At 65.5% G+C, this 45,446-nt stretch carries 53 protein-coding genes; 25 read left to right on the top strand and 28 right to left on the bottom strand.

Features of this window, described 5'->3' with window-relative positions; translation table 11 throughout:
• On the bottom strand, positions 1–916 hold a 916-nt coding region (locus tag V5A53_RS00640), incomplete at its 3' end, for a hydantoinase/oxoprolinase family protein (protein WP_332311622.1).
• 313 nt (positions 917–1,229) lie between these two features.
• Here V5A53_RS00640 and V5A53_RS00635 point away from each other — a divergent pair.
• Positions 1,230–2,138: a DMT family transporter gene (locus tag V5A53_RS00635; RefSeq protein WP_442928620.1), complete on the top strand. Its 909-nt coding sequence runs from the start codon at positions 1,230–1,232 to the stop codon at positions 2,136–2,138.
• Here the strand turns inward: V5A53_RS00635 and V5A53_RS00630 are convergent.
• Positions 2,131–3,300 carry a CaiB/BaiF CoA transferase family protein gene (locus tag V5A53_RS00630; RefSeq protein WP_332311620.1) on the bottom strand — a complete coding sequence of 390 codons (1,170 nt, stop codon included), beginning with the start codon at positions 3,298–3,300 and terminating at the stop codon, positions 2,131–2,133. The genes V5A53_RS00635 and V5A53_RS00630 overlap by 8 nt on opposite strands.
• A gap of 126 nt (positions 3,301–3,426) precedes the next feature.
• Between V5A53_RS00630 and V5A53_RS00625 the strand changes: the two genes are divergently transcribed.
• The 3 genes from V5A53_RS00625 to V5A53_RS00615 are packed head-to-tail and all read left to right on the top strand — an operon-like array spanning position 3,427 to position 5,751.
• Positions 3,427–4,641, top strand: a complete 1,215-nt coding sequence (locus tag V5A53_RS00625; RefSeq protein ID WP_332311619.1) for an acyl-CoA dehydrogenase family protein — start codon at positions 3,427–3,429, stop codon at positions 4,639–4,641.
• A 6-nt stretch (positions 4,642–4,647) separates the two neighbouring features.
• The gene (locus V5A53_RS00620) at positions 4,648–4,908 is read left to right on the top strand and encodes a hypothetical protein (protein ID WP_332311618.1); all 261 of its coding nucleotides are present in this window, start codon (positions 4,648–4,650) and stop codon (positions 4,906–4,908) included.
• 51 nt (positions 4,909–4,959) lie between these two features.
• Positions 4,960–5,751: an HpcH/HpaI aldolase family protein gene (locus tag V5A53_RS00615; protein WP_332311617.1), complete on the top strand. Its 792-nt coding sequence runs from the start codon at positions 4,960–4,962 to the stop codon at positions 5,749–5,751.
• Here the strand turns inward: V5A53_RS00615 and V5A53_RS00610 are convergent.
• Positions 5,748–6,224, bottom strand: a complete 477-nt coding sequence (locus V5A53_RS00610) for a redoxin domain-containing protein (RefSeq protein WP_332311616.1) — start codon at positions 6,222–6,224, stop codon at positions 5,748–5,750. The genes V5A53_RS00615 and V5A53_RS00610 overlap by 4 nt on opposite strands.
• A 123-nt stretch (positions 6,225–6,347) precedes the next feature.
• Between V5A53_RS00610 and V5A53_RS00605 the strand changes: the two genes are divergently transcribed.
• Together V5A53_RS00605 and V5A53_RS00600 are read left to right on the top strand one after the other, a co-directional pair.
• Positions 6,348–6,623, top strand: coding sequence for a glutaredoxin family protein (locus V5A53_RS00605; RefSeq protein WP_332311615.1), 276 nt, complete (start codon positions 6,348–6,350; stop codon positions 6,621–6,623).
• Complete coding sequence (locus V5A53_RS00600; RefSeq protein WP_332311614.1) at positions 6,624–6,983, top strand: hypothetical protein; 360 nt, start codon at positions 6,624–6,626, stop codon at positions 6,981–6,983.
• Here the strand turns inward: V5A53_RS00600 and V5A53_RS00595 are convergent, their stop codons facing one another.
• From V5A53_RS00595 to V5A53_RS00575, 5 genes are all read right to left on the bottom strand, one after another.
• A complete protein-coding gene (locus V5A53_RS00595) occupies positions 6,984–7,385 on the bottom strand; it encodes a cupin domain-containing protein (protein WP_332311613.1) in 402 nt (133 codons plus the stop codon).
• A 34-nt stretch (positions 7,386–7,419) separates the two neighbouring features.
• Positions 7,420–8,181: an SIR2 family NAD-dependent protein deacylase gene (locus V5A53_RS00590; RefSeq protein WP_332311612.1), complete on the bottom strand. Its 762-nt coding sequence runs from the start codon at positions 8,179–8,181 to the stop codon at positions 7,420–7,422.
• Between the two features lie 64 nt (positions 8,182–8,245).
• Positions 8,246–9,433, bottom strand: coding sequence for an acyl-CoA dehydrogenase family protein (locus V5A53_RS00585; RefSeq protein WP_332311611.1), 1,188 nt, complete (start codon positions 9,431–9,433; stop codon positions 8,246–8,248).
• 141 nt (positions 9,434–9,574) lie between these two features.
• On the bottom strand, positions 9,575–10,120 hold the full coding sequence (locus V5A53_RS00580) for a hypothetical protein (RefSeq protein ID WP_332311610.1): 546 nt from the start codon (positions 10,118–10,120) through the stop codon (positions 9,575–9,577).
• A 120-nt stretch (positions 10,121–10,240) separates the two neighbouring features.
• A complete protein-coding gene (locus V5A53_RS00575; RefSeq protein ID WP_332311609.1) occupies positions 10,241–11,665 on the bottom strand; it encodes an FAD-binding oxidoreductase in 1,425 nt (474 codons plus the stop codon).
• A gap of 154 nt (positions 11,666–11,819) precedes the next feature.
• Between V5A53_RS00575 and V5A53_RS00570 the strand changes: the two genes are divergently transcribed.
• The gene (locus V5A53_RS00570) at positions 11,820–12,791 is read left to right on the top strand and encodes a quinone oxidoreductase family protein (protein WP_332311608.1); all 972 of its coding nucleotides are present in this window, start codon (positions 11,820–11,822) and stop codon (positions 12,789–12,791) included.
• Positions 12,792–12,815: 24 nt separating this feature from the next.
• On the opposite strand, the gene V5A53_RS00565 is transcribed toward V5A53_RS00570, so the two are convergent.
• Together V5A53_RS00565 and V5A53_RS00560 are read right to left on the bottom strand one after the other, a co-directional pair.
• Positions 12,816–12,974: a hypothetical protein gene (locus V5A53_RS00565; RefSeq protein WP_332311607.1), complete on the bottom strand. Its 159-nt coding sequence runs from the start codon at positions 12,972–12,974 to the stop codon at positions 12,816–12,818.
• Positions 12,974–13,192: a zinc ribbon domain-containing protein gene (locus V5A53_RS00560; protein ID WP_332311606.1), complete on the bottom strand. Its 219-nt coding sequence runs from the start codon at positions 13,190–13,192 to the stop codon at positions 12,974–12,976. Before V5A53_RS00560 ends, V5A53_RS00565 begins: the two co-directional genes overlap by 1 nt.
• 142 nt (positions 13,193–13,334) lie before the next feature.
• On the opposite strand from V5A53_RS00560, the gene V5A53_RS00555 reads away from it, so the two are divergent.
• Positions 13,335–14,318: a LamG-like jellyroll fold domain-containing protein gene (locus V5A53_RS00555; protein WP_332311605.1), complete on the top strand. Its 984-nt coding sequence runs from the start codon at positions 13,335–13,337 to the stop codon at positions 14,316–14,318.
• A gap of 113 nt (positions 14,319–14,431) precedes the next feature.
• Here V5A53_RS00555 and V5A53_RS00550 read toward each other — a convergent pair whose 3' ends face one another.
• Positions 14,432–14,668, bottom strand: coding sequence for a DUF7542 family protein (locus V5A53_RS00550; RefSeq protein WP_332311604.1), 237 nt, complete (start codon positions 14,666–14,668; stop codon positions 14,432–14,434).
• 126 nt (positions 14,669–14,794) lie between these two features.
• Here V5A53_RS00550 and V5A53_RS00545 point away from each other — a divergent pair, with 126 nt between their 5' ends.
• Positions 14,795–15,250, top strand: a complete 456-nt coding sequence (locus V5A53_RS00545; protein ID WP_332311603.1) for a ferritin-like domain-containing protein — start codon at positions 14,795–14,797, stop codon at positions 15,248–15,250.
• A 79-nt stretch (positions 15,251–15,329) separates the two neighbouring features.
• On the opposite strand, the gene V5A53_RS00540 is transcribed toward V5A53_RS00545, so the two are convergent.
• Together V5A53_RS00540 and V5A53_RS00535 are read right to left on the bottom strand one after the other, a co-directional pair.
• Positions 15,330–15,680 carry a DUF7475 family protein gene (locus V5A53_RS00540; RefSeq protein WP_332311602.1) on the bottom strand — a complete coding sequence of 117 codons (351 nt, stop codon included), beginning with the start codon at positions 15,678–15,680 and terminating at the stop codon, positions 15,330–15,332.
• A 93-nt stretch (positions 15,681–15,773) separates the two neighbouring features.
• Positions 15,774–16,604, bottom strand: a complete 831-nt coding sequence (locus tag V5A53_RS00535; protein WP_332311601.1) for a nitrous oxide reductase accessory protein NosL — start codon at positions 16,602–16,604, stop codon at positions 15,774–15,776.
• 108 nt (positions 16,605–16,712) lie between these two features.
• Here V5A53_RS00535 and V5A53_RS00530 point away from each other — a divergent pair, with 108 nt between their 5' ends.
• From V5A53_RS00530 to V5A53_RS00515, 4 genes are read left to right on the top strand one after another with little or no spacing between them, the layout of a single operon-like run.
• The gene (locus tag V5A53_RS00530; protein WP_332311600.1) at positions 16,713–17,396 is read left to right on the top strand and encodes an SCO family protein; all 684 of its coding nucleotides are present in this window, start codon (positions 16,713–16,715) and stop codon (positions 17,394–17,396) included.
• Position 17,397: 1 nt separating this feature from the next.
• Positions 17,398–18,183, top strand: a complete 786-nt coding sequence (locus V5A53_RS00525) for a sulfite exporter TauE/SafE family protein (RefSeq protein ID WP_332311599.1) — start codon at positions 17,398–17,400, stop codon at positions 18,181–18,183.
• Between the two features lie 31 nt (positions 18,184–18,214).
• Positions 18,215–18,733, top strand: coding sequence for a TlpA family protein disulfide reductase (locus V5A53_RS00520; RefSeq protein ID WP_332311598.1), 519 nt, complete (start codon positions 18,215–18,217; stop codon positions 18,731–18,733).
• The gene (locus tag V5A53_RS00515; RefSeq protein WP_332311597.1) at positions 18,730–19,401 is read left to right on the top strand and encodes a cytochrome c biogenesis protein CcdA; all 672 of its coding nucleotides are present in this window, start codon (positions 18,730–18,732) and stop codon (positions 19,399–19,401) included. Before V5A53_RS00520 ends, V5A53_RS00515 begins: the two co-directional genes overlap by 4 nt.
• A 33-nt stretch (positions 19,402–19,434) precedes the next feature.
• Here the strand turns inward: V5A53_RS00515 and V5A53_RS00510 are convergent, their stop codons facing one another.
• The 4 genes from V5A53_RS00510 to V5A53_RS00495 form a co-directional block, all read right to left on the bottom strand.
• Positions 19,435–20,157, bottom strand: coding sequence for a class I SAM-dependent methyltransferase (locus V5A53_RS00510; RefSeq protein WP_332311596.1), 723 nt, complete (start codon positions 20,155–20,157; stop codon positions 19,435–19,437).
• Positions 20,154–21,110, bottom strand: a complete 957-nt coding sequence (locus V5A53_RS00505; RefSeq protein ID WP_332311595.1) for an MBL fold metallo-hydrolase — start codon at positions 21,108–21,110, stop codon at positions 20,154–20,156. Before V5A53_RS00505 ends, V5A53_RS00510 begins: the two co-directional genes overlap by 4 nt.
• Positions 21,111–21,188: 78 nt before the next feature.
• Positions 21,189–21,884, bottom strand: coding sequence for a 6-hydroxymethylpterin diphosphokinase MptE-like protein (locus V5A53_RS00500; protein ID WP_332311594.1), 696 nt, complete (start codon positions 21,882–21,884; stop codon positions 21,189–21,191).
• Between the two features lie 220 nt (positions 21,885–22,104).
• The gene (locus V5A53_RS00495) at positions 22,105–23,544 is read right to left on the bottom strand and encodes an alpha,alpha-trehalose-phosphate synthase (UDP-forming) (protein ID WP_332311593.1); all 1,440 of its coding nucleotides are present in this window, start codon (positions 23,542–23,544) and stop codon (positions 22,105–22,107) included.
• Positions 23,545–23,695: 151 nt separating this feature from the next.
• Here V5A53_RS00495 and V5A53_RS00490 point away from each other — a divergent pair, with 151 nt between their 5' ends.
• The 4 genes from V5A53_RS00490 to V5A53_RS00475 all read left to right on the top strand — a co-directional run bounded on the left by V5A53_RS00490 (position 23,696) and on the right by V5A53_RS00475 (position 26,654).
• Positions 23,696–24,850 (top strand): dihydropteroate synthase, encoded by a 1,155-nt coding sequence (locus V5A53_RS00490; protein ID WP_332311592.1) that lies wholly within the window; start codon positions 23,696–23,698, stop codon positions 24,848–24,850.
• A gap of 89 nt (positions 24,851–24,939) precedes the next feature.
• The gene (locus tag V5A53_RS00485) at positions 24,940–25,323 is read left to right on the top strand and encodes a hypothetical protein (RefSeq protein ID WP_332311591.1); all 384 of its coding nucleotides are present in this window, start codon (positions 24,940–24,942) and stop codon (positions 25,321–25,323) included.
• Between the two features lie 66 nt (positions 25,324–25,389).
• Entirely contained in the window at positions 25,390–25,905 is a 516-nt protein-coding gene (locus V5A53_RS00480; RefSeq protein WP_332311590.1) for a hypothetical protein, read from the top strand.
• On the top strand, positions 25,902–26,654 hold the full coding sequence (locus V5A53_RS00475) for an RNA methyltransferase (protein ID WP_332311589.1): 753 nt from the start codon (positions 25,902–25,904) through the stop codon (positions 26,652–26,654). The genes V5A53_RS00480 and V5A53_RS00475 overlap by 4 nt, the downstream gene beginning before the upstream one ends.
• Here the strand turns inward: V5A53_RS00475 and V5A53_RS00470 are convergent.
• The 3 genes from V5A53_RS00470 to V5A53_RS00460 form a co-directional block, all read right to left on the bottom strand.
• Positions 26,648–28,033 (bottom strand): DUF7504 family protein, encoded by a 1,386-nt coding sequence (locus V5A53_RS00470; protein WP_332311588.1) that lies wholly within the window; start codon positions 28,031–28,033, stop codon positions 26,648–26,650. The genes V5A53_RS00475 and V5A53_RS00470 overlap by 7 nt on opposite strands.
• A 109-nt stretch (positions 28,034–28,142) precedes the next feature.
• Entirely contained in the window at positions 28,143–30,041 is a 1,899-nt protein-coding gene (gene gatE, locus V5A53_RS00465; RefSeq protein WP_332311587.1) for a Glu-tRNA(Gln) amidotransferase subunit GatE, read from the bottom strand.
• Between the two features lie 76 nt (positions 30,042–30,117).
• Entirely contained in the window at positions 30,118–30,612 is a 495-nt protein-coding gene (locus tag V5A53_RS00460) for a PadR family transcriptional regulator (RefSeq protein ID WP_332311586.1), read from the bottom strand.
• A gap of 227 nt (positions 30,613–30,839) precedes the next feature.
• On the opposite strand from V5A53_RS00460, the gene V5A53_RS00455 reads away from it, so the two are divergent.
• Complete coding sequence (locus tag V5A53_RS00455) at positions 30,840–31,325, top strand: DUF6789 family protein (protein WP_332311585.1); 486 nt, start codon at positions 30,840–30,842, stop codon at positions 31,323–31,325.
• A gap of 15 nt (positions 31,326–31,340) precedes the next feature.
• Here the strand turns inward: V5A53_RS00455 and V5A53_RS00450 are convergent, their stop codons facing one another.
• From V5A53_RS00450 to V5A53_RS00430, 5 genes are read right to left on the bottom strand one after another with little or no spacing between them, the layout of a single operon-like run.
• Positions 31,341–31,664: a transcription factor S gene (locus tag V5A53_RS00450; protein WP_332311584.1), complete on the bottom strand. Its 324-nt coding sequence runs from the start codon at positions 31,662–31,664 to the stop codon at positions 31,341–31,343.
• Between the two features lie 41 nt (positions 31,665–31,705).
• On the bottom strand, positions 31,706–32,212 hold the full coding sequence (locus tag V5A53_RS00445) for a hypothetical protein (RefSeq protein WP_332311583.1): 507 nt from the start codon (positions 32,210–32,212) through the stop codon (positions 31,706–31,708).
• A complete protein-coding gene (locus V5A53_RS00440; RefSeq protein WP_332311582.1) occupies positions 32,205–33,029 on the bottom strand; it encodes a zinc ribbon domain-containing protein in 825 nt (274 codons plus the stop codon). Before V5A53_RS00440 ends, V5A53_RS00445 begins: the two co-directional genes overlap by 8 nt.
• Positions 33,030–33,085: 56 nt before the next feature.
• Positions 33,086–33,922, bottom strand: a complete 837-nt coding sequence (locus V5A53_RS00435; RefSeq protein ID WP_332311581.1) for an RAD55 family ATPase — start codon at positions 33,920–33,922, stop codon at positions 33,086–33,088.
• Positions 33,923–33,955: 33 nt separating this feature from the next.
• Complete coding sequence (locus V5A53_RS00430) at positions 33,956–34,933, bottom strand: beta-ribofuranosylaminobenzene 5'-phosphate synthase family protein (RefSeq protein ID WP_332311580.1); 978 nt, start codon at positions 34,931–34,933, stop codon at positions 33,956–33,958.
• 151 nt (positions 34,934–35,084) lie between these two features.
• Between V5A53_RS00430 and ilvD the strand changes: the two genes are divergently transcribed.
• From ilvD to V5A53_RS00415, 3 genes are all read left to right on the top strand, one after another.
• A complete protein-coding gene (gene ilvD, locus V5A53_RS00425) occupies positions 35,085–36,842 on the top strand; it encodes a dihydroxy-acid dehydratase (protein ID WP_332311579.1) in 1,758 nt (585 codons plus the stop codon).
• A 51-nt stretch (positions 36,843–36,893) separates the two neighbouring features.
• On the top strand, positions 36,894–37,796 hold the full coding sequence (locus V5A53_RS00420) for a DUF7351 domain-containing protein (protein ID WP_332311578.1): 903 nt from the start codon (positions 36,894–36,896) through the stop codon (positions 37,794–37,796).
• A gap of 105 nt (positions 37,797–37,901) precedes the next feature.
• Positions 37,902–39,137, top strand: a complete 1,236-nt coding sequence (locus V5A53_RS00415; protein WP_332311577.1) for an MFS transporter — start codon at positions 37,902–37,904, stop codon at positions 39,135–39,137.
• 201 nt (positions 39,138–39,338) lie between these two features.
• On the opposite strand, the gene V5A53_RS00410 is transcribed toward V5A53_RS00415, so the two are convergent.
• Positions 39,339–40,553, bottom strand: coding sequence for an acyl-CoA dehydrogenase family protein (locus V5A53_RS00410; protein ID WP_332311576.1), 1,215 nt, complete (start codon positions 40,551–40,553; stop codon positions 39,339–39,341).
• Positions 40,554–40,690: 137 nt separating this feature from the next.
• Here V5A53_RS00410 and V5A53_RS00405 point away from each other — a divergent pair, with 137 nt between their 5' ends.
• The 4 genes from V5A53_RS00405 to V5A53_RS00390 all read left to right on the top strand — a co-directional run bounded on the left by V5A53_RS00405 (position 40,691) and on the right by V5A53_RS00390 (position 43,876).
• Entirely contained in the window at positions 40,691–41,773 is a 1,083-nt protein-coding gene (locus tag V5A53_RS00405) for a phosphotransferase family protein (RefSeq protein ID WP_332311575.1), read from the top strand.
• A gap of 127 nt (positions 41,774–41,900) precedes the next feature.
• On the top strand, positions 41,901–42,572 hold the full coding sequence (locus tag V5A53_RS00400) for a DUF4166 domain-containing protein (protein ID WP_332311574.1): 672 nt from the start codon (positions 41,901–41,903) through the stop codon (positions 42,570–42,572).
• Positions 42,569–42,841: a hypothetical protein gene (locus V5A53_RS00395; RefSeq protein WP_332311573.1), complete on the top strand. Its 273-nt coding sequence runs from the start codon at positions 42,569–42,571 to the stop codon at positions 42,839–42,841. Before V5A53_RS00400 ends, V5A53_RS00395 begins: the two co-directional genes overlap by 4 nt.
• 24 nt (positions 42,842–42,865) lie before the next feature.
• Complete coding sequence (locus tag V5A53_RS00390; RefSeq protein ID WP_332311572.1) at positions 42,866–43,876, top strand: quinone oxidoreductase family protein; 1,011 nt, start codon at positions 42,866–42,868, stop codon at positions 43,874–43,876.
• Positions 43,877–43,903: 27 nt separating this feature from the next.
• On the opposite strand, the gene V5A53_RS00385 is transcribed toward V5A53_RS00390, so the two are convergent.
• Entirely contained in the window at positions 43,904–44,323 is a 420-nt protein-coding gene (locus V5A53_RS00385; protein WP_332311571.1) for a hypothetical protein, read from the bottom strand.
• Between the two features lie 98 nt (positions 44,324–44,421).
• Positions 44,422–45,446: hypothetical protein (locus V5A53_RS00380; protein WP_332311570.1), on the bottom strand; the 1,025-nt coding region annotated here is incomplete at its 5' end.

Genomic DNA, 45,446 nt, shown 5'->3' with positions numbered 1-45,446 from the left:
CGGTCGTCCGGGCGATATCGCCGTCGCGGACGAGGCTCACGTCGCTGGAGGTCCCACCCATGTCGAAGGTGACGAACCCCTCGAAGGCCTCGGCGTCGACGGCGCGCTCGGCGCTGGCCTGTGCGCCGACGACACCCGCCGCAGGGCCGGACATGACCGTCGTCACCGCGTGTTTGCGGACCGTCTCCGGGTCGGCGATGCCGCCATTGGACTGCATGACGCGCGGGGCCGGAACACCGGCCTTGGCGGTGCGTTCGGTCAACCGGCCGAGATACGAGTCGATGGCCGGTCGGACGTAGGCATCCGCAACGGTCGTCGAGGTGCGTTCGTACTCGCGGAAGGCCGGCAGGACCTCGTGGGAGACGGACACCGGCACGTCGAGTCGTTCCCGGAGGCGCTCAGCGACGACGACTTCGTTTTCGGGAGCGCTGTAGGCGTGAAGTAGTGAAACGGCGACGCTCTCGGCATCGGTTAGTTTCTCGACGAGCGCGTCGACGTCTGTCGAATCGACCGGCGTCTCGACGCCTTCGGTCGTCGTCCGCTCGTCGAGTTCGTACCGTCGGCGCCGCGGCACGAGCGGCGGCGTTCGTTCGGCATCGAGGTCGTACAGGGAGGGCCGCGTTTGGCGACCGATTTCCAGTACGTCACGGAACCCTTCGGTCGTCACGAGCGCGGTTTCCGCGCCATCGCGCTCCAGTAGCGCATTGACGGAGACGGTCATACCGTGAGTGAACGTCGCTACGTCGGCCGGGTCGATGCCCGCTCGGTCGCAGGCCTTCCGAATCCCGTCGAGGACGCCCTCGCTTTGGTCTGCCGTCGTGGGGACCTTCGTGGTCACGAGGTCCGAGCCGGTTACCAACACCACGTCGGTGAAGGTCCCGCCGACGTCGACGCCCACATGCGGGATCGCTACCACGGTACCAACTCCGTCGACCCGTCTCGAAGCGGTGCGAAACCCGTCATATTCGTTCGAACGCCACTACGGCTGTTGGCGGTTAAGGATTGCCGACGGCGCCTGGACGGCGACGTACCGCGACCACTTCCGTTCTCCGGCAAGGGTTTATATAACAGAACGCGGCCAGACGGCGCGTGCGCTGACGAGTCGCCGACGGGCCGCCGAGGCGGGAGCAGGTGTCGCCGGCACCGCTGTGACCCACGGTCCGTCGTCTCCGAGCGGGTCGCCTGTTCGCCAACGAAACGGCAGGGATTAGGCCGAGGGTTGGCTACCGATGGGTGTGTCACGGCTCTACGCTACCACGCTGTTCGTCACGCTCGCGGGGCTGTGGGGCCTCTCCTTCCCGGCGATCACCGTCGGACTCGAGTACCTCCCGCCGCTTCTGTTCGCGGCGTTCCGATACGATGTCGCCGCCGTCCTCCTCTTGGCCTACGCCGTCATCGCTCGCGACGGCTGGTGGCCGACCGGCCGGAACAACCGGCTGGCCATCCTCGGCGGTGGAGTCTTCCTGATCGCTGGCAACGGCCTGCTGTTCATCGGCCAGCAGACCGTTCCCAGCGGTATCGCCGCTATCCTGCAAGCGCTCGTCCCCATCGCGACCGCGCTATGGGCACTCGCTCTGCTCGGCGAGCGACTCTCGCCGGTCGGCGCTGTCGGCGTCGGCCTCGGCTTCCTCGGTATCGGCCTCATCGTCCAACCCGACCCGAACAACCTGCTGGCCGGCGATACCCTCGGCCGACTCATCATCGTCGCTCAGGCCATCAGCGTCGCGCTTGGGGGCGTCATCGTCCAGCGTGCCGGTCCGTCGATGGACCGCGTCGCGCTCACCGGCTGGTCGATGCTGGTCGGTGGCCTCGTCCTCCACACCGTTAGCTTCGGCACCAGCGAGCGCCTCGCGGCCGCGACGCTCGCACCGACCGCACTCGGCGCCATCGTCTATCTCGGCGTCTTCTCGACGGCGCTGGCCTTCGTCATCTACTACACCATCCTCGAAGAGCAGGGAGCCTTCGAGACCAGCCTCGTGGCCTATCTCGTGCCCATCGTCGCCACCGTCGCCGGCGTCTTCCTGCTCGGAGAAACCATCGGCCTGCTGTCGGTCGTCGGCTTCGTCGTCGTCTTCGTCGGTTTCGCGCTTCTGAAGCGACACGCGCTGGCCGACCTTCTCGCCGTCGGCGTCAGTTGATCACGCCGTCCTCACGGAGGCGTTCGAGTTCCTCGTCGTTCAATCCTGCCTCCCGAAGTAACGCCTCCGTGTCGCTCCCGTGTCCGGGCGGTGCCCCGGCGCCGCCGTGGTCGATCTCCGAACCGCGAAGCGGGAAGCCGACTCGCGGTTGCCCATCCTCGGGCCGTTCGACGTAACCACGGGCCTCGATCTGCGGGTGTTCGAACGTCTCTGCGGGCGTGTACACCGCATCGACGGCCGCATCGACATCGGCCATCGCTTCGGCCCACTCGTCACGAGTCCGCTCGGCGAAGATCGATTCGAGTTCCTCCCGGAGGGCCTGTCGCTCCGCCGGGTCGTCGGTCATGTGCTTGCCGATGAGTTCGGGTCGGTCGACGGCTTCGCAGAAGGCGCTCCAGAACTGTGGTTCTAGCGCGCCGATCGTGACGTACCCTCCGTCGGCTGCCTCGTAGACGTCGTACCACGGGTACTTGCCGGTCAACGCGGTCTCGCCGGGCCGGGGGTCGTCGCCGGCCAGCGCCTCCGGCGCGAGCGCCTGCGAGAAGGAGACCACGGCATCGGTCAGGGCCACGTCCAGATACTCGCCGCCGGTGTTCCCGAGTTCGCGTGATAGCAGCGCCGAACAGATCGAGAACGCCGCGAGCAGGCCGCCGGCCATATCGGCGATCTGATAGCCTGGGACGCGCGGGGCCTCGTCGGTGTCCTCGCGGGTCATATCCAGTAGGCCGGCGAGGCCGATGTAGTTGAGGTCGTGGGCGGCTTTGTCGGAGTGCGGACCTTCCTGCCCGTAGCCGGTCAGCGAGCAGTAGACGAGGTCCTCTCGATAGTCGGTCAGCGTCTCGTAGTCGACGCCGAGACGTTCGGTAACGCCGGGGCGGAACCCTTCGATGACCACGTCGGCCTCGGCGACGAGTTCGTAGAAGGCCTCTCGGCCCCCCTCGCTTTTGAGGTCGAGGGCGACGCTTCTTTTGCCGCGGTTGACCGCATCGAAGACGGCGCCGATGCCCTCCTCGGTGGTCGGCGGCATGTGCCGGGCGTAATCGCCCGCGCCGGTATCCTCGATCTTCACTACGTCGGCGCCCGCATCCGCGAGTAGTTGAGTCGCGTACGGGCCGGGCAACAGGCGCGTGAGGTCGAGCACGCGCACGCCATCGAGTCGCATGGGCCGTGGGTAGCCGCCGCGGCACATAAGCCTGCCGTCGGCGGGAAACCCTGCGAGGATTGGCCGTTTAAATCAGCCGTCACTTCGGCGCGTAGGCTTCAAGAGGCCACCGTCGTATGTGACCTTATGGCAACCGAATCCGCCGGCATCAATTTCGATACCGACGAGGAGACCAGCCTCATCCTCTCTAGTCTCGAGGAGTTCCTCGAAAGCGAGATCCAGCCCATCGAGGACGAACTGGGCGAGACGTGGTCGAACCCCCGGAAGCGCCACGAGGACGACGGCCGGCTCGTCCCCGAGGTACAGGAGGCAATCCAGGAGGTCCGCAAGAAGAGCGCCGAGGCGGGCTTCTACGCGATGAACCTCCCCGAGGAAGCCGGCGGGGACGACGTCTCCAACGTCACGTGGTATCGCGCGATCAAGAAGGTCGCCTCGACGGGCCCGGGAATCGCCGAGTACGCCCTCGCCGGCCCCGAAGGGCCCAAACCGCTCCTCGCGCAGGCGGAGGGCGACCAGGTCGAGGAGTACCTGCTGCCCTGCGTCCGCGGCGAGAAATCCACCGCCTTCGCCCAGACGGAACCCGGCGTCGGCTCCGACTCCCCGAACATGGACACGACCGCCGAGAAAGACGGTGACGAGTGGGTACTGAACGGGAGCAAACAGTGGATCACGAACGCCCCCTATGCGGACTTCGTGCAGGTGTTCGCCCGCACGTCGCCGATCGAGGAGATGGGCCGGTACGGCGGCATCTCCTGCTTCATCGTCGAGGACGACGAGTTCGAAGTCGCCTCGATGAACAACGCCGTCGGGATGACAGGTATGCAGGGCGAGATCATCCTCGATGACGTGCGCATCCCCGAGGACCGCATCCTCGGTACCGAGGACGGCGCCTTCTACGACGCGATGGAGTTCCTCTCGCTGGGCCGCCTCGAAATCGGTGCGCGAGCGCTCGGCCACGCCGAGTTCCTAATCGAGCGCGGCGTCGAATACGCCAACGAACGTGAGGCCTTCGGCCGACCCATCGGCAAGTTCCAGGGCGTCTCCCACAAACTCGCGGAGGCACGGGCCAACGCCTTCGCCGCGAACGCCGCCGGCCTCCGACTCGCGTGGCTGATGGACAACGGCGAACAGGCCATCCAAGAGTCCTCCATCGTCAAGTACCTCGCCTCGAACGTCCTCTTCGACGTCGCCGACGACGTCGTGCAGGTCCACGGCGCCAACGGCCTCTCGGAGGACAACCCGTTCATGGACGAACTCGAAACCGCGCGCATCCTCCGCATCGTCGAGGGTACCGACGAGATTCAACTGAACACCATCGCCAAGGAACTCGGTCTGCCGTAGTCTGCCATGCGCGTTCGCCCCGCGTCGCCGCCGTGGCCGCGGCCGGTCCGTGCCGAACTCGAAACGACCGACTGGGACCGTTACCCGATCGTCGACATCGTCACGTACGCGCCGGCAACGTCCCGTGGGTTGGAGGGCGACCGCCAGCGAATCGAAGTGTATCAGCATCGCGAGGCACCGCCGGCTTCCCGGTATCAAACCGAGGAACGAATCGCTCAGGTCGAACGCCTGACCCGACCGCTCTACGAACGGTTTGTCAACGAGTGACCGTCGGCGTCGGCATCGCCCTTCTTGTTGCTGGCGACCGAACGAGTATCCATGTCCGATCTACGAACCAACGACCTCCGACAGACCGTCGAAGACGGCGATGTAGCCTTCGGGGTTATCGAGGGCGTGTATAGCCCGATGATGGTCGAACTCGTCGGCGAAATGGGGTTCGACTTCGTCTGGATGGACCTCGAACACGCCGGGCCGAGCCCCTGGGACGGTCAGCGCCTCGAGGACCTGCTTCGGGCCGCCGATGCCGTCGGCACCGAACTGCTCGTTCGCCTGCCGACCCACGAACCCGCCCTCGTTCGGAAGGCTCTCGATGCGGGCGTTCGGAACGTCTTCATCCCCCGCGTCGAGACGGCCGAAGAGGCCCGGAAGGCCATCGAGGCCGCCCGTTTCGAGTACGATGGCGCTCCCGGCAAACGTGGCCTCGCCTCCCCGCGCGCCAGCCGGTGGGGCGGCGCCGGCGAGGCCTACACCGAAACCGAAGACGAGGAGGTGATGCTCGGCGTCACCATCGAGACCGCAGCGGGCGTCGACAACATCGACGACATCGTCTCCGTACCCGAACTCGGCTTCGTCTTCATCGGCCCCAACGACCTCTCGGTGTCCTACGGCCATCCGGGCGAAGCCGACCACCCCGACGTACAGGAGGCCGTCGAATCGGTCCGGACGGCCGCCCTCGCCAACGACGTCGTCGTCGGTGGGCTCACCAGCGGTATGGACGACGTCCACGAGAAGGTCGACGCCGGCTACCAGTTGCTCAACGTCGGAAGCACGGTCGGCGCCGTCAGAAAGAACCTCGGTGACTGGTTCGAGCAGTACGAGAACGGAACTTAGAGGTCTGCAACCGCGTCCTCGACCTCTTCCCGCGGCACCGGGTAGATCCAGTCGTCGGTGTCCCACGCGTGCTGGACGACGCCTGCATCGTCGAGGACGAAGATTCCGCGACGTGACGTTTTCGTTCCCGCCATCCCCTCGCGTTCGACCAGCAGGTCGTAGGCGTCGGCGATGTCGCCACCGGTATCCGAGAACATCGAGAAGGGGCTGTCCAGTTGCCGGAGGAACTCGTTGATGGAGTAGGGGCCGTCGCTGACGATGCCGTAGACGGGAACGTCGTCGAACTCGTCCCAGTCGGCGTCGTCGTATCGGCGCCACCAGTTCCGGGCGATAGCCGAGAAGACGAACCCGTCGAAGACGAGGACGGCGCCGCGGTCGCCGAGCGCGTCCTCGAGCGCCGTCGGCCGAAACGTCTCGCCGTCACAGAGCAGTGCTTCGAAATCGGGCGCGTCCTCGCCGGGAGTTGGTGGCATACCACGCCCAACCGGCCGCTCCGTCTTAAAAACGCGGTCGCCAGCAACCCACAGACGGATCCGGGGACCTCTCCGACTTCCGGCGTCGTCGGCTTTTTGCTCTCGGGGCGCGGGAGTACGTGTATGTCAGTCACGCTCTACCGGCTCGAGGCCTGCCCCTTCTGTGAGTTCGTCGTCGACAAACTCGACGAACTGGGCGTCGAATACGACAGCGTCTGGGTGGAGGGGGCACACTCCAAGCGCAACGAAGTAAAGGAGGTATCAGGCCAGCGGCAGGTACCCGTCATCGTCGACGACGAATACGGCGTCACGATGAGCCAGTCCGCCCGCATCTACGAGTTCCTCGAGACCACCTACGGTGACGCCGACTCGCCGGCCGAGGTCGACACGGACTTCTGAATGTCCCAGGGGGTCACTCACTTCGCTGTCGGTGCCACCTTCACGACGCTGCTCGTCACCTTCCTTGTCCCGAACGTCAGATACCCGCGGGTCTGGGTGCTCGCCGGCGGTGGCTGGGCGATGCTTCCCGACGCCGCGAAACTCCATGCAGACCCAAGCCTTCTCGCCCTCCACAGCAGTCGGTGGGCCGATATCTTCTGGTTGCACTTCACGATGGACCGACTCGATTCGACGGATTCCGTGGTGTTCGGCGCGGTAGCGCTCGCGGCACTGCTCGGTATGACGGCTCTCACCGAGTACCGAGGGTACCGGGCACTCTCGGTGGTTCGAGAACGGAAACGGACGGGCGGCTTCGAGTAGCTACTCTTCTAGGGAGTGGGGGTCGAGGCCGGGGTCCTCGACCGGCGGGGCGCCGAAGGAGAGAACGACACCTCGGTCGTCGCCGACGTAGCGGTGGCCGTGGCCGACCTCCGGTTTGGCGACCCAGAACGTCCCCTCGTCGGCTTCGATGTACTCTTCCTCCCCAGAGCGGCCGAGTTTCAGCGAGAACTCGCCTTCGAGGACGAAATACATCTCCTCTTGCTCGCTGTGGGCGTGATACTGGATCTCCTCGCCGGGCTCGAAGTACCAGACGGTCGCGCGCATCTCCGAGAGGCCGAGCTGGTCGCCGACCGGACGGATATCGAGGTCCGGTGGCACCTCCTCGATTTCCGAGAGGTCGGTTACCGGCACGTCTTCGAGGTCGATGACCTTGTAGTCCATGGCATATCACCCCACGAATCGGGGGAGCAAAAAGCTACGTCCCGTTTACGACGGCGTCGGCGATGGCCGGCAGCACCTCGGTCACGTCCGCGCGGAAGTCGAACTCCGCGAGGTCCGAGAGGCCGGTCGAATCGAGGTTGACGATGATAAGCGTCGCACCGTTCTTTGCGGCGATTCGCGGCAGTGAGGCGGCCGGTTCGACGGTCAGTGACGACCCGACCGCGAGATAGGCGTCGGTGTCCTTCGAGAGCGATCGAGCGCTGAGAAGTTCGTGTTGCGGGAGCTGTTCGCCGAAGAGCACGACGTCGGGTTTCAGCACCTCGCCACACTGCTCGCAGGTCGGCGGCACCTCGCCCTCGCGGACGCGCTCGAAGACGGGGTCGGCCTCGAATCGTCGGTTACAGCCGGTACAGGCGACGCGCTGGCCGTTGCCGTGGATCTCGATGGGTTCCTCGGTGCCAGCCTGCTGGTGGAGCCCGTCGACGTTCTGGGTGACGAGACCGTCGAGGTGGCCCGCTGCCTCCAGTTCGGCAAGCGCCTCGTGAGCGGCGTTCGGCTCGAAATTCCCACCGAAGAGGTCTTCGACCAGTTCGATGCGGTCGTCCCAGAACCCCTCGGGGTCGGCCCGGAACCGACGGATATGGAAGTCGTTGGGGTCGTACTCGGTCCAGATGCCGTCCTCCGAGCGGAAATCGGGGATGCCCGAAGCCGTCGAGACACCGGCACCGGTCAGTGCGGCGACGGTGTCGGCCTCACGGATTGCCTCGGCCGCAGCAGCGATTTCCTGCTCGTTCATACCACCGAGTATCGTACCAACGGGGAAAAACTACTCGCCGGTCGCCACTCGGCGTGTTACCCGTCTATTCGTAGGCGCGAATGCCGGTCAGTTCCTTGCCGACGACGAGTTGCTGGATGTCGGTCGTCCCGTCGGGGATCGTCATCGTGCGGGCGTCGCGGTAGTAGCGTTCGAGCGGGTACTCCTTCGAGAGGCCGTTGCCGCCGTGGACCTGCAGGGCCTCGTCGGCCACCTCGACGGACTTCTCACAGACCCATCCCTTCGCCAGCGAGGAGTACATCCGGGCTTCGGGGTCGGCCTCCGCCACCTTCCGTGCGGCCTCGTAGGTCAGCAGGCGGCCGGTTTCGAGGCCGGCACGGATGTTGTAGAGCTTCTCCTGGACGAGTTGGTGGCCGCCGATGGGGCCGCCGAAGACCTCGCGGTCCGTGGCGTAATCGAGGGCGGCCTCGTAGGCGGCCTGCATGATGCCGACCGACATCGCGGCCATGCCGGTTCGCATGTAGGCGAACATGGCGTTGAGCGGGTCGCCGGTCTGGAACATCTCGTTTTCCGCGAGGTCAGAGTCGCCAGAGGCGAGCATGTTCATAACGGCGTTCATCAGTTTGTTGTCCTCGGGGACGCGCACGTCGTCGAAGAATATCTGGCCGGTCGGTGAGCCCTTCCAGCCGAGTTTGTCGAGCTCGCTCGTCTCGATGTCGTTGGTGACCGTATCGACGATGAAGAAGTCCCGTTGGCCGGCCGCCTCGTCCTGTGCGACGACCAGCGCCATATCGGCGATGGGCGCGTTCGAGACCCACGTCTTCTCGCCGTTGATGACGTATTCGTCACCCTCCTTGACCGCGGTGGTGCCGGGATTGGCGGTGTCACTCCCGCCGTCGGGTTCGGTGACGGCCATACAGCCGATACAGGACCCGTCGTCGAGTTTCTCTTCGAGGGCCGCGGCCGTCTCCTCGCCCGCGTACGGCGCGAAGATGGTCGGGAACGACATGTTGAGCGTGACGTTGAGTGACGGCCAGACGCGGGAGATCTCCTCGGAGGTGACGGTATACGTGAGCGGGTCGGCGAACCCGTCGCTTTCGGTGTCACCGGGGCCGATGCCGAGGTCGCCCAGCAGTTGCTGGTACTCGATGGCCTCGGCCTTGCTCATCGGTTTCCGGTCGGCTTCCGGCAGGTCAGGTTCGATTTCGTCTTCGAGGAACTCCCGAACGGAGTTCCGAATCATCTCGTGTTCGTCGTCGAGGTGGGCGCTCATGCCTACACCACCTCACTCCGGTATCAGCAAAGCGGTTCGCCGTCCCATACGAGGCGGTTTATGACGGGAGGCGTGACACACCATTCATCCACCGTACAGAGGGCTCGCGAGAACGGGAGCGCTCGTCTCTGGACGGGCGGTTTACGATTCTTCTTCCTCTGATCGTTGGGTTTCGAGGTCGCTCATCGTCTCGTCCAGTGCGGCGACGATTTCGTCGTTATTCGGTTGGTTCTCCCACGTCTTCCGATACGTCGTGACCCGGACCCCGACCGTCGCCCCGACCAATAACTGCGGGGCCGGCTCGGCTTCGCCCACTCCCTGTGTGTCGAACGTGTCTTCGAATTCCTCGCTTCGGGCCCAGTCGAGCCACGTATCCTGTGCCCGGTCGCCGAGCAAGGCAACCGCGCGGTCATCAGCGAGCCACGAGACGGCCGTCTCTACCGAGACTTCGGGATTGCCGTGTACCACGAGGAGATCGGCGTTGGTCGGTGCCGACACTCTCGGAACGGACTCCGGGAGTCGCAAGCCGACGTCGTCGCCGACGTAGACCGCGGTGTTCCGGAGCTGTTCGTAGTCAGGTGACTCAGTCGTCTGGGAGGTTCTCTCGGGGAGGAACGAACAGCCGGCGAGCGCAACGAACGGGGTCGTACTCGCGGCTCGCAGGAGCCGCCGTCGAGGGAGGGTCATCGTAGCCGATACCAGTCCGGATATCGGATTAAAAACTCGGAAAGGTAAAACGGCTATCGGAGTCATCGACCGGACGAACCGGTCCACCGCCCGTCTTTAAGCCGAATACAACCGTCCGTCTCAGTCGTCGGTCGGCATCTCCATCCGAACGCCTTCTTCCTCGGTTTCGGGGAACATCTTCCCCGGATTGAGGATGTCCTTGGGGTCGAGTGCGGCCTTGATGGCGCGCATCGTCTGGACGCCGTCCGCGCCGTGTTCCAGTTCGAGGAACTTGCGCTTGCCCATGCCGATGCCGTGTTCGCCCGTCGCGGTGCCACCCCATTCGATGGCCTGCTGGACGATGTCGTCGTAGAGTTCGTCGGCGGCGGCGACCATCGCCTCGTCGTCGGGGTCGACGAGCGCCGCGTAGTGGACGTTGCCGTCGCCGGCGTGGCCGAAGCACGGCAGGAGGATGTCGTGTTCCTCGGCGCGGTCCTTCGCATACCGGATGATGTCGGGGTACTTGCTTATCGGGACGGTCACGTCGCCGGGATGGCGGGGTTCGAGGTCGGGGTCGTACTGCTGGACGGCGAAGGCGAGTTCGTCGCGCGCCGCCCAGAGTTCGTCCATCCGTTCCTCCTCGGCGATCTCGAACTGCTGGACGTCGTGGGATTCGAGGATGGCTTCGAAGAAGTCTATCTCCTCCTCGATATTGTGGTTGGCGTGGAACTCGACGAAGATCATCGACGCGTCGGGGAGGCCGGTATCGAAGTAGTCGTTGGCCATCTCGCCCGCGAGCGGGTCGATGAGTTCGAGTTTCGCCACGTCGACGCCCGACCGGACGGCGTCGAAGACGGCCTCGGCGGCGTCGTCCATCGATTCGAAGACGGCGCGGCCGCCCTTGATCTGCTCGGGGCGACCCTCCAACTCCAGCGTCGCGCGCGTGACGATTCCGAGCGTGCCCTCGCTGCCGATGATGAGGTCCTTGAGGTTGTAGCCGGAGGAGGTCTTGACGGCCTTGCTTCCGGTTTCGATGACGGTGCCGTCCGCGAGGACGACTTCGAGTTCGAGCACCCAGTCGGCCACCTCGCCGTACTTGACGGTCTTCTGGCCGGCGGCGTCGTTGACGATCATGCCGCCGATGGTGGAGATGTTGGCGGAGGAGGGCATCGGCGGGAAGAACATACCGTGTTCGCCGACCGTCTCGTCGATGACGTTGCCCATGATGCCGGGTTGGACGTCGATCTGGAAGTCGTCCGGGCGGACCTCCAGGACGTCGTTCAGTTTCGTCATGTCCATGCTGATGCCCTTGAAGAGGGGAACGGCGTTGCCCTCCATCGATGTGCCCGCCGCATAGGGCGTGACGGGCACCTCGTGTTCGTGGGCCGCTTCCATGATCGCCGATACGTCGGCGGTCGATTTCGGCCAGACGACGGCGTCGGGCGTGACGCCGAGGCCGGCCTCCTGTGCGACCCAGTCGGCCGCGTGGTTCGCGCGGGCCGAATCCCCGTAGGACACGTCGCCGTCGAGGTCGAGTGAATCGAGGAACGAGCAGTCGTAGGACATACAGTAGGGAGACGACCGGATCCGCTTAAAGGTATTCGCGCAGGTGGTCGGTCGTTTATCAGCCCACACTGCCCATCACGCTCTTAACATGATATCGTCATGATTCAATTATAGTTAACATTGATAAGGTATCCGCCCACATGTGTGGACGACAATGAAAGCAGCCCAGATAACCGAATTCGGCGATACCGACGTGATGGAGGTAACGGAGACGGACGAACCCGAACCCGGCGAGGGACAGGTTCGCATCGAGGTCAAGGCCGCAGGCATCAACTTCGCGGACATCATGCAGCGGCGTGGCCACTATCAGGGTGGCCCCGAACCGCCGTACGTCCCCGGCATGGAAGTCGCGGGCATCATCGACGACGTCGGCGAGGGCGTCAACCGTGAGGTCGGCGAGGAAGTCGTTTCGCTGGTCAACGGCGGCGGCTATGCCGAGTACGCCATCGCCGACGCTCGTGGCCTGCTCGAAGTCCCCGGCGAACTCTCCTTCGAGGAGGCCGCCGGCTTCCCGGTCCAGTGGCTGACCGCCCACAACTGCCTCCACGAGTGGGGCGGCCTCGAAGAAGGCGAGACGGTCCTCATTCACGCCGCGGCTGGCGGCGTCGGCAGCGCGGCCGTCCAGTTGGCCGACGAGGCCGGCGCCGAGGTCATCGGCACCGCATCGACCGAGGAGAAACTCTCGATGGCGGAGGAGTTGGGCCTGGACCACCCCGTCCAGTACACCGAGGAGGACTTCGTCGACCGGGTCGACGAGATCACCGACGGCGAGGGCGTCGATCTCGTTCTCGACGGCATCGGCGGCGAGACGACCGACCGGAGCTTAGACGCCCTCACGTCGTTCGGCCGGATGGTCTCGTTCGGCGCTGCCGCCGGCGAACCCGGCCGCCCGAACACCGCCGACCTGCTCTTCGGCAACAAGAAGGTCATCGGCTACCACCTCGGTCGTGCGCTCAACGAGAAGCCGATGAAGGTGATGGGCGCGGTGCCGGAACTGACCCAACTGCTCGGTGACGGGACGCTCGAAGTCCAGGTCGGCCACACCTTCGACCTCGAAGACGCCGCCGAGGCCCACCAGTTCATCGAGGACCGCAAATCCAGCGGAAAGGTCGTTCTGAAGCCGTAAGCCCGGAGCGGTCCGCCCGACGGTTCAGCGTTCGTCGTCGGTATCCCGGCGGGCGACGCGTTCGGCTTCGTCCCGACTCATCTCCTCACGCTGGTCGTGTTCCGCCCGTACCAGCCAGTACAGCACCAGCGGCGAGGCTATCGCCAGAAGCAGGAAGACGACCAGGAGGGCGCCGTCGGCCATCAGCCCAGGAAGACGTCGACGATATCACTCGACCCGGGGGTGTCGTCCCGGTAGAGTTCCGAGTAGCCGCAGTTCGTACAGGAGACGACCTTGAAGCTGTTCGTCTGGATGTCGAACATCTTGCTGAGGCCGCCGCCGGTCGTCGATATCGTGCCGACTTCGGTTTCGGTGTGGCCGCACTTCTCGCAGCCGCGGGAGGATTCGGTCTCGGGGACCATACGCGAGGTTTTAGAGAGGAGTCGTATATGCTTTTAGCCGGTGTGTGGTGTCGTGTTCGCCGTTGTTTGGTGGCATGGGTCGCGAGTTTCGACAGGTGAATCCTTATCCACCTTTTATATCTTGTGGCCGAAACGAACGGTAATGGACCTCGACCGACGCGACCGCGCGGTCTCGCCCGTCATCGGGACCGTGCTCATGGTCGCGATCACCGTCCTGCTGGCGGCTACTATCGGCGCGCTGGTTCTGAATCTCGGAGAGACCCCGCCGGATCAGCAGGTCGAAAGCGCCGTCGACCTCGATGCGACCGACGCTGGCGCCGAACTGACGCCGGAGGTCGTCGGCCAGACGGTCGAAGTCCGCCTCAACGACCGGACGCTGACGACTATCGACCCGTCCTCTACCGGGTCGTCGATATTTCTGCCGACGGCTCCCGGCGACGAGGTTCTCCTCGTCGCTGAAGACGACGAGACGAGTATCCTCATCCGGGAGGAATTCGAGGCCGGGGAGGCCGGCGATTTCGTCGCCTACTACACCTTCGACGGGAGCGGAAACACTCTCGAAGACGGGTCCCTGCACGGCAACCACGGCGACCTCGAAGGCGACCCGCAGTGGGTCGAAGACAGCAACGGCACGGCGCTGGAGTTCGACGGTTCGGACGATTACGTGCAGGTCGACGACCTCAAGACGGGCGATGCGGACGTCGACGCCTTCACCGTCGCGACGACGTTCCGTGTCGATTCGACCGGCGAAACCCAGCAACTCGTCGAACACAACAGCGGCGGCGAGGAGTGGCACATCGAGACGACTGGCGATGGGGGGTTGCAGTTCTCGGTCAACTGGACCGGCGGCCACACCATAGCGACCGCCGCCGACGAACTGCAGGCCGGCGAGACCTACGTCGCCATCGCCACCTACGACGGCGAGACCTACCGGCTCTATCTCGACGGCTCGAAGGCCGACGAGTCCGCCTACGAGTCGAACGTCGACATGGGGGAGATGCGACTCGGTCAGGATGACTCGGGGGCCGATCAGCCTCTCGACGGCCGACTCTACGAGTTCCGTCTCTACTACACCGCCTTCGACGAGGACGAAATCGAGATGCTGACGCGCGTACTGAAGCGGTAGCCGCAATCGTCCCCACGAGTGTTCACCGGGCCAGTCGATGGGCGTCCGTCTCCGGTCGCTCGGCCCGGCAAGCGAACCCCCGAATGCCATCGCCGTCGAACAGCTCTGTCACGCTATTCGTCGCCCTGATAGAGCGGCGAGTCGGTCGTCGTACACTCGGGGCGGCCACAGACGCCGGCCTCGTCGCCGGCACGTTCGACGCCCGCCGAGAGCGACGGGAGTTCCCACGTCGCTTCGTGGCCCGTCTCCGCCCGGTGTGTTTCGATGAACTCCCGGGCCGCCCCGAGTTTCTCGAACGTCTCCGTTCGGTCACACGCCGGACAGGAGACGGTGACCTGCTCGTCTGTCATTGGTATTACTACCGTCGTCGCCTATTTACCGCTAGCGCTTTTCTCGGATGCCACACCGGCACGACGTTTCAGAATACTGGGAAACGGCGACGGATATATCGCCCCGTGTGACAAACATCGTCACGTATGACCTCAGACCGCGTAATCGAACTCCTCCGGAAGGCCTACGGCGACGAGATGGAGACCGTGATGAACTACCAGACGAACGCCATCGTACTGGACGGCGTTCGTGCCGAAGAGATCAAGGAGAGCCTCCAGCAGGACATCCAGGAGGAACTGACCCACGCCCAGGAACTCGGAAACCGCCTCAAACAGATGGACGCCCGCCCGCCCAGTTCGGCGGAGTTCGTCGCCCGGCAGGACTCCCTGCAACCGCCCGAGGATTCGACCGACGTGCTGTCGGTCATCAAAGGTGTTCTCGAAGCCGAGGAGGACGCCATCGACACCTATCGGGCGCTCATCGACGCCGCCGAGGAGGCCGACGACCCCGTCACCGAGGACCTCGCGGTGACGATTCTCGCAGACGAGGAAGCCCACCGGACCGAGTTCCGCGGGTTCGAAAAGGAGTATCAGAACGAGTAGGCCGACTCAGAGCAAGCGTTCGGTACCGGCGTGGCGCTCGCGGGCCGATATCTCGGCCGCCCGCCACCCGTTCAGCGACTCATCGTTCGGTCCAGTAGAGAAACGCGAGAACGACGATGAGTACGGTCTGAACGGCTTTGTCAACATATCCGAGCGTGGTGTATTCGCCGGCTTTCGCCACGTACCACAGCGGGAACTGCACCGCCGTGTACACGATACCTACCGGGTAGAGGAGACGCCGACGGTAATCGATCAGGAACAGGACGATAGCGACGAGGAACCCGACTCCAGCGAGCGAGACCGGGATTCGCCCCTCGATGATGCCGGCGTACACGTGGATGACACCGGTAATGAAGACGAGCAGTACGGCGAACCAGTGGCCGGGCGTGAGCGATTCCGTTTTTACGTATCCGCTGGAGGTCCGTGCCATGATACCTATCGCATCCCCTGTTATTTAAATATCTCCTCGCATATGCTTGTGGAATCTCCCGCGCGGGGCCCTTCTCGCGGCCCGGACGACGGCCTACTCGAGGTGTCGGCCACGGTACTGCTCTACGAGTTCCCGGTCGAAGTCCGACAGCTCCACGATGTCTTCCTCGCTCAGGTAATCCACCTCGTCGACGAACGCGACGGCGTCGGCACGGTCCGCGAACGGGACCGGGTTCGTTCCCATCGGGTCCTCGAGTCGGTCGGAGTCGGTCTCCAGCGCGTAGACGGCCTCGGTCCCGTCGATGAGCTCTCGACTCTCGAATCCGGTCACCCAGAAGCCGGCGATATCGGCGTCCGTCTCGGCGAACTCCTCGGGCACAGTATGATAGGTGACCGCACAGCCCGTCGAACAGAAGTACTCGCGGGTGTCGTCCTCGTGGACCGTCTGTGCGTTCCAGTCGGGAAAGTCGGCGGCGTTCATACCACAGACGGCACAACTGGCGTCGTCCGGCACCTCGACCGCCTCTGCAGCGCCGTCCTCCTCGTATGGGACGTAGCTCACACACCAGGCATCCGGCTCGATGTTCCCCTCGACGATCGCACACGCACCGGTGCCGTCGCCGTTCTTGTCCTCGATGTAGTAACTACAGCCCGAACACTGCTGGCCGTCGTTCGGTTGCTCCTGATACTCGACGCCGCTTTTCGACGAGAGGCTATCGGGGTTCCGTTCCGTCCCGCCCAGCGACGTCGCGGTTGCGTATTCCTCCGGAACCGTATCCTCGGGCGTCGGCGTGTCCTCACCGTTGCCGTTCCCGTTGCCGTTCCCCGAGTCCCCGGAACAGCCCGCGAGGGCGAGCGCCGAACCGGTCCCCAGCAGTGCGAGCATCCTCCGCCGGTCGACCGTCGGTCCGTTTCCTGAGTCCATACCCGAAACGACCGGCTCCATGGTGAAAGCCCGTCTGGTGCGGCCCTAGAAGGCTTACGGGAATCCCACCAGACCGCCTTACTTCCGTCGGTTCACACCATTCACGTGATGGACAGACGGTCGTACCTCCGGACGGTCGCGCTCGGCAGTATCGGCACGACGGCAGGATGCCTCCAGTCGGCCCTCGGGAACGAGGGGAACCCGACGGTCCTCGACCCGCCCGAGGACCGACAGTACGACAGCGAGGAACTCCCGTATCCGGCCCACGGTCAGGAACTCCCGGAGTTCACCCTCCCGGACCCGCTGGCCGGCGAGATGGTCGACAGCACCGAGATAGAAGGGACCATGCTGGTGACCGGGTTCTTCGCCTTCTGTCCGGTCGAATGTGTCCGGCTTATCGGCCAGTTGGCCGGGGTTCAGGAGGGAACGATCCAGAAGGGCATCGACGACGAGGTGACGTTTCTCGCCATCACGTTCGATCCGCAGCGAGACGACGCCGAGGCCCTCCAGGAGTACGGTGAACGGATGGTGAACCTCGATGCAGGGAACTGGCGCTTCCTGCGTCCGGAATCGTCCGAACGGGCAAAAGAGGTCGTCGGCGAGAAACTCGGGATCACCTTCGAACGCGTCGGTGCCGACGAATCCAGTCGGGTCAAGGGGTACGACTTCCGGCACCTCTCGTTGACGTACCTCTGTAACCCAAGCGGCATCGTCGAACGGGCATACAGGACCGACCAACCCGACCACGAACGCGTCCTCGACGACGTCGAAACCGTCGTCGAAGCAACCTGAGATGACATGTACGCCGGCGAACCCACTGCTCGGCACGGAGACGGTCGGTCTCGGGGTGTTGGTGCTGGTCGGCCTCTTCGGCGGCGCCCACTGTATCGGGATGTGTGGTCCGCTCGTCGTAACCTACGCCGACCGGATGCAGTCGGATTCACGCAGGCAGATGCTCTCGCTTCGGGACGTCCGCCAGCACACGCTGTTCAACCTCGGACGAACCGCGAGTTACACGCTTCTGGGTGGGCTGTTCGGCCTCGCCGGCCAACTGGTCTTCGTCAGCATGCGAGACGTGACGATGCTGGCGACGGACGTCCACGCCATCTCCGGGATCGTCGTCGGACTCGTCGTCGCTCGGGTGGGGGCGAGTTACGCGACCGGGGGTGCCGGACACGCACTGTCGCTGCCCGGCATCGACAGGCTTGGAGCGGCCGTCCACTCGCGGCTGTTGCCCCGCGTCGAGGCGTGGGTCGACGACACCCGAATCGTGGGCCTGGGTGCCGTCCACGGCTTTCTGCCCTGTCCGCTCCTCTATCCGGCGTACCTGTACGCGTTCGTACAGGGGTCGGCACTCGGCGGGGCGGCCGCACTCGCCGCACTCGGGGTGGGAACCGTCCCCGCCGTCTTTCTGACGGGGACGGCGTTCGCCTCGGTGGACATCGGGGGGCGTCAGTGGCTGCACCGCGTGCTGGGCGTGGCCTTCCTCGTCCTCGGGTACATCCCGCTGCAGCACGGCCTCGCGGCGCTGGGAATCGGGCTGCCAGCCATCCCGTTGCCGCACTTCCAGCCATGGTAGGGGGTGAGACGACGTGCGACGGCGTGACCTGTTGAGGACGCTGCCCGCCGCGGTAGCGACGGCCATGGCCGGCTGTAACTCCCTCGATGCGATGACGAGCGACGGGGACGCCGAGCGGGAGGCGGTGACCGTCGAAACGCTGGACGCGCCCGGAAGCCAGGCGGGTACGGCGACTGTGCCCGCCGACGAGGTGTCGTTCGTCGAGTTCTTCGCGACGACGTGTTCGGTCTGCGCCGCCCAGATGTCGACGCTCGCGGAGGCCTACCGACGCGCCGGCGACGAGGTGCAGTTCCTCTCGGTGACGAGCGAACCGGTAGGCTACACCGTAACCAAGGGGGAGGTCGCCTCGTGGTGGGACGACCACGGCGGCGCGTGGCCGGTGGCCGTCGACGACGGCACCGCCCTCTCCCAGCGATACGACGCGACGAGCGTTCCGAAAGCCGTCGTCGTTCGACCCGACGGGACGGTGGCGTGGTCCCACACCGGTCCCGTCGAGGCGGCCGACATCGTCGACGCGATACGAGAAGCCACCGAGGGTGACCGGTCGTGAGTACCGGCAGCGTCGTCTTCGCGGCCGGCGCCGGCATCGCGACCTTCCTTTCGCCGTGTGCGCTTCCACTGGTGCCCGGCTACGTCGGCTACTACCTGAACGCGAGCGAACGGACGGGCCGACAGACAGTGGGCATCCTCCTCCGAGGGGTGGCCGCCGCCGCCGGCGCGCTCGTGACGCTGGGCGTCCTCGCGGGACTCGCCGTCGCCGCCGGACAGCCGCTCACCTCACGACTAACGGTCCTGGAACCGCTCGTTGGGGTCGGGTTGCTCGGCCTCGGCGTGGCCGCTCTGGTCGGCTGGTCGCCCTCACGCAGCATCTCACTGCCCGAACGGCGCGCCGATACGGCCGGCTTCGCCCTCTTCGGGGCCGGATACGCCGGTGCGTCGGCGGGTTGTGTCCTGCCGGTCTTTCTGGGCATCGTCCTGCAGGCTGTCACCCTCCCGCCGACCGTTGCGGCCGCCGTTGTCGGGGCCTACGCCGCGGGAGTCGCCGTCCCGCTCCTGCTGGTGACGCTGGCGGTCGGCGTCGGCTTCGACCTGACGACGGGCCGTCTCGTCGGGCAGGGGGTTCGACTCGAACGCCTCGCGGGCGTCGTCCTCGTCCTCGCTGGCGTCGGCCAACTCGTCGTCGCCGCCTTCCCCCCGGTCGTGCCCGTCGGGTTCTGACGGACCGACGCGTGTGGGACTCGACTTCGGTCCCTACTCGGAGACGCCGACGATCCACCGCCACCGCTGTTCGAACGTCCCGTCGACGGCATCGAGGAGTTCCGCGGCCTTCTCGACCCGCTCGTCCGGCGAGCGTTTGGGATAGAGCCGTGCGGCCATCGCTGGAATCTCGTGGAACAGCCGCAGGTCGTCGGCCGTCGTGGCGAACCGCCACGTTCCGGTCGAGACCTCGAACTCGTCGGCGAGTGCGGCCTCGACGTCGTCCGTCCGGGTCGGCGAGCGGGACTCTCGGTCGAGCGCCTCGAAGACGTCCGTCCCGTCGTCGGTGAGCCAGCCGAGCGGGGCGACGGCGCCGACGACACCGCCCGATCGGAGCACGCGTTCCGCCTCCGCGACCGCCACCGTCGGGTCCGGCGCCAGAAAGAGCGAGGCGGTGAACGCGACGCCATCGAAGGTGTCGTCCGCGAAGGGAAGGTGGTCGAAATCGCCTTGAACGCGAGGGGCCGCATCGACCCCGCGGAGCATCTCGCGACTGATGTCGAGTGCGACCGTTCGAGCGGTCTCATCGGCGAAGACGCGCGTACTCACGCCCGACCCGGCACCCGCATCGAGGAGGGTATCGAGCGTCCCATCGCCCAGTGCGGCCATCTCGGCGTACAGGAGTCGCGCGAGGGCAGAGAACCGCCCCGTTCGCCGTTCGTAGGCGTCGTAAGCCGACACGCTGACATCGAAGTTCGCTCGGATCGCGTCCTTCATCTGTCGAGGTGGTATCGTCGCACGCCGTCGTCGGTCGTCGATTCGATGCCACCCTGCCGTTCCAGTCGTGCGAGCGCGCCGACAGACTCGAATATCGTATAGGGGCGTTTCTCGAGGTTCTCGACCCGCGTTTCGGTCACCTCGTAGGCCGTCGCCTCGCCGAGATCGCTCAGGGCCGTCCGGCAGTCCTCGGCGAGGCGTTCCAGCGACGCGCGGTCCCGGTCGACGACGGCCTGGAGGTCATCGAAGACGGGGCCGTGGCCGGGATAGACCCGTTCGATATCGGGCGCGACGGCTTCGAGGGCGTCCAACCCTCGATGGAAGGCGTCTATCGCCTCGTAACAGCCGTCGTCGAGGCCGACGTGTAGTGCGGCGGGGCGGAACGGTTCGACCGCGGTATCGCCCGCGAAAAGCACGCCTTCGTGTCGGAACGCCGCCTGATTCTCCTGGTGGCCCGGAACGTGAATCGCCTCGAAGGCGAGGCGGCCCGCCTTCACCGTCTCGCCCGGCGAAAGTTCGACGTCGATATGTTCGGGTGGCAGGCAGTCACGATTGCGCCGGAGCGAATCGACCGCCCGGTCGACCTCGTCCTCGGGTTCGGGGACGCCGACCTCGGTCGCGTTCGTCCGGACAGCGGCCGCGAGGTCGTCGGTATCGCGTTCGAGTCGCTCCCGGACACCGTCGAGGGCGTACACGGTGGGTTCGGCCGCCTCCACTACTGTCGCGGCCTGCCCGCCGTGGTCGGTGTGCGGGTGCGTTATGAACAGGTGTTCGATATCGGCGAGTTCGTACCCCGCCTCGGCGAGTCCGTCCCGGAGGGTCTGGGTACCGGCCTCACCCGGGGCTCCGGCGTCGATCAGTACTGGTTCGTCGGCAGCGACCAGATACGCGTAGGCGGTATCGGGCGGCCACGGGATATCGAACTCGATGCGGTGGACCGACACGGAATCCATCGACGGCGCTTCGCCGTGGGGTCTTATAAACGGTGTGCTGGCGTCAAAAGGAACCGACTCAGCGGCCGGGGGCCGTCGCTACTCGCCCGCAAGCCACTGCAACTCGATGCGGTCCCGCCGCCCGTCGAGAACGCCGAACTCCTCCTCGCGCCGGAGTTCGAGCCACCGGAGCAGGCGTTCGGCCCACAGCAGTTTTCGAGCCTTCGACCGACCGACCGTCGGGTCGTCGAGGTCCCATCCCGGGAAGACCAATCGCTCGGCACCGCAGGCGTCAGCGAGAAACGCCGCCCGGTCGCCGTCGGTGAAGCCGCCGGGGTTGACAACCGGGCCGACGGGGGCGGCCTGTGTCGTCGGAAGGACGGCCGCGGCGTCGAACTCGGGTATCCACTCCCGTACGGCGTCGAGATTGTCCCCGTGTGCGTGGGCCGCGACAGGGGTTCCCGCCTCGGTCAGTGCCCTTGCGGTTCCGGGGTTCTTGTCGAGGTCGGTCACCATGCAGTCGACGGCGACCCCAGCGTCCCTGAGAATGTCGGCGGCGATGGAGGCCGCCACAACGCTATCGGCTCGCCGAGCGACGTCGAGGTCGCCGACCAGCGAGGCCGCGCCGCCGCAGATGGCGACGGTTCCCGAAAGGTCGATGTCGTCGACCGAAAGCGGGCGTTCGCTCTCCAACAGTTCCGCGAGGACGTCCCTCGCGCGTTCGTCGGCAGCCGGCTCGAAGCCGAAATCCGAGAGGATCGCCTCGTAGGCCGGTTGCCACTCCTCGTAGCGCATAGCGACACTCCGTCGTCGCCACTAAATAGTGTTAAGACTGGGCCCAGAGCGCACCAAGGTACCCCTACCCAGATGTGCCCTCCGGGCTTCCATCAGCCTATTCCGGTCGCTCTGGTATAAGCTTTCTCGTACTGCACGTCACTTGTCCGACATGCGTCAGACGCGCCGAGAATGCCCTATCGGACCGCTAAGCTACGCTTACGAAGTGAGTAAGCAGTGCTTAAAGGTGCGTGAGGTTTGTCACGAACCACGATTCGATGTCCTCGTCGGCGACGGCTCGCTGGAGGCGGTCGAGTCGGTCGGCCCGTTCGGCGACCCCCATGTCGACGGCCCGTTCGATGGCGTCGGCGAGGGCGGGGATGTCGACCGGGTTGACGGGAATCGCCGCCGGACACAGCGATTCGGCGGCGCCGGCGAACTCCGAACAGACCAAAACGCCGTCGGCGCCGCGGGACGCCGCCACGAACTCCTTGGCGACGAGGTTCATCCCGTCGCGTTTCGACGTGACCAGACATATGTCGGCGTTGCGATAGAGCCCGAGCAACGAATCCCGTTCGACCGGGTCGTCGACGTAGACGACCGGCGTCCAGCCGTCGGTTCCGAACCGGTCGTTGATCTCGTCGATGCGGTCGATGACCTCGCGGCGGTACCACCGATAGGCGTCGATACGCGTCCGGCTCTCGGTGGCCTTCTGGACGTAGACGAGACTCTCGCGGTACTCCGGTCTGGTCGCCCACAGGTGCGCCAGCGCGTCGAGACGCTCCAGAATCCCTTTTGTGTAATCGAGACGGTCGACACCGACGGCGACCGTCGTCTCCCCGTTCAACTGATGTCGGCGCGTCAGCGCGTCCCAGTACCGGTTCGCCTCGGGTTCCTCGGCCCGCTTTGCCAGCGCGTCCGGCGCGACGCCGATGGGCGCCACGAACGTTTCGGTCGTCCGGTCGCGATAGGTCACCTCGCCCGTCTCGTAATCGACGGCTTCGGGGTCTAAAAGCGCCTCCACACACCGCAGGAAATGCCGCCGGTACTGTTCGATGTGGAAGCCGACGGCGTCGTTGGCAAGCAGGCCGTCCAGCAACGCCTCCGTATTCGGCGTCACCGAAAAGGCGTCCACGTGCGGCCACGGCACGTGCCAGAACTGCACCAGCGACGCCTCGGGCCGCTCTGCGCGCACGTACCGCGGCGCCCGAGCGAGGTGATAATCCTGGAACCACACCGTCTCGTGGCCGCTCTCGATGACTGCATCCGCGAACAACCGATTTACCGACTCGTAGGCGTCCCAGAAGCCCGGTTCGACGCGCAGGTGCTCGGTCGCCAGGTGACAGGCCGGCCACAGCACCTGATTACTGTAGCCGTAGTAGTAGTCGATGACCTGTTGGCGCTTCAGCGGGACTCGACGGAGCGTGTAGTCGCCCGATTCCGGTGGCATCCGAACGACGCCGTCGTCCGCGATCTCGGGGTCGAAATCGGCGTCGCCGCTTCCCCACGCGATCCACGTGCCGCCGGATTCCCGGAGTACGCCGTCCAACGCGGTCACGAGGCCCCCCTTTGGACGGGAAATCTCGACACCGTCCGGACCGTATCCGTGCACGTACGGCTCCCGGTTGGAGACGACAGCCAGCGAATCCACGTCGACGGAAGAGCCGTCGAAATCCTGCATCTACCCCTTTAAACGGCCGAAGCGCGCTTGAATCCTGTCCTTCCGGCCGAACCGACCGCGAGGTTGTGAACGGTCCCCAAAACCCACCGGTCGGACCCTCCCTTCGCCGATATGCCAAGGTATTACTCCGTGACGCCGCTGTATTGCGGTAATGCGAACAGTCGATGTTGGCGGGATACCAGTCGGTGACGGCCACCCCCCGCGAATCATGGGCGTGCTCAACATGAGCGTCGAGTCGAACTACGACCCGAGCGTCCATGGGACACCCGAACAGGCGGTCGAGTTCGCCGAGGAGGAACTCATAGCCGAGGGGGCGGACATCATCGACGTGGGGCTGCAGTCGTCGAATCCCAAAAACAACTGGCTTCCGCCCGAGACGGAACTCGAACGACTGGACAAGGCGCTGGCGGTCATGGACGCCGTCGAAACCGACGAAGACGTGGCGTGGTCCATCGAGACCCGCTACTCGGAGGTCGCCGACCGCGCGCTCGAAGGCGGCTTCGACATCGTCAACGACGTCTGTGGCTGGGCCGATCCGAAGATGCCCGACGTCTGCGAGGACCACGACGCACCAGTCATCAAGATGGCCAGTCCGCCGGACATCAAGAGTCCGGGCCACCTGAAGACCATCGACGACATCTTCGAGGCGCTCCAGCGCGGCGGCTTCACGGACAAGACCATCATCGACCCGGCCTTCGGCGGCTGGTACGACGAGAAGACCTACGAGGACAACTGGGAGATGTTCCGCCGACTCCGGGAGTTCCGCGCCTTCGGCCGCCCCATCGTCACCGCGACGAACCGCGAGGACTTCCTCGGCGACATCGCCGACCGGCCGGATACGGAAGACCAACTGCCGGTCAGCCTCGCCGCGGCGACGATGGAAGTCGAACGCGGCGCCCACATCATCCGCACCCACGACGTGGCAGAAACCCGTGACGTCGCCCTCGTCGCCCACCATCTCGGCGACGACCGCGGCGTCGCCGACGAGGCGGCCCGCGTCGTCGAGTTGGCGGGCACGACGCGCCGCGAAGTCGAGCGGAACATGGCGATCCGAAACGGGTCCGGCGACCCCGAAGACGGCGCGACGCTGTCCTTCCTCGTCGGCGAGTTACCCGAGGCCGACCGCGAGGCGCTCGTGGCTGCAACCGAAGACGCCGGCGGCGTCGTCGGGTTGGGCGACGGCGACTGTTATCTGACCGGCACCGTCGCCACGCTTCGCGAGGTCGCCTCCGCCGTAAGCGGCCGCTCTGAAGAACTCTCGACGGTCGCAGGCGAGATCCGGGCCGCCGCGGGCCGGCACGCGTAGACGAACCATCGCTGACAACCCCGATAGGTTCCCTTTCAATTTCCGAGGCGTGTTGAATGTTTATAAGGGTTACTCGGACACGTGGTCGTATGGCACCCGCGGACCTTCTCGATGTTCCCGAACTCCGTGCGGAGTTGGGGGGTGCCCTCAGGACCGTCGCAGTCGGGGACATCGAGGAGCGAGACTACGAGGTTCTCTACATGCGGCCGGACGTGTCCGACCAGTATTCAGGGGAGACACAGGACCGCATCTTCGAGGACCTCGTTTTCGAATACGTCGGCAGTCCCGCCCGAGAGGAAGATTTCGAACCGCTCGGCGACCTCGAATTCACCATCCGGTCCTTCGAGAACGGCCAGGTCGTGATGTGCTGGGGTGATGACCTCCTCCTCTATGTCACGCTCGACCCCTCCTCGCATTTCGTCCCGCCGACGATGCGACTGCTGGAGAAACAGCTCCAATATCACGGCTCTTGATTTGGGTGGTCTCGTGTCCGCCCCGGGACGGACGCGCTTATACGCTCCAATCACGAAACCCCGGATATGGCAAAGGTCTCTATCGCGCTGCGGGGATGGCGCTTCGACGAGGAAGAGGTCTTCGACGAGGACGGAGAACTCCGACCGCTGGAGGAGGTCTCCGAGGAGACGCGCCAGCGCCTCATTCGCCTGCGCGTCGTCGCCGGCGAACCCTGTGACTGCTGTTGGCTTCTCAACGACAAGAAAGCTGACTGCAACGTCGCCCGCATCGTCTACGGCGAACCGCTCGGGGAGGTACTCCTCTGTCCGGACCACGAGGCGGACTTCCTCTACTGGTTCCGCGAGGATGGAGGTAGCGACGAGAAGGGTAACGAACACTTCGCGGACGCCTTCCACGAATGGTTCGCGGCCGGCAACCGCGCCCCCGAGGGCTACGGCGGCCTCGACCACGTCGACACCGAACCCGACGAGATCCCCGCCCCCGACATGGGCGAGGACGTGCCCGAACTCGAAGAGGCGATCAAGGAGATGGACGACGAGGCGCTCGATGACCTCGGAATGGATTACTCCGATCTGACGTGACGCCGAACATCTCCGTCGCCGTCGTCGACCCCGAGACGCCGGGCAATATCGGCACCATCGCTCGCGGGATGAAGAACTTCGGCCTCTCGGAGCTGTATCTCGTGGACCCGCCGGAGTTGGACCCCGAAGGCGAGGCCTACGGCTTCGCCGGCCACGCCCGCGAGGACGTCCTCCCGAACGCCACGGAGGTCGATTTCGACTATCTCGTGGACAACTTCTATACGGTCGCCACAACGGCGATTACCAACGAGGATGCCACCAAGCACGTCCGGTATCCCTTCCTCGAACCCGAGGAACTCACCGAGGAACTGGCGGGGCTCGATACGGACGTCTGTATCGTCTTCGGCCGCGAACGGGTCGGCCTCTCGAACGACGAACTCGCCCGCCTCGACCGGGTCTGCTCGATTCCGGCCGACGAGGAGTATCCGGTCCTCAACCTTGCACAGGCCGCGACCATCGTTCTCTACGAACTCCGGGAGTTGACCGTCGAGAAGACCCAGCATCCCGACGAGGTCCACGAACGCGCCAACGAACACGAGATCGAGGGACTCTACGAGACCTTCGACGACTACCTCCACGACGTGGGCCACCCCGAAGAGAAGATCGACAAGACGAACCGACTGTTCCGCCGGCTCGTGGGCCGCGCGCAGCCGACCGGCCGCGAGGCACGGACGATGCGCGGCGTACTGCGCCGCGGCGCGAAGATCGGAAACGGCGAGATCCCGCGTCCGGCCGACGAGAATCAGTAGGTCGCTTCGAGATAGCTGGCCGTCTCTTCGACCAGTTCCGGCCGACGCGTCCAGAACCCGTGGTACGACTTCGGCTCCCGCTCCTCACAGAGCAGGGCCCCGCTCCGCCCGCCGCCCTCGAAGACGACGAACCACGAGTCGGTGATCTCCTCGCTTTCGTCCTCGATGACCTCGATGCCATCGACCGATATCGTCGCGTCGGGTGCGCCGTAGAGACGAGCGTCGACGCCCGACCCGACGATGTTCTCGTAGAGGCGGGTCACGTATTCGTCGTCGGCGAACCGCGATAGTTTCTGAAAGCCCGCGTGGAGCGTGCCTTGCCCGGTTCGGTACGCGAGCAGTTCGAACATCCGGCTGGCGCGTATCAAAAGCGGCTTTTTGACCCCCGAAAGGCCCGTTACCGTGCTATCGACGTGGTCGACGATGGGCGATAGCTCGGATTCCTGTTCCTGTAATTCGTCGAGCGACAGCGACGACAGCAGCGTCCCGAGCGGTTCCGCGACGAGGAACTCCCCGTCTCTGTGAAGCATCGCGACGCCATCGGGTACTTTCGGCGTCTCGATCGATTCGAGCGTGATATTGAGTCGGTCCATCCGGGTTCGCAGTGGCCCGAGGTCGGTTCCGTCGGGGTTGTACACGGATAGCGTCAGTCGCGTCGCCTCGATCCGGCGGACGAGCGCCCCGAGGCTGTCGACGGTCGACGCCCTACTCGACTCACGAGACGCCGACGACACCGCTTCGATTCGGCCGATATCGCTCTCGAAGGGCTCCCACTCCGTCGGGTCCTCGCTGGGGGGTTGGACACGGACCTCGCTTCCGTTCGCCTTCTCGCGGAGTTCGATGCGGCCGTCGAACAGCGGTTCGACCGTCGATTGAACCTGTTCGGCTACCGACTGGGTATACAGGGCGGCCACGAACAGCCCGTCGTGGCCCGTTACCCGCGGTTCGAGGGTGTTCAGGAACGTGAAGAGCTGTTTCCGCTCGACGTAGACCGACAGGGTGGTCAGCGAGTCGAGGCCGACCCGTACCGACAACCCCCGTTCGACGAACGGGCCGAGAAACTCCGAGACGGCGATACCGATGCTCGTCAAATCAGCGGGCGAGGAGACGCGGCGAACGAAGTGGTCGTCGATTCCGTCGATCTCGCGCTCCTCGCCGGTACAGTCGACGACGGCTACCGGACCCTCCGGCTCGTCCACGCGCTCGAGAAACGATTCCGGGTCGGTATCGGTGAGAACCGCGATCGCCGCTTCGTCCTCGCGGGGAGCCAGCACCGTGGCGAGCAACCCGTCCATCCCCGCCATCGGGGGCCCGAGACAGAGGTAGGAGCTACCGCCGGGGAGCCGAGGGACCGGTGCCACACCGCGCATCGAATGCATTATAAATAACTTCGCCCGAGCCCGCTAAAAGTTGCCGCCGCCCACGGGCGCCGATACGGAGGTCCGACCTGCCCGTGCGTGAATTCCAGGTTCTGCCCGTTCGTGAGCGTCAGGTTCGCTTGCCGATCTCCTCGCGCAGGAGTTCCGAGACGACTTCGCCGTCGGCTTTCCCGCGGAGTTGGCCCATGCACTCGCCCATCAGCCCCGAGAAGGCGCCCATCCCCTCGGCTTCGACCTGGTCTTCGTTCCGGGAGACGACCTCGACGACGACCTCGCGGACGTCCTCGCGGGAGACGCCGCCGAGGCCGGCCTCCTCGATGGCCTCCTCGGCAGTCAGACCCGGCTCCTCGGAGAGGGCCGTCAGCACTGGGTTGATGCCCTCGTTCGGGAGGTCGCCGTCCTCGACGAGCTGGAGGACCTCGAGCAGGTGGTCCTCGGTCAGGTTCCCGACTGGCACGTCGTCGCGACGGAGTTCCGTGAGCGTCGATTCGAGCATGCCGGCGGCCGTCGTCGGGTCGATGCCGCGGTCGACGGCCTCCTCGAAGGTCGTCATGAAGCGGCCGTAGGCGACCTGCTCGGCGAGGCTTTCGCCGAGGCCGAGGTCCTCCTGATACCGCTGGACCTTCTCGGTCAGCAGTTCCGGCGGTTCCACGTCGGTGAGGTCCGGTTCGACGGGCGGCACGTCGGTCTCGGGGTACATCCGCGCGGCGCCCGGCAGCGGGCGGAGGTAGCGGGAGGTGCCGTCCTCGTTGGCGCCGCGGGTCTCCTCGGGTACCTCCTCGATGGCGACCTCGGCGCGGTCGGCGACGGCCTCGATGGCTTGCTCGGCCACTTCGGCGTCCGCCGCAACGAGCGCGACGGCGTCCCCCGCTCGCGGCTTGTCGCCGCTCGCGCTGTCCGAGGCGCTGGGCGCCTCGCGGGCGTCGACCGTCTCACGAAGTGCCTCGACCTCGTCTTCGGTGACGCCGTAGGCCGGCAGTTCGTCGGTATGGAAGATGCCGCCGGCGCCGTGGCGCTTGGCATGGTCGGAGAACTCGGTGCCGAGGCGGCGGTCCGGCTGGATCTCGCGGCCGACGAGGCCGTCGAAGCCCTCCAGTCGGACGGCAGTGACCTTCTCGGCGCCCGCGATGACGCCGCTGTCAGTCTCGGCGAAGACCTCCGTGACGTCCCGCGGTTCCGCGACGGCGGCGCCTCGGTCCTGCAGTTCGTCGGCGATATCGAGGAGTTCGACCTGCCGACCGACCTCGTTCTCGACGAGGTCGTCGATGTCTTCGAGGCTCTGGACGCCCTTCATCTCGACGCGGGCGCCTTCCTCGATGGAGACGTTGACGTCCTGCCGGATGGTCCCGAGGCCGCGTTTGACCTTTCCGGTCGACCGCAGCAGCATCCCGATGCGCTCGGCGGCCTCCAGTGCTTGCTCGGGGCTTCGGATGTCGGGCTTGGTGCCGATCTCGACCAGCGGGATGCCGAGGCGGTCCAGCCCATAGGTGACGCCCTGTTCTTGTTCCTCGATGCGGGCGGCGGATTCCTCTTCGAGTAGCATGTCGGCGATGCCGACCGGGCCGTCGTCGGTCTCGATCTCGCCGTCGGTGGCGATCAGCGACGAGCGCTGGAAGCCCGAGGTGTTCGACCCGTCGACGACGATCTTCCGCATGACGTGGGCCTGGTCGACGACCTCGCAGTCCAGCAGTGAGGCGATCTCCATCGCCGTATCCAGCGCCTCGCTGTCGAGGCGATGCGGCGGTTCGTCGTCCTCCTCGACGAGGCAGGTCGTATCGAAGGCGAGGTACTCGAACTCGCGGTCGACGCGGCTCTCCTCGAGCGCGGCCTCGTCGAGTTCACCGAGTTCCGATTTGGTCGGGTGCAGATAGCGGGTGAACGAGCGCACCGATTCCTCGGGTTCCCGGCGCTCCGTCGGGCAGTTACAGAAGAGCTTCGTCGCCGTGTCGAGTTGCTGGTGGATCTCCAGTCCGGCGACGAGGCCCAACTCGTCGTAATCGTAGCTCATTACGAGTCGGTCCGGCGGGCAACGCCAAAAAAGGCACCATATGCCGGACGGTCCGGTGGGGTCCGATGAGACTGCCCTATTCGAAATCCCCGTGTTCGAGCGCCGCGCGGAAGATCATCCCCAGCGTCAGGTGCTGGCGGGCGGCAGCCGCGATGTCCTCGCTGACTTCGGTCTCGTCCTCGAGGGTGTACTCCTTCGTTTTCACCAGTTCGCGCCGTTCGAGGGGGCCGCCCTCACAGAGGTCGTGTAGCCGGGGATAGACGGTCCCAGGACTGAGGGCCGTACCGAACTCCCCGGCGAGGTCATCCAATAGTTGCTTGCCGTGCGTGTCGGTCGACCGGAGCGCGACCAGGGCCACGAGGAGGTCGTCCAGTGAAGCCTTGACATGGTCCTCGTCGAACCCGAACTCGTCGCTCCCGTTCAGGGCGCTCGTGGCATCCTCGACGGCTCTGGCGACCGGTGTATCGGTTTCGCACGACGCGTCGACGTCGAGTTCCGAAACCAATCGTTCGACGGCCGAATCGTGATCGTTCCCCGACAACTCGTCATCGGGTCTCCCTTCCCGCGACATACGAATAGCAACTGAAGACGACCATATAATCCGGGCCGAGCGTTATCAGGCAGCGAAAACGCCTCGGGCAGACGTGGGACGAACGCGAGCAGCTCCCCTGCTTCGATATCAGTTATCCAGTCATACGCAATATCTCGTATAATCGTCAATATATTATGATTTATAGATGGTGTTTATGCCGTTTCGGCCAGCTGAAGTTTATTTCTTTGTAGACCCAACTGCTAACTATGGACCCCGTCAGAAGCAGCATCGGTGGAGGTCTCGTCGCTACGATCGCCGTCGTCGTCTTTCTGGTCGGTGCGGACTTCCTCCTTCAGGGCTCGCAGATCTTCGTGTTCGCGACGTTTACCGGGCCATGTGCAGTCGGTGGACCGCCGTATTGTGAACTGGGAAGCACGGCGGCAATACTGCTGACGGGCATCGTGTTCCTGGCGTTGTACGTGGTGGCGTGGCCACTGTTCTTCGCCGGATTCACGTGGGGATTGCCGGGCGAGTCAGGAATGGTCCACGGCCTGGTGTTCGGTTTGATTCTGTGGTCCGGATTCGTCGTCGTCGCGTCCGTTACAGTCTTGCGAGGCTGGCAGTCGTTCTCGGCCGAGTTCCCACTCGTTGTCGCGATGTTGCTGGCGTATCTCGTCTACGGTGGCATACTCGGACGCGTGTACGATTCACTCGCTGAACACCGGACTCTCATGAGTCAGGAAACCGACTGAGAGACGCCGCGCGATCTAACTGTACCCTCGCCACCGGTTTCCGCACTTCTTGCATTTGAAAAAGCGCGTCGGCGGTTCGTCGGCGGCGCCGGTCTGTTTGATGGTGTACCACGCTTCGCCGTGGCCGCACTCGTCGCAAGTGACGTCGTCGGCGGTCGGTTTGCCTTCGAAGTCGGCGTCCTCGGAGGACTCGATGACGTCGTCTTCCGACTGGGCCTCCGTCGAGACGAACTCCTCGGCTCTCGCCGTGTCCTTCGGCTCGCGGGCGCCACAGGACGAACAGACCATCTCGCCGTCCTCGGCGTGCATCATCGAGCCGCATTCGTCGCAAAACTGCATGAACGAAGCTACGAACGGAGTCGGCAAAAGCCTGCGGACTGCTAATCTTCGAGGACCTCTTCGGCGGTCCCTCGTCGCTGGGCCACCACGGGGCAGTTCCGAACGCGGAACCGTTCGGTATCGAGCAGTTCGACGATCTCCGTCCCCTCGTTCGTACACGCGACCTCCGGCGGTTCGGCGAAGAACGTACACCGCTGGCAGAAACTCCGTTTCTCGACGATCGCCTCGTCGGCGTCGGCCGCTTCGTCGGCGCCGACGACCGTCTCCTGGAGGGACGTCTCGCCGTCACCGAGGGTATCCGATTCGGCCCCGGTGTCGCCGTTCGTCTCGTCGGTGAGCTCCGCCCAGACGTCGTCCTCGTCGATGTCCTCGACCTCCATCTCGGTAAAGGGGTCGTCGACCGGTTCGCCATCGGCGATATCGTCGATGTCGTCGAACGGGTCCGTCTCGATGTCCGGGTCGGCGTCGGTCGACCCTTCACCGTCGCCGTCCGGGGCCGGCTCTTCGCGGTCGTCGCCGCTTTCCTCGATGCGGTCGTCGTCACTCATCGCCGGCCTCCAGAGCTGGCGGGTCGGGACCGGTCAGTTTCGCCCTGCCGATATCGAGGGCGCGGCCGAGCACGGAGTTCGGCGGCTCGATGTCACGGACCTCGGCACCACAATGCGGGCACGCGGGTTCGGTCAAGAGGCTGATACGGACCGATTCCCCACAGGCCGCACACCGGGCCTTGACGACGTCGTGCTCGTTGGCCTGCCGTCGGATGTGGTCGAGTTGTTCCTCGCGTTCGGTCTCCTCGGCGGTGTCCCGGTTGCGCAACGCCACGACGACGCGAGCCAACCGGTCGAGTTTGGACTCGACGTCCGAGAGCCTCGCTTCGAGTTCTTCTACCGCTTCGGCGGTCGACGTGACCTCGGTGCCGACGTCTTCGAGGGTCTCCGCGAGGCCGTCGACGCGTTCGGCGAGTTGCCGCGTCTCGGCGTGGGTATGGTCCTGCGGAGCGCGTTCCTTGACGGAATCGCGGACCTGGAGCACCCGGTCGCGAACGTCCTCGATATCCGCCTCTATCTCGGCTTCCAGCGAGTCGATACGGTTCGACAACGCCTCGATGTCCTCGTTTTCGGGAGTTGCTGACTCCTGAATGTGGCTTTCGACGGCCGTGGAGATGCGTTCGTCCAGTTCCGGTTCGTCCGGTACCGAAACCGTCTCGTCGTCCAGATCGGCTGCCGCTCGATAGGTGCTGACCAGTTGCACGAGCAGCTCTTCGCGGTCGGTGTCGAGCGTGGCCGCCCGTTCGTCGAGCCACTCCTCAAGTGGCGGCGGTAGCGTCACAGCCAACTCTGACCCGTCGGCCGACTCGGTAGCCATCGACTAATCGTAGTTGAGACAATAAGTTAAGAGTTCGGCCCCGTTCGGCGGTAAGCCTACCGTATTTTGCGGACGTCGCTGATATCGAAGCCGGCATCGCCGATCTCCGTCTCGAACCGGACGATGTTCTCGTCTTCGATGCGCGAGAGGACACCCCGGAACTGCTTGACGACCATCGTCCGGGCGCGGGCCGACCCGCCGCTTTCCCACTCGAAGGAAAGCGTCCCGTCGGCGGCGTCGATGAGTTGCCCGTGGTGGACCTCGTCGAGGGTCTCCCGCGTGACGTGGACGAGAATGAGTCCGCCCCATTCGTAGGCGGCCCGCGAGAGCCCCTTCAGAAGGACCGGGATGTCGCTCCACGGCAGGCTCTCGGTCGCCGAACTGATGAGGTCCGAAAGCGAGTCGATGACGACGAGGTTGCCCGGCGCGTGTTCTGTGAGCTGTTCGCCGAGGGCCTCCGGAACGCCCTTGCGGTCCTGGGTGTCGCCCAACTCCGAGATGTTCGTCGTCCGGGCGGAGTACCACTCCCGCGGGACCGGACTCAGTCGGAAGAACTCCGGCGAGAGGTCGTGGAACCGAACGTTATCGATAGCCGAATCGATGATCTCCTCGTCCATCGCCCGCACCATCTCCCGGCGAACCTGCCGCTCCTCGGATGTAAAGGAGACGTAGTGTACTTCGTCCGGCGCCGCCGCGTCGGGACTGATACCGCCGTAATAGAGGTCGAAGAGGTCCGGGTCGGTCTCCGCGAGCCCGTTCATGACCGCACACGTGTACATGAACTCCCGGGCGCCGGCACCGGCTTCCCCAGAAAGCAGGACGACGCTACCGGGCGGTGCGCCCCCGCCGATGGTCGTATCCAGCCGCTGGATCCCGAACGGGATTCGATTCATGTCCCAACCTTCGCCGCCGGGGCCTTAAATTATTCAGCCGTTTTGACGGGTTACTCGGGCGCCTTCGTTCCGCGGTGCGACGACGCGGACGTCGCCGTCGACGCCCGCATCGCTCAGCGCCGCTTCGGCGGCCGACCGGGCGGCATCGGCCAGCGAGGCGTCGGTCACGCCGTAGACGGCCGGCCCCCACGACGATTGCCCGACACCGCGAACCGACGGCTGGTCGGCCAGCGCGTCGATAAGTCGGCCCGCGGGCGGCCGGTAGACGCCACCCTGCTCGTCGGCGTACCACGCGCCGTTGAGCCGGCCCAGGGCGCCAACCGCGTCGCCGAAGGCCTCCAGTCGTCCCTCGGCGACCGCGGGCAGGAGCCGGCGCACCAGCAGGGTCGCTATGTCGTCGGCCACGGATGGGTCGGCGTTCTCGACGACGGCGCGCATGCTCTCGTCTTCCGTCTCGCCGCTCCGGCCCGGTTCGGCCTCGGGCAACACGAGGACGAACCGCCACGAGTCGGGCAGGCCGTGGCGGGCGACGACGGCCGGCACCGCCCACTCGCCGCGGTCGGGCGGCGCCGTCGTGAACCGCTCGGTCGGATGGCCCGAATCGACGATGAAGCCGCCCGCTTCGAAGGCCGCGACGCCGACGCCGCTTCGGCCCCCGCGGCCCAGTTCAGGCGCTCGCTCGCGAACGTTCGGCTCCATGTCGTGGGCCGCCGCGACGACCGCAAGCGTCGCCAACGCCAGTTGTGTCCCGCTTCCCAACCCGACGTGTCGCGGTAGCGTCTCCTCGACGCGGACGTTCGCGCCGTCGACGTCCAGCAACTCACAGGCCCGTTCGGCGTATTCCGCGACGAGGTCGTCCTCGCTGGCCACGGCGCCGGCGGGGTCGGCCTCCAGCACCACGCGTGGCTCGTCGAGCGTCGCCCCGACGCCGCCGTAGAGGCGCTCGTGGGCGAGCGAGAGGTTCTGGAAGCCGAAGTGGAGGCGAGCCCCGGCCTCGACGCGGGCGCACATGTTCGGGCCTTACACGCTCTCTTAAAAGCCGGTTTCGACAGCGGCAGGGGTCGGCGCTGCCGAAAACTTCGGGGGCGGACATGTTCGGTCGCCCCCAGCAAATACTGACCAGTATGCGGGCCGTTAAGTCCGTCGACAGCAAGGGTTCGCTATGAGCCAGCAGGACACGCCCGAACGCGAACCGGGCGACTACGACAAACCCGAGAACCTCCGGAGCCGCGAGGTGACGGAGGGTGCCGACCGCGCACCTCACCGCGCCATGTTCCGTGCGATGGGGTTCGACGACGAGGACCTCTCCTCGCCGCTGGTCGGCATCGCCAACCCAGCCGCCGACATCACGCCCTGTAACGTCCACCTCGACGACGTGGCCCAGTCGGCGCTCGACGGCGTCGACAACGCGGGCGGCATGCCCATCGAGTTCGGCACCATCACCATCTCCGACGCCATCTCGATGGGCACCGAGGGGATGAAGGCTTCCCTCATCAGTCGGGAGGTCATCGCCGATTCCGTCGAACTCGTCTCCTTCGGCGAGCGCATGGACGCGCTGGTCACCGTTGCCGGCTGTGACAAGAACCTCCCCGGCATGATGATGGCCGCCATCCGGACGGACCTGCCCTCCGTCTTCCTCTACGGCGGTTCCATCCTCCCCGGCCAACACGAGGGCCGGGACGTGACCATCGTCAGCGTCTTCGAGGGCGTCGGCGCCTACGCCGAAGGCGAGATGTCCGCCGAGGAACTCGACGACCTCGAACGGCAGGCCTGTCCCGGCGCCGGTTCCTGCGGCGGAATGTACACCGCCAACACGATGGCCTCCATCTCCGAGGCGCTCGGCCTCGCGCCGCTCGGGTCCGCCTCCGCGCCCGCCGAGTTCGACGAACGCTACGAGATCGCCGAACGCGCCGGCGAACTCGTCCTCGAATGCATCCAGAAGGACCGCCGACCCTCCGACATCCTTACCCGGGAATCCTTCGAGAACGCCATCGCGCTCCAGACGGCCATCGGTGGCTCCACGAACGCCGTGCTCCACCTGCTGGCGCTGGCCGCTGAGGCCGACATCGACCTCGACATCGAGGACTTCGACGAGATCTCCCGCCGGACGCCCAAGATCGCCGACCTCGCGCCCGGCGGCTCCCACGTTATGAGCGACCTCCACGAGATCGGCGGCGTTCCCGTCGTCATCCGGCGCTTGCTGGAGGCCGACCTCTTCCACGGCGACCAGATGACCGTCACCGGCCGCACCATCGAGGAGGAACTCGAACTGCTGGAGGAGACCGGCGCCCTCCCCGACGAAGGGGAGATCGACGCCGAGTTCCTCTACACCATCGACGAACCGAAGTTCCCCGAAGGCGCCATCAAAATCCTCAAAGGCAACCTCGCACCCGACGGCGCCGTCCTCAAAGCCACGGGCCAAGACGAGTTCTACCACGAGGGGCCCGCCCGCATCTTCGAGAACGAGGAGAAGGCGATGAAGTACGTCCAGGAGGGCCACATCGAGTCGGGCGACGTCATCATCATCCGCAACGAGGGCCCGCAGGGCGGCCCCGGCATGCGCGAGATGCTCGGCGTCACCGCCGCCGTCGTCGGCGCCGGCCACGAAGACGACGTCGCACTCCTGACGGATGGCCGCTTCTCCGGCGGCACCCGCGGCCCGATGATCGGTCACATCGCCCCCGAGGCCTACATCGGCGGCCCCATCGCCGCGCTCGAAGACGGCGACCACATCACCGTCGACATCCCCGAACGAACCATCTCGGTCGACCTGACCGACGAGGAACTCGACGCACGCCTCGACGACTGGGAACCGCCGGAACCCAACTACACGAACGGCGTCCTCGCGAAATACGGCCAGACGTTCGGTACGGCCGCCAACGGCGCGGTCACGAACCCCGGTGTCAAGCGCGACGACTGACGGCTGCCCCGGGGGAATTTTATAAGAGCGTAGTTCACACGGTCAGGCAGTATGTCCGACCGTAGCCATGGGGCTCCGAGCGACGACGCATCCAGTGGGTCGGACGCCTTCAGACTCGTCGGCAACGAGATTCGCACCGATATCCTGCGCGCACTCGGCGACGCCCGCGTCGAGCAGGGGCACAAGCCGGTGTTTTCCTTCTCCGAGTTGCGCGACCGGACCGAAACCGACGCCGGGTCGAGCAAGTTCAACTACCACTTGCAGGAACTCGTCGGCCAGTACGTCGAGCGCGTCGAGGACGGTTATCAGATGCGTGCGGAAGGTCGCGCACTCTATCAGACGCTCCGGGCAGGTACCTTCGACAGCCGTGAGTCGACCCTGACCGTCGACGCCGACTTCGATTGCTACTACTGTGGAACGGGTGTCGAAGCGACGGTCGACGAGGGGACGGTCACCGTCGAGTGTCCCGGCTGTGACTACCTCTATGGCATCGCCGGCGCGCCGCCGGGTGCCATCGAGGACGATACCGTGGCGCTCGAACAGGTGGGCGCGTTCTACCACCACCGCCATCTCGGTTTCGCACGCGGTGTCTGCGTGACCTGTGGGACCGAACCCACTATCGAACGCGTCTCGCCTGCTGACGTCCCGTTCGCTGACGGCGACCGGCAGGAACTGTACGTCTATCGGTCCTGCGAGAACTGCGGCGACCAGCGGCACCTCTCGCTGGGCACCTACCTCCTCTCTGACCCACACCTCCGGGCGTTCTGTGCCGACCACGGCGTCGACGTTCTCTCGACGCCGCTGTGGGAACTGGAATTCGCGGCGATCGATCGCAACGTCACCGTCGACGCCTCGGAGCCGTGGGAGGCGACGCTTACGGTCACCTACGACGACGAGACGCTCGAGATCGTCGTCGACGAGGACCTATCGGTTATCGAGCGAACTCACCGATAGCGTCTCGACGTTTCTATCTGCCAACAAAAACGAGTTCTTGGTCGCTCGCCTACAAAATATCAATTCAGATTAATGTCTTGTGAGTAGCCGCCCAATCTATTGGTGATGACGGAATCGCGTGGACACATCTGGCGGTTCTACGCCTATCGCCTCTCCGTCTCGAACGGGTTCTACCTACCCGTAAGCATCCTGTACCTCCAGCGGATTCGCGGGCTCGGACTCGGCGAGATCGGCCTCATTATGGGCGCGTTTTCCATCCTGTCGATGCTCGCCGAGATTCCGACCGGCTACGTCGGCGACCGAGTCGGGAGACGCGAGAGCCTCGCCATCGGTAACGTCCTCAGCGTCGTGTTCATGGCGGGCTACGTCCTCGTCGATTCAACGTTCGGGTATCTCGTCATCCACGCCATCTGGGCGTTCGCGTGGGCCTTCCGCTCCGGGACGGCCGACGCGTGGCTCTACGAACTGCTGGCCGTCGACGACGAGGCCGAGGACTTCACGCACGTCCGGAGCCGGGCGATGTCTGTCGAACTCGGTTTCGAGGCGCTATCAGCCGCCGCGGCCGGCGCTCTCGTGGTCCTCGTCGGGTGGGGTATGCCGTTCATAATCAACGGCATCGTCGCCGCCGTGGGACTGCCGATTCTATTGACCTCACCGAGCGTCGACGAGTACGCCGAGACACCGCCAGAAGAGGCCGCCGAGGAAGAACCGTTCTCGATTCGCGAGGCCGTCGAGGTTCTCAAGCTTCAGGCCGGCCGCCCCGAAGTCCGGTGGGTCGTCGTCTACCTCGCGCTCTTTTTCGGCCTCTACTCGTCGGTTCGGACCTTCGAACAGCCGGCACTCGACACGGTTGGCGTCCCGGTCGCGGCGCTGGGGCTGCTCTATGCCGGCTTCAAGACGGTTTCGGCGGGCGCGGCGTCGACGACGAGTTGGCTCTCCGAGCGCCTCGGCCCGAAACCCGTATTCGGCCTGCTCGTGCCCGTCTACGGCGTCGCGTTCCTCGGTGTCGCCCTCGCGCCGGCCCTGTTGATCCCCCTCCTGTTCCTCAACCGGAGCGTTCGGGTCGTCGTCCAGCCGATTCGCGACCAGTACCTCAACGACCGACTGGCAGATACGGGCCGGGCAACCGTCCTCTCGGGCGCCTCGATGGTCCTCTCGGTCGCTATGGGGCTCTCGAAGTTCGTCGCCGGTGTGGCCTCGTCGGCCGTCGGCGTGGTTCGGTTCCTCGTCGTCGCGGGCCTCGCCGTCGCCGCGCTCGGTGGCCTCGTCTGGATCGCGGTCTCGCCGGTTCGTCCCGAGGCGTCACCGACAGTCGAGGACGCGGCGACACCGACCGATTGACTGGGGCTGTCGCTCAAGTCCCCACGAGGTGTATAAAAAGAAGAGATAGTATCCGCCGAGGGGGGCCTTCGGGGAAGGCCCCCGAGGCGGTTTGCTGAAAAGAGCGCGAAGCGCTCTTTTCGCATGACGAAAGACGCCTCTGGCGATTCGTATGGATTTTTGCCGACGGGCCGCGGCCCGCCGTGCAAAAAGTTCGGGGTTCTAGAAAGTGGGCAGGTTCTCTAACTCGCCCGTATGCTCCTCGGCGCCATCGAAGGCGTCGCGAGCGATGACGCGCTGGTGGACCTCGTCGGCGCCGTCGACGATGCGGAAGGCGCGGACACCCTCGTAGAAGTCCGCGAGCGGCAGGTCACGCGAGATACCCGAGCCGCCGGTACACTGGATGGCGAGGTCGATGGCGTCCTGACAGACGTTGGCGGTGAAGACCTTGGACATGGAGACGGGCACGCGGGCTTCTTTGCCGCTGGCGATATCCTTGGCGGCGTGGCGGACCATCGTCCGGGCGGCGTGGAGTTCGGTCTCCTTGTCGGCGATGTCGTAGCGAAGCGACTGCTTCTCGGCGAGATCCGACCCGAAGGACTCGCGTTCGGTCATGTAGGCCTTGGCGATGGTGAGCGCACGGCGGGCCATCCCCGAGAAGCGCATACAGTGGGTGAGCCGGGCGGGGCCGAGCCGTTGCTGGGCGATGGCGAAGCCGGCGTTTTCAGCGCCCAGCAGGTTCTCCTCGGGCACGCGCACGTCGTTGAACTCGAATTCGGCGTGGCCGTGGCCGTCGAGGTCGGGGCCGAGATGCGGGATGTCGCGGACCAGTTCGACGCCGTCGGCGTCGGTGGGGACGAGGATGATGGAAGCGCCCTCGTACGGGTGTGCGTCGGGGTCGGTGACGGCCATCGTGAGGATAACGTCGGCGTGGGAGCCCTGTGTGGTCCACCACTTGTGGCCGTTGATGACCCACTCATCGCCGTCCTTCTCGGCGCGGGTTCTGAGCATCTTGGGGTCCGAGCCGGCACCGTCTCGGGGTTCGGTCATACCGAACGCCGAGCGGATGTCACCGGCGACGAGCGGTTCGAGCCACTCCTCTTTCTGTTCCTCGGTGCCGACGAGTTCGATGGTGTGCATGTTCCCTTCGTCGGGGGCGTCGACACGCATCGCCGCGGCGCCGAGAAGTGAGCGGCCGGCCTCCTCGAAGAGGGGCAGGACGTCACGGAGGTCCACGCCCATGCCGCCGTGTTCCTCGTCGATCTGCGGGCAGTAGACGTTCCGTTCGCGGGCCTCCTCGCGGAGTTCTTCGATGACGTCCTCGCCGACGGGACCGCCGCCGAGGTGTTCGCGTTCGGTCGGAATGACGACTTCGTCGACGAACTCCCGGGCGCGCGCTGCGAGTTCCGTTGCTTGTTCGGAGTCGTGGTACTCCATGGGATGGCGTTTTGAGTACAACAATGTAAAAGAACCGGCGCCATTTATATACGATATCCGAGGTATTGCGGCAGTTATATGGGTGGTGGTGCCCCAAAAACTCTTACAATGTTAGCAGATTCGGAGCGTGTCGAGCCATGAACGACACGAGTTCCGAGTACTTCGAGCGCATCGTCGACGAGGAGGCGTTGGCCGAGTACCTCGAATCGGAACTCGGTCCCGTCGAAGAGTACGACGTCAAACACCACCAGGAGGGCCACTCCAACGAGACCCTCTTCGTTACGTGGGGCGATCTGGAACTCGTCATTCGGCGTCCGCCGCCGGGTGACATCGCCGAGAACGCCCACGACGTACTGCGGGAGTACCGTGTCGTCGACGCCCTCCAGGAGACCGACGTTCGCGTCCCGACGACGGTACTGGCGTGTGATGACCACGATATCATCGGGTCGGACTTCTACGCGATGGAGAAGGAGAAAGGCGACGTCCTCCGCGACGAGGAGCCCGACCGCTTCGCCAACCCCGAGGCGCGCGAACGGATCGGCCACGAGATGGTCGATCGACTGGTCGAGATCCACAACGTCGACTACGAAGCCGTCGGCCTCGAAGAGGGCGACTTCGGCTATCCGCCGGGCTTCACCGAGCGACAGGTCCGCCGCTGGTCGGAGCAGTTGACGTGGGCCTTCGAGGTCACCGCCGAGGAACGCGAGGTCGAACAGCTCTACGACGTGATGAACTGGCTCTACGACAACGTCCCCGAGGACGACGAGTACCCGTCGACGCTCGTCCACGGCGACTACAAACTGGACAACGTCATGTTCGCCCCCGGCGAGGACCCGGAGATCGCCGCCATCTTCGACTGGGAGATGTCGACGCTCGGCGACCCCTTCACCGACCTCGGCTGGATGCTCTCCTACTGGAGCGAGGCGAAGGACCCCGAACCGCCGACCCCGTCGCTTGCGACCGAGTTCATGGCTCAGGAAGGATACCCCACACGCCGTGAACTGGTCGACCGGTACGAGCGAAAGACCGGCTACGAGTTCGACAACTGGAAGTTCTACTGGGTGCTCGCCGTCTACAAACTCGCCGGCCTCGGCGAGATGTTCTTCCGCCGGTATCTGGAAGGCAACTCCGACGACCCGATGTATCCGAAGATGCGCGAGGGCGTCCCCGCGCTGGCCGAGCGCGCGCGGATGATCATCGACGGCGAGATGGAACTGTAACGCCCCACAACCTGGGGAACGCTCTTGAAACGGCCGCTCGAACGGCCCCTATGGACGCACCTCTCCCGACCCACCGCCGACTATTCGAGTTCAGTTCCATACCCCGTCGCTTCACGACATCGAACCCATGACGGGCGTGTACGAACACGCCCTCGGTTCGGCGGCCGAGGACCTCCACCCAAAGGTGCGTGACCGCTACAGCATCGGCCCTGACGACAGCGCCGCCACCGTCGGTCACGGCGAGATGGATATCAGGCGCGGCACCCCCTTCCTCCCGATGTTGTACGTGATGCCGGCCCGGAACCTCCTGTTTCCGGAGTCGGGCGACGACGTTCCCTTCTCGGTGACGACCGTCGGTTACCGCGACGAGGCCGGCCACGAGGTGATGACGACACGCCGGGAGTTCGACTTCGGGTCGACCCGCCGGCGGTTCGACTCCCTGACCGTCTGGGACGCCGACGCCGGGCGACTCCTCGACTTCCTCGGGACCGGTGGCCACGTCGTCTCCGAACTCCATCCCCGCGTCGAAGACGGGGCACTCGTGGTCGAAGGGGGCCGTCAGTGGGTGCGTGCTCGCGGTCGGTACCTCCCGATTCCAGGTCCACTTGGGGCGACAGTCGAGGTCCGGGACCGCTACGACGAGACCGCAGAGTGCTATCACGTCGACGCCGTGGTCGACACCTTCGCGGGTCGGGTGCTGTCCTATCGCGGGATGTTCACACAGGAACGAGAGTCGATGGATGAGGTACCGGAAGACCTCCGTCCGACGCGTGATCTCTCGACGCTTCCGCCGGAATGACACACGAACCCGACCGAACACTCCCGTCGATTCGGGGTATCGCGGTGACCGACGTGAACGCAGTCCTCGGCGCGATACTCTGGGTCGGCCTCGTCGTCGGCGTCGGTCTCGGCGCGATCGAGCGGGCGCTCGCGCTCGCGCCGCTCGTGTTGGTCCTGCTCGGCCTCGGCCTCGCCGCGACGCCACGGTTCGACGGGCTCGCGGGGAAACTGTACCATCAGTACCAGCGCGGAACGGGTGAGGAGCGTCACCCCACCCCGAACACCTAACCGCTCTGCCGAACAGGTCCATCCATGCGAGTTGCAGCCTTCACCGACTTCGGCGATGGCGATGACGTCGAGATACAGGAACGACCCGACCCGGAACCGGGCCCCGAGGAGGCGGTCATCGACGTCGAAGCCTGCTCGATAAACCGCCACGACCTCTGGATTCTGCAGGGGGATTCGGCGATGGTCACCGGCGGAGCACTCCCCTTCGTCTCCGGGCTGGACGCCTCGGGCGTCGTCCGCGAGGCCGGCGACCGCGCGGCCGTCTCGGAGGGCGACCGGGTCCTGCTGTGTCCGAACCAGACCTGTGGCACCTGCGAGTTCTGTCGTGAAGGCCCCGAAACGCACTGCAAGCAGTTCATGCTGTATCACGGCGCTCTCGCCGAGCAGGCGCTCGTGGATGCGAGTCGGCTGATTTCGCTTCCCGACAGCGTCGGCTTTCGGGAGGCGGCGGCCCTCCCAACAGCCTACCTCACCGCGTGGCGCATGCTCGAGGTCGGCGACGTCGGCCCGACCGACCTCGTGTTCGTCCCCGGCGCGACCGGCGGCGTCGGCGTCGCAGCGGTTCAGCTGGCCGGCGTTCTCGGTGCCGAAACCATCGGCACCTCGACGTCGAGGCGGAAACTCGCCCGCCTAGAGGAACTCGGCTGTGACTCCACCATACAATCGGCCGACCCTGACGAACTCGTCCACGAGGTCCGGGGAATCGGCGATCCCGACGTCGTCATCAACCACCTCGGCGGCGAGTTCACGCAGGCCGGCCTCGAAGTCATGGAACGGGCCGGCACGATGGTCATCTGCGGTCGAACCGCCGGTGGCAGTTCCTCGTTCAAGGTCGCGCCCTTCTTCCTCCAGCATCAGGAGATCGTTGGGTCGACGATGGGAACCCAACCCGAACTCGAGACGCTCGTCGAGTTGCTGGCCGAGGAGGCTTTCGACCCACCGGTCGGCGATACCTACACGCTGGCCGAAACCGGAGCGGCGTTCGACGATATGATAGAACGGGACGCCTTCGGGAAGTTGATCGTCGAACCGTAGTACGAGCGGGCGCCCCGACGGACTTTATCAGCCGTCGCGGCCCTCGACAGCATCGACTGCCGGCAGGGCATAGTCCAGCGGCACGTAGACGACGAGCGCGAATACCGCCGCGGCCGCGAAGGGGATCAGATACGCTTCCTCGAAGACGAACCGGCCCGCGAGGGCGACCATTCCACCGCCTGCCAGTCCCATCCCGAGGGCCGCACGGCGGGCGTGTCTGCCGTCGAACCCGGAGGTATCGCCACGCATGGCGGCCTCCCGGTACATGAAGTAGGGCAGATGGAGGAAGGTCCCGCTGCCGACGACGAGGCCGACGAGTCCGCCGAACAGCAGGTCGTCGAAGACGAGGTGGCCTAGATACGCGAACACGGGAACTGTCAGGACGAAGGCGGCTTGCCCGAGCCGTTCGGGCGGGAGGACGCTCTCGTCAAACGGGTGATCCGACATGGGTGGTCGGTCGTGTCATAGCAACGGAAAGTAACTCTTCGGGTCGGTTCGGTATCCGTATCGAACGACGAACGACGAACGACGAAAAACGAACGACGTCAGCCCAGTTCCACGTCGACGAGCGAATCGTCGCTGATGCGGAACCGCGCCTCGTAGTAGTCGCCGTCCCGCTCGTAGAAGCGGAGCCAACTCGCCACCTCTCGGTCCTCCGGCAGCGAGACGTCCTCGACGTTCAGCGACGACTGTATCGACGCGAACGCGTCGGAAGGTGGTGTCTTCTCGTCGTAGCCGGTGAGGGCGGTGGATCCATCGAGAGCCTCCGCCTCGTCATCCGAGAGGGACTCCGTCGAGAACGTCGCCGCGATGTGTTCCGAACCGACGTGGTCGACGAAGGCCTCCCGTCCCTCAGCGACGGCTTCGAGACTGTGAGTGTAGCGCGTCGTCTCGACGGCCTCCTCCTCGACGTGGAGCCGCAAGGCGAGTTCGTCCGGGCCGAACTCGTTTTCCGGTTCGATTCGCGCGTACTCGAAGGGTGGGTCCGGGACCAGTTCGCTGTCCTCGGGCGACAGCGGGTCGAAGAAGACGACGCCCCGGCGATAGGCACGCTGGGCGGCGTGGTCTCGGTCCTCCAACTCCGAGACGACGGCCTCGCCGATGGCCCGGTCGATGATCTCGGCGTCGAGGTCCGAACGGCCCTCCCGCGGCGATGTCGTGTAGTCGACACCACCGGGCAGTTCGTCGAGTGGCTCCATCCAGACGACCCACCGGTCGAGGGTGACCGACTCGGCCTCGGGACGGACCCGATGGTAGGTTCCGTCGATTTCAGTGTACGCAGGCTGATAGCCGTCCTCGCCACTGGGCCGCTCCTCGACCAGCGGAATCTCGACGGATTCGACGCTACCCGTCTCGCGCAACTCCTCGGCCAGCGCTTCGGCGTCGGATTCCTCGTAGTGGTAGGCGTTCGAGGCGGGCCGCCACGTGAACAGGTCGACAGGGTCGGCGCCGTCCTCCGGACGGCTCTTGAGGGTGTGTCTGGTCGACCCCACGAGCGAACACCCCGCGAGCGTCGTCGTTCCCGCGGCGGCGAGTCCCGTCAGGAACCGCCGCCGCGTCGTTCGGGAGG

The sequence above is a fragment of the Natronomonas sp. genome (genome assembly GCF_036625485.1).
In the GTDB taxonomy this organism is placed as follows: Archaea; Halobacteriota; Halobacteria; order Halobacteriales; family Haloarculaceae; genus Natronomonas.
Note: the sequence above shows the minus strand (reverse complement) of the source record. Positions and strands in the feature narration are given on the sequence as shown.

Excerpts from the sequence above, each read along its gene's own strand:
- V5A53_RS00635 (WP_442928620.1), top strand. The coding sequence starts at position 1,230 with ATGGGTGTGTCACGGCTCTACGCTACCACGCTGTTCGTCACGCTCGCG.
- V5A53_RS00415 (WP_332311577.1), top strand. The coding sequence starts at position 37,902 with ATGACGGAATCGCGTGGACACATCTGGCGGTTCTACGCCTATCGCCTC.
- V5A53_RS00510 (WP_332311596.1), bottom strand. The coding sequence starts at position 20,157 with ATGAAGGACGCGATCCGAGCGAACTTCGATGTCAGCGTGTCGGCTTAC.
- V5A53_RS00395 (WP_332311573.1), top strand. The coding sequence starts at position 42,569 with ATGACACACGAACCCGACCGAACACTCCCGTCGATTCGGGGTATCGCG.
- V5A53_RS00460 (WP_332311586.1), bottom strand. The coding sequence starts at position 30,612 with ATGTCGCGGGAAGGGAGACCCGATGACGAGTTGTCGGGGAACGATCAC.
- V5A53_RS00445 (WP_332311583.1), bottom strand. The coding sequence starts at position 32,212 with ATGAGTGACGACGACCGCATCGAGGAAAGCGGCGACGACCGCGAAGAG.
- V5A53_RS00540 (WP_332311602.1), bottom strand. The coding sequence starts at position 15,680 with ATGGCACGGACCTCCAGCGGATACGTAAAAACGGAATCGCTCACGCCC.
- V5A53_RS00630 (WP_332311620.1), bottom strand. The coding sequence starts at position 3,300 with ATGCGACTCGATGGCGTGCGCGTGCTCGACCTCACGCGCCTGTTGCCC.
- V5A53_RS00615 (WP_332311617.1), top strand. The coding sequence starts at position 4,960 with ATGTCCGATCTACGAACCAACGACCTCCGACAGACCGTCGAAGACGGC.
- ilvD (WP_332311579.1), top strand. The coding sequence starts at position 35,085 with ATGAGCCAGCAGGACACGCCCGAACGCGAACCGGGCGACTACGACAAA.
- V5A53_RS00505 (WP_332311595.1), bottom strand. The coding sequence starts at position 21,110 with ATGGATTCCGTGTCGGTCCACCGCATCGAGTTCGATATCCCGTGGCCG.
- V5A53_RS00580 (WP_332311610.1), bottom strand. The coding sequence starts at position 10,120 with ATGACCCTCCCTCGACGGCGGCTCCTGCGAGCCGCGAGTACGACCCCG.
- V5A53_RS00605 (WP_332311615.1), top strand. The coding sequence starts at position 6,348 with ATGTCAGTCACGCTCTACCGGCTCGAGGCCTGCCCCTTCTGTGAGTTC.
- V5A53_RS00565 (WP_332311607.1), bottom strand. The coding sequence starts at position 12,974 with ATGGCCGACGGCGCCCTCCTGGTCGTCTTCCTGCTTCTGGCGATAGCC.
- V5A53_RS00480 (WP_332311590.1), top strand. The coding sequence starts at position 25,390 with ATGGCAAAGGTCTCTATCGCGCTGCGGGGATGGCGCTTCGACGAGGAA.
- V5A53_RS00560 (WP_332311606.1), bottom strand. The coding sequence starts at position 13,192 with ATGGTCCCCGAGACCGAATCCTCCCGCGGCTGCGAGAAGTGCGGCCAC.
- V5A53_RS00420 (WP_332311578.1), top strand. The coding sequence starts at position 36,894 with ATGTCCGACCGTAGCCATGGGGCTCCGAGCGACGACGCATCCAGTGGG.
- V5A53_RS00430 (WP_332311580.1), bottom strand. The coding sequence starts at position 34,933 with ATGTGCGCCCGCGTCGAGGCCGGGGCTCGCCTCCACTTCGGCTTCCAG.
- V5A53_RS00585 (WP_332311611.1), bottom strand. The coding sequence starts at position 9,433 with ATGAGCGCCCACCTCGACGACGAACACGAGATGATTCGGAACTCCGTT.
- V5A53_RS00530 (WP_332311600.1), top strand. The coding sequence starts at position 16,713 with ATGGACAGACGGTCGTACCTCCGGACGGTCGCGCTCGGCAGTATCGGC.
- V5A53_RS00610 (WP_332311616.1), bottom strand. The coding sequence starts at position 6,224 with ATGCCACCAACTCCCGGCGAGGACGCGCCCGATTTCGAAGCACTGCTC.
- V5A53_RS00525 (WP_332311599.1), top strand. The coding sequence starts at position 17,398 with ATGACATGTACGCCGGCGAACCCACTGCTCGGCACGGAGACGGTCGGT.
- V5A53_RS00400 (WP_332311574.1), top strand. The coding sequence starts at position 41,901 with ATGACGGGCGTGTACGAACACGCCCTCGGTTCGGCGGCCGAGGACCTC.
- V5A53_RS00410 (WP_332311576.1), bottom strand. The coding sequence starts at position 40,553 with ATGGAGTACCACGACTCCGAACAAGCAACGGAACTCGCAGCGCGCGCC.
- V5A53_RS00620 (WP_332311618.1), top strand. The coding sequence starts at position 4,648 with ATGCGCGTTCGCCCCGCGTCGCCGCCGTGGCCGCGGCCGGTCCGTGCC.
- V5A53_RS00570 (WP_332311608.1), top strand. The coding sequence starts at position 11,820 with ATGAAAGCAGCCCAGATAACCGAATTCGGCGATACCGACGTGATGGAG.
- V5A53_RS00490 (WP_332311592.1), top strand. The coding sequence starts at position 23,696 with ATGCGAACAGTCGATGTTGGCGGGATACCAGTCGGTGACGGCCACCCC.
- V5A53_RS00555 (WP_332311605.1), top strand. The coding sequence starts at position 13,335 with ATGGACCTCGACCGACGCGACCGCGCGGTCTCGCCCGTCATCGGGACC.
- V5A53_RS00435 (WP_332311581.1), bottom strand. The coding sequence starts at position 33,922 with ATGAATCGAATCCCGTTCGGGATCCAGCGGCTGGATACGACCATCGGC.
- V5A53_RS00450 (WP_332311584.1), bottom strand. The coding sequence starts at position 31,664 with ATGCAGTTTTGCGACGAATGCGGCTCGATGATGCACGCCGAGGACGGC.
- V5A53_RS00550 (WP_332311604.1), bottom strand. The coding sequence starts at position 14,668 with ATGACAGACGAGCAGGTCACCGTCTCCTGTCCGGCGTGTGACCGAACG.
- V5A53_RS00625 (WP_332311619.1), top strand. The coding sequence starts at position 3,427 with ATGGCAACCGAATCCGCCGGCATCAATTTCGATACCGACGAGGAGACC.
- gatE (WP_332311587.1), bottom strand. The coding sequence starts at position 30,041 with ATGAGCTACGATTACGACGAGTTGGGCCTCGTCGCCGGACTGGAGATC.
- V5A53_RS00405 (WP_332311575.1), top strand. The coding sequence starts at position 40,691 with ATGAACGACACGAGTTCCGAGTACTTCGAGCGCATCGTCGACGAGGAG.
- V5A53_RS00590 (WP_332311612.1), bottom strand. The coding sequence starts at position 8,181 with ATGAACGAGCAGGAAATCGCTGCTGCGGCCGAGGCAATCCGTGAGGCC.
- V5A53_RS00500 (WP_332311594.1), bottom strand. The coding sequence starts at position 21,884 with ATGCGCTACGAGGAGTGGCAACCGGCCTACGAGGCGATCCTCTCGGAT.
- V5A53_RS00470 (WP_332311588.1), bottom strand. The coding sequence starts at position 28,033 with ATGCATTCGATGCGCGGTGTGGCACCGGTCCCTCGGCTCCCCGGCGGT.
- V5A53_RS00545 (WP_332311603.1), top strand. The coding sequence starts at position 14,795 with ATGACCTCAGACCGCGTAATCGAACTCCTCCGGAAGGCCTACGGCGAC.
- V5A53_RS00390 (WP_332311572.1), top strand. The coding sequence starts at position 42,866 with ATGCGAGTTGCAGCCTTCACCGACTTCGGCGATGGCGATGACGTCGAG.
- V5A53_RS00600 (WP_332311614.1), top strand. The coding sequence starts at position 6,624 with ATGTCCCAGGGGGTCACTCACTTCGCTGTCGGTGCCACCTTCACGACG.
- V5A53_RS00440 (WP_332311582.1), bottom strand. The coding sequence starts at position 33,029 with ATGGCTACCGAGTCGGCCGACGGGTCAGAGTTGGCTGTGACGCTACCG.
- V5A53_RS00485 (WP_332311591.1), top strand. The coding sequence starts at position 24,940 with ATGGCACCCGCGGACCTTCTCGATGTTCCCGAACTCCGTGCGGAGTTG.
- V5A53_RS00535 (WP_332311601.1), bottom strand. The coding sequence starts at position 16,604 with ATGGACTCAGGAAACGGACCGACGGTCGACCGGCGGAGGATGCTCGCA.
- V5A53_RS00575 (WP_332311609.1), bottom strand. The coding sequence starts at position 11,665 with ATGTCCTACGACTGCTCGTTCCTCGATTCACTCGACCTCGACGGCGAC.
- V5A53_RS00595 (WP_332311613.1), bottom strand. The coding sequence starts at position 7,385 with ATGGACTACAAGGTCATCGACCTCGAAGACGTGCCGGTAACCGACCTC.
- V5A53_RS00385 (WP_332311571.1), bottom strand. The coding sequence starts at position 44,323 with ATGTCGGATCACCCGTTTGACGAGAGCGTCCTCCCGCCCGAACGGCTC.
- V5A53_RS00495 (WP_332311593.1), bottom strand. The coding sequence starts at position 23,544 with ATGCAGGATTTCGACGGCTCTTCCGTCGACGTGGATTCGCTGGCTGTC.
- V5A53_RS00455 (WP_332311585.1), top strand. The coding sequence starts at position 30,840 with ATGGACCCCGTCAGAAGCAGCATCGGTGGAGGTCTCGTCGCTACGATC.